Consider the following 57671-nt stretch of genomic DNA (forward strand, 5'->3'; position numbering starts at 1 on the left):
TCCCCTGTGAAGGTCTGTGGTGGTGCTAGCCGATCTGCGCCTGCAGCTCGGTCGCGTACGTCGCCACCTCGGCATAGACACCCGGGTTACCGGCGTCCGCGCAACCGACGCCCCACGACACGACGCCGAACAGCTTGCCGTTCAGGACCAGCGGCCCACCGGAGTCGCCCTGGCAGGAGTCCTTGCCGCCCTCTTCGAAGCCGCCGCAGATCTCGCCGTCCGGCGCGTAGTTCTGGCTCGCGTACGCCTTCTCGCAGTACGCGTCGCCGAGGACGGGTGCGTCGACCTTCTGGAAGGTGTCGTCCGGCCCGGTGCCCTCAGTGGCACCCCAGCCGTAGACGACGGAGGCCGCACCGACAGCGTCGGCCGCCTTGCTGGTCTCGAGCGCCAGCGTCGGTACGCCGGTGAACGGCGTGGCCAGTGTGATCACGGCGACGTCGTGGCCGGGCTGCTTGCCGTACTCCGGGTCGACCCAGATGCTGCTGACCTTGGACTCCTTGCCACCGGACTCAGTGAGGACATCGCGGCCCTGGATGGCCGTGTACGTCGACGCGGCCTCCTGGGCGCAGTGCGCGGCAGTGACGAGCTTGTTCGCCGCAACCAGCGTCGAGCCGCACCACTGACCGCTCGGGGACGGCGAACCGCTGTTGTTGAGCGCGATCGCCCACGGGGTGTCCGCGGTGTGCGCGATAGTGCCACCGACAATGCGGGTCTTCGGGCCGTCCGGCGCCGGCGCTGCGCTCGCCGTGGCCGCCACCGCGCCGACGGACGCGACCGTCAGGGCTCCAGCGGCGAGAAGGGCGCGTACCAGCTGCAGTCTTCCTGTCATGCCTCACACTCCAGGGCTCAGGGGCCGTGCGGGCGGCACGACCTCCGCGCCGAGCTTCTCCCGGCTACCGGGGGTAGCACACCTCTCACTTGCGGTAATACCGGAGTTATGACCGGTCAGAGGCCCATCTGCTTCCCGTCGATCACGCTGTCCGGAGCCGGTGCCTTCGGAGCCTTCAGCCGGTCGTAGTCGCTGAACCCGAAGGCCGGCCCGCCGGTCCCCGCCTCGATCCGGACCGGCCTGCCGGTCTGGCTGTCCACCCAGAGGGTGCCCTCACCGTCGAACAGCCCGATCGAGGCGACCCCGTCGACCGTCGTCAGCGGCTTCTTCGTCAGCGTTCCGGAGGGCTGGAAGACGTTCTTGACGAAGGTCTCCCGGGTGACCAGGTCGATCATGTCCTGGAAGTCGCTGTCCTTCTTGGTCAGCTTGACCCACCGGCCTTTGAGCAGCTCGACAGTCGCGTTGATCTCCGCTGCCGTGTCCTTCTCCGCCTTGCCCTGGGCCCGGATGAACTTCTCGCTGAGCTGCAGGTAGGCGGTCTTGCCGATCACGGTGATCCCGATCGGGCTGCCGTCGACCGTGAACGTGCCCTGCCCACCGGTCTTGGTGAGGTGGATGTCGATGGCGGTTTTGGAGCCCTCCTCCACGACCGAGCCACGCAGCCGGACGCTGTCGGCCGCGAGGATGGCCGCCTTGGCTTTGGCGAACAGTGCCTTGGCATCCAGCTCCGCGACACCGGTCGGGGTGGGGGTCGGCGTCGGTGTGGTGACGACGGCCTTCGTGGAGGGGGTCGGCGTGCTCTGGCTCGCGGGCTGTTGCTGGTCTGGGCCGCAGGCGGTGGTGGCAGCGGCGACGAGAGCGGTGGTGGCGATGGTGCGGATCCAGGGGAAGGACATGGTGATGTGCTTTCTCTCCGTACGGCGGCCCGGTCGGCCGGCGTCCTCTGGTTCCGACTGTGACCCGGCCGGGAGCCGCGCGGCTGCGGTCTCGCTGCGGACCGCTGCCGTTCCGCTGCGCCCGCACTGCCGTCGGACCGCAGTGACTGCTCATTCCGGTCTGGTGAGCGCCCTCAGGCTGGATAGACTCTTCCGGTGGAGGACGCCGTCCGGTTCGAGCTGCTCGGGCCGCTGCGGGCGTACCGGGGTCTCCAGGAGCTCAAGCTGGGTCCGGCTAGGCAGCAGGCGGTTCTGGCGACACTGCTGCTTGCCGCGAACCACGCCGTACCGGCGAGCGACATCGTGGATCAGGTGTGGGGCGACGACCCACCTGAGAACGGGGCCAACGTCGTACAGAAGTATGTCGCCGGGCTGCGCCGGATCCTGGAACCGGAGCGGCTACCCCGAGCGGCCGGTCAGCTGCTCGCTCTGACCCCAGGTGGTTATCTGCTGTCAGTGGCGGCCGGTGGTCTCGATCTGGACGTGTTCACCGCGCACGTCACCGAGGCACGTCGGTTGCGTGCGCTGGGCCACCTCCCGGAAGCGACCGTCGAACTCCGGAGCGCTCTGGTGCTGTGGCGGTCCGAGCCGCTGGCCGGTCTGGCGGGTGGGTATTTCGAGGCGATGCGCGCGCAGCTCGCCGAGGACCGTGCCGCTGCTCTGGAGGAGTGGGCGGAGCTGGAACTCGAGCAAGGCCGCGAGCAGACGCTGCTCCCGGAGCTGTCCCGACTCGTGGCGGAGTACCCGCACCGCCAGCGCCTTCGCGCCACACACCTGCTCGCGCTTCACCGAACCGGACGTCAGGCCGAGGCGCTCGCGTCGTACCAGCAGGCCCAGCAGTTGCACGGCGGTCGGCCGGGACCCGAGTTGCAGGCCGCCCACCGCCAGATTCTTCTGAACGAACGCCCTGTGCCTGTCTTCCACACTCAACAGCCGATGAGCTGGTGGCCGGATTCGACGCCGCAACGCTCGCCGGGCTGGACGGGCTGGATTCTCAAGCTGGTGGTGGCAGCGCTGACCGTGGCAACCATGGGCATCGCCTCCGGTCCGCTGATGGGTGTGCTGGCCCTCCGGCGCCGCAGCTGGAAGCTGGCCCTGGCGGCGTTCGGCTACCTGTCGGCGACCGTGGTGTTCTTCCTCATCGTCGATAAGAGGTACGACTCGGAGGACTTCGTGTTTGTCGACGGAGTGGCGCTGGCTGCGCTGCTGCTGACCACAGTGGGGGCCGGAATCCACGCGGCGGTGCTCGTCCCGCTCCGAACCCCGGTGGCGGAATCGCCGCGCGTGATGGTCGATCTGAACAGCGCTCCGGAGCAGGTTCTGCGCACGCTGCCGGGGGTTCCGCCGTTGCTCGGCGCGCTGATCATCGCCGAGCGCAACGCCCGGGGACCGTTCCGGTCGCTCGAGGATGCAGCCGCACGGGGTATGTTCCCTTGGCCGGTGCCGCGGCAGATCGCTGACGTCGTCCTGGTGATCCCAGTTCAGGACGCCCCCAAGGAGGAGCGCCGGTGAGTGCAGTCCGGTTCGAGATGCTCGGTCCCTTGCGAGTGATTCGCGGGCAGGAGGAACTGCAGCTGGGTCCCGCCAAACAGCAAGCGGTCCTCGCGACCCTGCTGACCACCCCGAACCAGGTGGTGCCGACCGCGCGCATCATCGACGCGGTCTGGGACGGCGAACCGCCGGTCAACGGGCCCAACGTCGTACAGAAGTATGTCGCCGGCCTGCGGCGAGTTCTGGAGCCGGACCGGGCACCCCGGAGCGCCGGTGAGCTGCTTGTCCTGGAAGCGGGTGGCTATCGGGTGGCAGTGGAACCAGGCAGCTCAGATGCCGACGACTTCGAAGCACAGGTTCAATCAGCTCGTGCTCTCCGGCAGTCCGGTCAATTGGCCGAGGCCTCGCAGCAACTGCAGCAGGCGCTGAGCCTCTGGCGTGGCGAACCGTTCCAGGGACTCACCGGCCCGGTCTTCGACGATGCCCGTCGGCACCTGACCGAACTGCGCGCCGGTGCGATCGAGGACCGCGCCGAGATCGAGCTGGAGCTCGGCAACCACGAGCCCCTCGCCCTGGAACTCCCTGCCCTGGCTGAGGCCTTCCCCCTGCGCGAGCGACTCCGCGGAGTCCAGATGCTCGCCCTGTACCGCGCCGGACGCTCCGACGACGCACTGGCGGCGTACCGGGAGCTGCACGACCACCTGGTCGAGGAGTACGGCGTCGAGCCCGGTCCCGAGCTGCAGCAGCTCCAGTCCCGCATCTCGCAGAACGACCCGGCCCTGCTACCCGGCCAGCAGACAACCGCGGCAACCCAGGTGGCACTCCTGCGCCGAGGCGGCCGCGACTGGTCGCTCGGCCGCGGCTGGCCGGTCGACATGTCCGATCTGATCCCGCCACAGCGCCCCCTCGTCGGCCGCGTCCTGATGAAGACCGTCGCCGTACTGATCACCATTGCCACCCTGGGGCTAGGAGGCGGCGTGCTCATGCTCGTCGTGGCCTACCTACGGCACAACCGCTTCCTCCGCTGGATCGCCGCCGGCTACCTGGCCACCTGGCTCCTCGGCATCGTGCTCGCGCTGATCGGCCAGGCTGACCAGATCAGCGCGGTCAACACCATCGGTCTACTCCTGATGCTGCTGGTCCTGGTGACCAGCGCAATCCACCTCGCCCTCACCATCGCCCCGGTCTCCGTACGCCGACTCCGCGGCCTGGCCGCCCTGGACGATCGACTCCGCGCCCGCCAGATCATCGAGCGCGACCCCGACTTCGCCCGCTCACTAGGGATCGGCCGCCCACACCTGCACCGCGAGTACGACGACGGCGGCCTGATCGACCCCAACGAAGTACCGCCCGGCGTTCTGACCCGCATCCCCGGAGTCACCGCCCAGCACGCCGCCCTCATCGTCCACAGCCGCGAACACCAAGGCCCCTTCACCACCCTCGAAGACCTCACCGACCGAGGCCTCTTCCCAGCCCCGCTACCGCCTGCGGTGGCGACCTACCTGGTTCTTCTCCCGGGGTAAACCCCAGCGCGACCTACACTCCGGCTCTGGACAGGGCAGGGGGATCGATGAGCGAGGTCCGGTACGACGTTCTGGGGCCGCTGGTGGTTCGGCGGGGTGGCGTTGAGCTCGACCTGGGGTCGCCGCTGCAGCAGCGGTTGTTGGCTGGACTGTTGTTGCATCCGAATGGGCCGGTGCCGATGACCGACCTGCTTGAGGCGGGTTGGCAATATGCGACGCCGGATGACGGTCCAGAGCTGACGCGGGAGATCATCACGGCCTTGCGTGATTTGCTTGATCCGCACCGGGTGCCGGGGACCGACGGGACGCTTATTCAGCTGTCTGATGGGCGCTACATGCTGTGCGCGGCCCGGGACAACGTCGATCTCTTCGTGTTCGAGGACCTGATCGCCAGCGTGCCGGAGATTCGCGCACGTGATCACCTGCTGGAGGCCTCCAACCGGATCCGCCAGGCGCTGGCGCTGTGGCGTGGGCCGTTGCTCGAGGGGCACAGCGGGCCGCTGTTCGACCCGGTGCGGGCGCGGTTGGAGGAGGGGCGGCTGGACGTGCTGGATTTGTACTACGAGGTCGAGCTGAAGCGCGGTTCCCACCACGCGATCCTGCCGGGCCTGGCTGCCCACGTCGCCAGGTACCCGCTGCGCGAGAACCTGCGAGCGACCTTCCTGCTCACGCTCTACCGGACCGGGCGGCAGTTCGACGCGATGCAGCAGTACGTCGAGATCCGGGATCGGCTGTGGCGGCTGAACGGCCGGCAGCCGTCGTACGAGCTGCAGGAGTTGGCCCGGCGGATCGCTGCCTGGGACCAGAGTCTGCTGCGGGAACCGGGCTGATCGGATTTGTCGGAGGCACCTGGCACGATCGGCGAGGTGAACACTCAGGTGATGTCGACGGCCCAGGCCAGGCGGGTGGCGCTGGCTGCCCAGGGGTTCATGGACCCACGGCCGAAGGGTGTTCCGGATGCGCGCGCTCTGGCGCGAGTGCTGGGGCGGATCGGGTTGCTGCAGATCGACTCGGTGAACGTGTTGAGCCGGGCGCAGTACCTGCCGCTGTATTCGCGGCTCGGGCCGTATCCGCGGACTCTGCTCGACAAGGCGTCGGGGAAGGCACCGCGGCGGCTGGTGGAGTACTGGGCGCACGAGGCGTCGCTGATTCCGGTCGAGACGCACCCGTTGATGCGGTGGCGGATGGACCGGGCGACCACCGAGGCCTGGGGTGGGCCGCGGTCGATCGCCAAGGAGCGGCCGGATCTGGTCAAGCAGGTGCTGGCGGATGTCCGGGAGCACGGTCCGCTGACAGCGCGGCAGATCGACGACGACGTGGAGCGGTCCAAGGAGAACTGGGGCTGGAACTGGTCGGACGTGAAACGGGCGCTCGAGTTCCTGTTCTTCGCCGGCGAGGTCACGGTGGCTCGGCGGAACCAGCAGTTCGAGCGGGAGTACGACGTACCGGAGCGGGTGCTGCCTCGCGCCGTACTGGAGACTCCGACGCCGACCCTGGACGAGGCGCACCGAGGGCTGGTGTCGATCGCGGCCCGGGCGCACGGGGTTGCGACCGCGCAATGCCTGAAGGACTACTTCCGTACGTCGCCTGCTCCGACCGCGCAGGCGATTGCGGAGCTGGTGGAGGAGGGGGAGTTGCTGCCGGTTCAGATCGACGGGTGGAAGCGCCCGGCGTACCTGCACCGGGATGCGCGGTTGCCGCGGCGGGTGAACACGCGGGCCCTGGTCAGCCCGTTCGACTCGCTGGTGTTCGAGCGGACCCGGGGAGAGGTCCTGTTCGACTTCCGCTACCGCATCGAGATCTACGTGCCGGCGGAGAAGCGCATCCACGGGTACTACGTGCTGCCCTTCCTGCTCGGCGACAAACTGGTGGCGCGGGTCGACCTCAAGGCGGACCGGGCGGCCGGCGTACTGCTGGTCCAGTCGGCGCACTCAGAGCTCAAGGCACCGGCCGAGACGGCTGAGGAGCTGGCCGCGGAGCTGGTCCAACTGGCCGGCTGGCTGGAGTTGGACCAGGTCCGGGTGGCCGGTGGCGGTGACCTCGCGCCAGCGCTCAGTGACGCCCTGCGAGGTTCTTGACGCGGCAACGGGAACTTTCGGGCACGCCTGAGCGTGGGTGTGTTACAGGCGGGGGCACGCTGCGGGCGTGGCTTGGCACACCTCGCCCCGTACGATGGGGGTCGCACGCCGTTCCAGCGGGCCGTGCCCGACTGTATCGATCGGCCGCAACCAGGCGACAGCAGCAAGGAGAGAACTCCCCACCATGAAGGTGATCGACAAGGTCCTGCGGATCGGCGAAGGCAAGATCCTGCGTCAGCTCCAGGGCATCGCGAAAGTGGTCAACTCCATCGAGGACGACTTCGTCGGGATGTCCGACGACGAGTTGCGGGGCCAGACCGCGGAGTTCAAGGAACGCCATCAGAACGGCGAGTCCCTGGACGCGCTGCTCCCGGAGGCCTTCGCCGTGGTCCGGGAGGCCGCCAAGCGGACCCTGCACCAGCGGCACTACGACGTCCAGATCATGGGCGGCGCCGCGCTGCACCTGGGCAACATCGCCGAGATGAAGACCGGTGAGGGCAAGACCCTGGTCGGTACCCTGCCGACGTACCTGAACGCGCTGTCCGGCAAGGGCGTGCACGTGGTCACGGTGAACGACTACCTGGCCAAGTACCAGGCCGAGTGGATGGGCCGGGTGTACCACTTCCTCGGCGTCGACTACGGCGTGATCCTGCCGGACATGTCGCCGGCCGAGCGCCGGGTGGCCTACGCCAAGGACATCACCTACGGCACGAACAACGAGTTCGGCTTCGACTACCTGCGCGACAACATGGCCTCCAGTATCGAGGACTGCGTCCAGCGCGAGCACAACTACGCGATCGTGGACGAGGTGGACTCGATCCTGGTCGACGAGGCCCGGACCCCGCTGATCATCTCCGGACCGGCCGAGGACTCCCAGCGCTGGTACGTCGAGATGGCGAAGATCGCCACCGTGCTGAAGCCGCGGGTCGCCGACGACAAGATCCCCGAGGAGCAGCGCCCGGTCGCCGACTACGAGGTCGACGAGAAGAAGCGCACCGTGGCCATCCTCGAGCGCGGGATCGAGAAGGTCGAGGACCGGCTCGGTATCGACAACCTGTACGAGTCGGCCAACACCCCGCTGATCAGCTACCTGAACAACGCGCTGAAGGCCAAGGACCTGTTCCGCAAGGACAAGGACTACGTGGTCGTCGACAACGAGGTGCTGATCGTCGACGAGCACACCGGCCGCACGCTGCACGGCCGCCGCTACAACGAGGGTCTGCACCAGGCGATCGAGGCCAAGGAGCAGGTCGAGATCAAGGAGGAGTACCAGACCCTCGCGACGATCACCCTGCAGAACTACTTCCGGCTCTACAACAAGCTGGCCGGCATGACCGGTACGGCGATGACCGAGGCGGCCGAGTTCTCCAAGGTCTACGGCCTCGGCGTGGTGCCGATCCCGACCAACAAGCCGATGATCCGGGTCGAGGAGCGGGACCTGATCTACCGCACCGAGGACGCCAAGTTCGACGCGGTGGTCAAGGACATCGTCGAGGTGCACGAGACCGGGCAGCCGATCCTGGTCGGTACGACGAGCGTCGAGAAGTCCGAGCGGCTGTCCGCCCAGCTCCGCAAGGAGAACATCGCGCACGAGGTGCTGAACGCGAAGCAGCACGCGCGGGAGGCGGCGATCGTCGCCGAGGCCGGCCGCAAGGGCGCGGTCACGGTGGCCACCAACATGGCCGGCCGTGGTACCGACATCATCCTCGGCGGTAACCCCGAGCACCTGGCCGACAAGGACCTGCGGGCCCGCGGCATCGACCCGGCCGAGTTCCCGGACGAGTACGAGGCGGAGTACCCGTCGGTCCTCGAGCAGTTCGAGAAGCAGGTCAAGGACGAGCAGGTCGAGGTCCGCGAGGCCGGCGGTCTGTACGTGCTGGGCACCGAGCGGCACGAGTCCCGCCGGATCGACAACCAGCTGCGCGGTCGCGCCGGCCGTCAGGGCGACCCGGGCAAGTCCCGGTTCTACCTGTCGCTGGAGGACGACCTGATGCGCCTGTTCAAGCGCGAGATGGTCGACTGGGCGATGTCGCGCAACGACGACGACAGCCAGCCGTTGGAGAACAAGATCGTCACCAAGGCGATCGCGTCCGCACAGTCCCAGGTCGAGTCGCAGAACTTCGAGACCCGGAAGAACATCCTCAAGTACGACGACGTGATGAACCGTCAGCGCCACGTCGTGTACGACGAGCGCCGCCGCGTGCTCGAGGGTGCGAACCTGCGCGAGCAGGTGTCGGACATGCTCGACGAGACCGTCACCGGTTACGTCCAGGGCGCGACCGCCGACGGTTTCGCCGAGGACTGGGACCTGGACGCCTTGTTCACCGCGATGAAGACGCTGTACTCGACCGAGCTCACCGAGGACGAGCTGGTCGAGGAGGCCGGCGGCGAGCGGGCCGGTCTCACCTCGGACTTCCTGATCGAGCGCTTCATCGCGGATGCCCACGAGGCCTACGAGCGCCGCGAGCAGCTGCTCGGCGAAGACGCGATGCGCGAGCTCGAGCGTCGCGTCGTGCTGAGCGTGCTGGACCGCAAGTGGCGCGAGCACCTCTACGAGATGGACTACCTGCGCGAAGGCATCGGCCTGCGCGCGATGGCGCAGCGCGACCCGCTGGTCGAATACCAGCGCGAGGGCTACGACATGTTCGCCGCGATGATGGAGTCGATCAAGGAGGAGTCGGTCGCCTTCATCTTCAACGTCGAGGTCGACATCGAGGCCATGCGCGCGGAGATGGAGTCCGCGGCCCAAGCGGAAGCCGCCGGCGTCAACCTCGACCTCGACGGCGTAGGCCTCGAAGGCCGCCGGGTCGAGGACATCCTCACCCCCGGCGCCCCGGTGGCGGAGTTCCCCGGCCGAGTCCAGGACGAGGAGCGCCCCCGCGACACCCCGCGCCTCCGCGCCAAGGGCCTCACCGGCGACAAGAAGCCCCAACGCCTCACCTACTCGGCCCCCACCATCGACGGCGACGACGAGGTCTCTGTCATGGGTGACGCCGTAGACGAGGGTGCCCTCCTGTACGCCGGCACCCCCCGCAACGTGGCTTGCCCCTGCGGCTCCGGCAAGAAGTACAAGCGCTGCCACGGCGACCCCGCCTCAGACGCCTACAAGTTCTAACCGCACCACCCCAGCGGCCGGCCCCACCAGGGACCGGCCGCTGTCGCGTCTCCACCCGCTCAGTCCGCATCTGGTGGGTAGACCCACGCGGTGGTGGGTTGGCCAGCGCGATTCCGGTTGGCCAACCCACCATCTGCCTGGCATACCCATCAGACGGGAGGTGTGGTGTGGGATATGGCGGGTGGGGTGGGGAGTGTGGTGTGTTGGGGGTATGTGGCTGGCGGAGAAGTTCGGGGTGACTGTTCCGGTTGTCGGGGCGCCGATGGCTAATGTGAGTGGGGGGAAGTTGACCGCGGCGATCTCGGCTGCGGGTGGGTTGGGGATGTTGGGGGCCGGGTCTGCGGTTAGTGCTGAGTGGATTCGGGCTGAGGGGGCGATCGCGGCGGCGGGCGGTAGGCCGTACGGGATTGGGTTGATGGCTTGGTCGGTGCGGGAGCGGCCGGAGCATCTGGAGGCGGTGCTGGAGTTGAGGCCGGCGTTGGTTTCGCTCAGCTTCGGCGACTACATCCCGTACGTCGCCCCGCTGCAAGCCGAAGGCATAACAGTGGCAACCCAGGCGGGTACTGTCGCGGACGCCCGCGAGGCGATTGACGCCGGGGTGGATGTCATCGTCGCCCGTGGTGCCGAAGCCGGAGGGCACGGGCGTAACGCGGTCGGCACACTCCCGCTCCTCCAGGCGATTCTCGAGTTGACCGATCTTCCGGTGGTGGCCGGTGGCGGGATTTCCGGTGCGCGCGGACTGGCCGCCGTACTGGCTGCTGGGGCGGCGGGCGGCTGGATCGGTACGGCGTTCCTCACCTGCGTCGAGGGGATGACCTCACAAAAGGTCGCCCAGCGGGTGATCGAAGCTGACGAGACCGACACCGTCTACGGCACGGTGTTCGACGCGGCATCACGCGCAGGCTGGCCCGACGAGTTCGGCGGCCGCGCGCTGCGAAACGCCTACTTCGACCAATGGGAAGGTCGCGAGCAGGAGCTCAAAGCCGACAACACCGGTCACGCAGATTATGTCGACGGCACGAAAGCCGCCGACGTCACGAGAGCCTCGATCTACGCCGGTCAAGGCGTCGGCGCGCTGACCGGGAGGCCCACGGCCGCCGAGGTTCTCGACGGCTTCGCGGGCTACCGGGACTACCTCAAGGCCGCTCTCAACGGCGGCGCCAAATAGTTGCGGTGGGCATCGACCAGCTCATCGCACAGCTCCCAGATCTGCGACACGGGTAGCGCCGCCGCGGTCGCCGGATCGGCCATCACGGCCTGCCGAATCGACCGCGGGTCCTCCTCGATCGCCGCCCGCACCACGAGCTCGGCGACATTCAGATACCCCTTGTTCAAAGCAGCCAACTGAGCAGGCAGTGCCCCAACAGCAGTCGGCTGCACCCCCAAACTGTCAACCAGGCAAGGAACCTCGACCACCGCGCCGCTCGGCAGGTTGCTGATCAACCCCGTGTTCGGCACGTTCCCATAGATCGTCCGGGGCGTCCCGGTGACCATGCTGTGGATGATCTGCGGCGCGTACTCCATCGTCCCCTCAACCGGCACCGGCTCACCGGCTTTGAGCGCATCCCGCGTCCGCTCGTACGACGCGAGGTTCTCCGCGACGATATCGAGATACGCACCCACCGGCAGTCGCAATCGCGAGATCTCCGACGAGTGCTGCAGATACCACGGCACGTACTCCGACGAATGCTCACTCGTCTCGGTCGGATAGAACCCCAGCCGCCGGTACATATCCACCCGCACCCGCCGCCGCAGCTCCGGATCCGCCTCGATGGCAGCGTCCAACCGGTCGTACAGATTCTCACCGTCGCGTTCGAACCGCAGCACCCACGCCTGATGGTTCACCCCGGCCGCGAGGTAGTTGACCTCATCCAGCGGTACGCCGATCAGCGCGGACAGATCATGCATCGTCCAGTAGACCGAGTGGCACAGGCCGACGACCTTCTGCAGCCCGAGCGCGTGCAGGTACCAGACATTCATCGCCATCGGATTCGTGTAGTTGAGCAGCCACGCGTCCGGGCACACCTCGGCGATATCCGCGGCCAGTTCACGCAGCACCGGGAACGTCCGCAGCGCGCGGAACACCCCGCCGACCCCGAGAGTGTCCCCGATCGTCTGCCGAACGCCGTACCGGGCCGGGATCTCGAAGTCGATCCGGGTGGCCGCGTTCATGCCGACCTGGACGATGTTGATCACGAAGTCCGCACCCTCCAGCGCGGCCCGCCGATCGAGGTGCGTGGTGATCCGCGGCTTCACCCCACGAGCAGAGGCGATGTACGACGCCGCCCCGGCCGCCGTGTCGAGCCGCTCCGGATCGATGTCGTGCAAGGCGATGTGCACCGGCCCAAGGTCGAACCCGAACAGATCCGCCAGCAACCCCTGAGTGAACACCACACTCCCCGCCCCGATGAACACGACCTTCGTCATGCCGTCACACTCCCCAGCGCCAGCTCCCAGTCGGCCTGGGCAGCTGTGCCCCCAGCACCCCGCGTCGACAACGACCCGCACGCGGCAGCAATCGCCAACGCGCGAGCCCGACCAAACCCGTTCAATCGAGCGGCAACGAAGCCCGCATCAAAGCTGTCACCAGCCCCCACCGCATCGACGGTCTCCACGGCCAAAGCAGGAGCACTCGCAACCTTGGTCCCGTCATGTGCCAGCGCGCCCGCAGCCCCATCCTTCACCACCACCAGCGGCCCCCGCCGAGCCAAGATCCCGGCCGCGTCCTTCGTCGACGGATGCCCCGTGAGCAACTGAGCCTCACTAGCATTCGGCAGGAAGTAGTCCGTGACCCGCAGCACCGGATCGAGAACCATCCGATCCCACCGCCCCGACGGATCGTCGTTCGGATCCAGCGAAGTGGTCGCCTTCGCCGCCTTCGCCTCCTTGAACAACCCCGCGAGCCCCGCCGCCAACTCCGGCATCAGATAGAACGACGATGCATGCACATGCCGCACCGATCGCAACAAAGCAGTCGGTACGTCGTTCGCAGTCGTAGCAGGCAGACATCCGGGCGACGTGATCATCGCGCGATCGTCGCCGGACGTCAGCACCGTGGTCAGTGCCGTCGGCAACGAACCGTCCACGATCATCGCCGACACGTCCACCCCGTGCGAGGCGAGCGCCGTACGGACGAAGTCGCCGGCCGCATCGGCGCCGACCCGTCCGACGAAGGCAACGCGCAGCCCAAGCCGAGCCGCGCCACACGCCATGATCGCGCCCGAACCACCAAGCAGCAGCGCCCCGTGGGGTACAAGCCGCTCCCGTTGGCCGAAGAGGATCGGCTGATCGACGGGCCCGACAACCACGTCAGGGTTCGCGTCGCCGATCACGAGCAGGTCATATGTCATGAAGGTCAACCTTTGAGTCCAGTAGAAGCCAGCGAGCGGATGAACGCCTTCTGGGCCAGCAAGAACCCGAGCAGTACCGGCAGCACCGTGATGACATTGCCCGCCATCACCGCCGCCCACTGGGTGTGGTGCTGGCCTTGGAAGGTGGTCAGTCCGAGCTGGAGCGTGTAGTTGGTGTCACTGTTGATCGCGATCAACGGCCAGGTCAGGTCGTTCCAGGTGGCCAGGAAAGTCAGTACGGCGACTGTGCTCAGCGCCGGCCGAGCCAGCGGCAGCACGATCGACACCAGGATCCGGAGTCGCCCGCAACCGTCGATCACCGCCGCCTCCTCGAGCTCCCGCGGCAAGCTCACGAAGAACTGCCGAAACAGGAACACCGCGAGCGGCGTCACCAACGACGGCACGATCAACGCGCCGAGGGTGTCGATCAGCCCGAGCCGCTTCATCACCAGGAACGTCGGGATCATCGTCAGCTGGAACGGGATCACCATCGTGGCCAGCATCATCCCGAGCACAACCTTCGACCCGGCGAACCGGATCCGCGCGAACGCATACCCGCCAAGCGATCCGAGCACCAGGTTCGCCGTCACCGCGACCGCCGACACGATCATCGAGTTCACGAACCAACGCGGGAACAACGCGTTGCCGAGCACATACCGGTAGCCGCCGAGGTCGATATGCGAGGGGATCAGCGCAGGTGGAAACCGGTTGATCTCCGCGTTGCTCATCACCGAGCTCAGCAGCAACCACAGCAGCGGCAACGCGAACAACAACGCCAGCGGAGCCAGCACGAGATGCCACGCACTAGGTCGCTTCATCGAGCGGCCCGCCGTCGCGAGATCTGCAGGGCGATCCCAATCACCAGCAGAGCAACGGCCAGCGCGTACGCCGCGGCCGCGCTGTACCCGGCGGTGAAGCTCTTGAACGCTTTCTCCCAGATGAAGTAGACGATCACCGTCGTCGAACCGAGCGGCCCGCCCTTGGTCGTCACGAACACGAGGTCGAACAGCTGCAACGCATTGATCGTCTGAAAGAGCAGCAGGAACACCGTGACTGGCGACAACGCTGGCAGGACGACATGCCGCAGTACGGCGAACCGTCCCGCGCCGTCGATGCGCGCAGCCTCGACCAGTTCGGCCGGAACGCCTTGCAGGCCGGCCAAGTAGACGATCACGCAGAAGCCGGTGCCGCTCCACAACGAGATCACCACGAGCAGCGGAAGCGCCTGAGCGGGATCGCTGAAGAAGCCTTGCGCGGGCAATCCGAGCTTGTGCAGTAACGAGTTCGCAACGCCGAACTCCGGATCGAGGACGAACGAGAACAGCACACCCTGAGCGGCCGCCGAGACCACGAACGGCACGAAGACGAGCGTCCGATAGAGCCCGATGAACTTGATCTTCCGGTCCAGGGCGATCGCGATCGCGAGACCGCCGACGACGCTCAGCGGCACGTACAGAACGGCGTACAGGAGTGTGTGTTTGACCGCCGCGCCGAACGTCGGGTCCTGCACCAGCGCCTTGTAGTTGGCCAATCCGACCCACTCGCTCGGCGACACCAGGTCGTTGACCTGGAACGAAAGCAGTAACGACCACACCACCGGTACGACGCTGAGTCCGAGGATGAGCAAGACCGACGGGCTGACGAACGCCCACCCGGTCGCGCCGTCACTCATGATCCGGCGCTTGGGCTTCGCGCGCGGATCGAGAGTGAACGTGCCGACGACGCTGGCCATCAGTTCGGCACCGCCAGTACGGCGTTCGACTGGTCGACGGCCTGTTTGATCGCGTCGTCCGGACTCTTCTTGCCGAGCAGGACCGACACGATCGCCTCACCGAGGAACTGCGAGATCTTCGGGTATCCCGTGATGGTCGGGCGGACTCGCGCCGAATCCAGCGCGTCGACGAACACCTTCAGTCCGTTCGTCGCGGCCGCATGCTTCGTCCACGCCGGAGTCGCCGCGGTCGCCTTGCTGAGCGGCAGGCTGCCGCCCTCGACATCCCACTTGATGTCCTGTTGCGGCTGGATCAGCCAGTTCACGAACTCGGTCGCGGCCTTCACCTTGGCCTTGCCGTTGTCGAAGACCGTCCAGGTGTCCGGCCCCGAGATCGTCACCGGCTTCCCCGAGTACGACGGGAGCGGGACCACGCCGTACTCGAGTCCCTTGTCGGCGATGTCGGGGAGCTGCCAAGGTCCGGTCGCGACCATGCCCATCCGGCCGCCGAGGAACACCTGGTAGAGCTGCTCACTCCCCGGCTTCGGGTCGACGTACAGGGATTTGTCGGTGCGCAGGCGATCGAGCGTGCCGAGGGCTTGAGCGCCGACCTGATCGAAGGCGACCTTCTTGCCGTCGGGGGAGGCGACATCGCCGCCGAGGTCCCAGATCATCGGCCACAGCCGCCAGACGGTGTCCTCGTCGCCGACACCCGGCCAACCGGTCCCGAAGACGCCCTTGGCGGGGTTGGTGAGTGCCTTCGCCGTGCTGATGAAGTCGTCCCAGGTCCAACCCGGCTTGGGTGCCGGCAGGCCGGCCGCCACGAAGAGTTTCTTGTTGTAGACAAGGCAGAGCGAGTCGAGCAGTGCGGGTGCGGCGCGGATCTTGTCCTTCACCGTGACCGAGTCCCGCGCGGCCGGCCAGTAGTCGTCGAGGTGCAGAGCGCCGGACAGGTCGGCGATCTTGGGGCTGCGGGTCAGGCTGGCGAGGTCCGATCCGAAGATGTACGCGATATCCGGATAGGACCCCGCAGCCAGACCCGCGGTGACCTTCTGCAGCATGCTGTCCGCCGTGACCCCGCCGCCACCGCCGTTCACCCGGATCCCCGGATGGGTCCGGTTGAACTCGTTGATCAGGGCATCGATCGCGGCCTTGCCGGTGTCGACCTGGCCGTGCCAGAGCTCGACATCGACGACGCCATTGGTGGCCTGATCGTCGCTCTTCCCGCAGGCGGCGAGCGCGCCGGTGGCGGTAACGGCCGCGGCGGCGCGCAGGACGCCGCGGCGGGTCAGGACAGGGGCATGCTGAGACATAGCGGTCTCCAGGTACGGGGTGAATTGAGAGGTGTCAGCAGGTCTTGCGGACGTAGCCGGAGGTTCCCGGCGTCGAGACGTCGACGTCCCGCTGAACGATCGTCAGTGTGCTGCCGAACCCGCTGCAGGCCTTCTGCCGACCGGCGTTCGTGTACTCGATCACGATCACGTTGTTGCCGAAGTGGTCGACGTAGTCGCCACACTCGTCGTACTGACCGCACTCTTCGGCCACCGCGAAGTCGAGGCCGACCGACTGCCGGTCAGCGGCCAGTTCCACCGTGTTCTTCTGCGCGATCGCGACGTTCTTGCTGTGCGCGTGCGTGGCCAGCAACGTCAGGTAGGCCTTGGCCTGCGACTTGGTGAGCAGGTTCTTCGAGCGCTCGTAGCTGTCGTAGTTGTCCGGCTCGATCGCCTTGTACCCCTTGGCGGCGCACTGGTCGATCCACCCGTTCACCTTGGCCGCGACCCGGGTGCGCTTGTCGGCCGTCCGTAGGTCGAGCAGCGGCTCGCCCCAGTCCTCGTCGATGACCAGGTTGCCCTGAGCATCCCGCAGCAGCAGGTCGGAAGCCCACGAGCCCTGCTCGCCCGGCTGAACCTGGAACGCGTTCACGTAACAGATGTTGTAGAGCCCGGCAGCCGGCGCAGCAGTGCGGTCGCGAGTGACCACCTGAACGCCGGACGGCGGCGTGTAAGCGCCACCGATCTGATAGTCGAACTTGGCGTGGGTCGGCGGCAGCGTCGCAGCCGCCTCGGCATCGGAGCCGAGATTGAGGGCGGAGTAGCCGGCAGTGGCCGCGAGGGCGGTGGCCAGACTGGCCAGGAGCACGCGGCGGATGACTGAACGAGGCTTGGACACGATCGCTCCATCGGTCCCGAGGACGCTACCCCGCCTCGGGCCGGCCACAGTCATGGCCGCCCTGGCGCCTGAAAACCGGACTCCGGATCACCGATCCGCTACCGGCTGGGTGCGTCACTGCGGCCAAGTTAAGAGCCACCCCCGCCCTCCCGTCAAGGGATAACCCTGCAAACGACTGCGCAGAACTCCAGGTTTACATCGCTCCCGCGCATCGCTTGCGGTTGGCTCATCGCAGCAGTGTGCTCGGCGGTAGGCCCGTCAGTGCCTTCACATCCCGAGTGAGATGCGCCTGATCCGCATATCCACTCACCGCCGCAACTTCCGCCAGCCCCTGCCCCGTCCGCGCCCGATCCAGTGCCGCGTTCATCCGCAGTACCCGATCCAGCATCTTCGCCCCATACCCAAACGCCCCCAGACACCGCCGATGCAACTGCCGCTCCGAGATCTCCAGCTTCCGCGCAAGCCCCACCACCCCGCGCCCCGCGCGCAGCGTGTCAGCGCGCACATGCTGAAACACCTGCCGAGCGAACGGATCACCGGGCGTCTCCATCAACTCCGCCACCGCAAGATCCAACTCAACCGCCGGATCCGCCGCCCCGCGAACCCGATCAGCCAACTTCCGACTACGACTCCGAGACCACAGCTCACTCAACGGCACCCGCTCATTCAGCAGCGCGTTAGCCGGCACCCCAAGAAACGCCGGCGCATCCCCCGGCGCAAACCGCAACCCGGCGTACCGAGTCCCTGGTTTCGCCGACCCCGTCCACGCAACAGAGTCCGGCCCGGCCACCACCAGGTCGTCATCCATCAACAGCAGATCCATACACCCGTCGGGCAGGATCAGGTAGTCCCCACCCGCCGCAGTACGGGTCCATACAGTCGCCCCAGCAAGCAGCGCGGCGCGTTCAACAGTCACCACCCCAGTCTGCAACGCCCCACCGACAATCCAACCTTCCTGGTACGGCGGGGTCAGTGGCCGGGGCACGCTCGGATGGCCGGCTCGGCCTCTGCGGGGAGGGTAATGGGCCTCCCCGGCCCAAGATGCACCCCACTCCATCTCCCGGCGCCGATCCACGGAAGTTCACTGCCACGGAGCGGCAGTGAACTTCCCCAAAGCGTCGTTTTGCCTCCAGTTGCTGGGTTTGGGGCAACCCTTCATCACCTGCGGGCAGTAATCATCTGCGAAGCGCCGTTTCGCCTTCGGTTGCTGCGTTTGGGGCAACTTTTCGTCACCTGCAGGCACATTCATTCCACACAGCTCTTGTACCGCAACCAAAGCCCGTCAGCCCCAGGCAACGTGCACGCGATCGCCTACCTCGCCAAGCAGCCCAGCCACAGACCCGGCCAGCCACACTCCCTCTGTAAGCCGGCCGCAGCGGCGAGCAACCACCGCCGTACGTCCCCGGCCGCATCCGCATGCCGGCACCAACCGGGAACTGCAACGGCCCGTGGTGTCAGCTTGCGACGTCGTACACGGTGACGCCGGTCGGGACATACTTGACCAGGGCAACGTTCTCCCGGACAAGCTCCTCGCCCGTGGTCCGGCCGGTACGCCGATCAATCACCGACCGCCAGATCTCGTTCCGCCGGAAGTAGTCCGACCCGATCCGCAGGAACCGCTCGCCCTGCGCGAACACTCGGTACGACGTCGCGGCCGGTACGTCGGCGCGGATCTCGCCCTCGAGGTACCGGTCGCTGACGCTGACCCGGAGCTGGAACGTCTGGTCGGTGTCGTTGCGGAACTGCAGGTCCACGTAGTTGTAGACGATGCTGCAACCCACACCCCACGGCAGCACGCGGCCGTTGTCCGGGAATGGGTCGAAGCTGTGGGTGGATCGCTGCGTCACGGTCATCGGTGAGTGCAGGACCATCCAGTGCAGCAGGTTCGCCAGCTGGCAGATGCCTCCGCCGATCCCCGGGCGCGCCTGGCCGTTCGACAGTCGCATTCCTTTGAGATAACCCTTGCGGCGCGTCGCGTTCCCCACCAGCTTGTTGAAGGAGAACGTCTCGCCCGGCCGGATCACCAGACCGTCGACCTGCTCACATGCGAGCCGCAGGTTGGTGACTTTGTTGTGCTGCATCCACATCTCGGTTTCACCGAGCTGGCGCAGCAGCAACGACTTGTGCTGCTTGACGCGCACCGGTAGATCGCCAGTACTCCGCTCCCGTGCGTACGCCGTACTGGATCGCAGCCACTCAATGCGTTTGCGCGCGCGGTGGTAGCGCACGGCCAGTGGGTACAGCGCGGGCACTCGCTCGGCCCAGCGTCGCTTGCGCGCGCCGGGAGCGACGCGGGCGCGCTCTGCTGGGCTGAGCTCGTCGAGACCGATTCGCCAGGCGAAGGTCACCTCACCGGGTTCACGAGCCGGCACCACCCCAGTGGATGCCGGACGTGCCACCTTGATATTGCTCTCACGCATTTCGTTCCCCCGAACGACTCCGGCCTGGCGACCGCCTCGGCAACGGTACGCCGGGGGACCACCAGCCACATGACGACAACCACACGATCACATTGCGCTCTAAGGACTCACGGAGTCGGCTGTTTGTTCGCTTCGCGCCCGAACGGACTTTTGATGTGCCCGATCAGCCGACCTCGAGTGCGGTGCACACCCAGCGGTTGCGGCGGATCTCCATCCGCAGTGCGATCGCCCGGGACCGTCCGCCGTGCCGGACATGCGCAGCGACCTCAGCGACCTGCGAGTTCGGCCGGCAGACCCGCACGGACCGCAGTGCGCACCGCTCCTTCGTACCGCGCCCGTTGGCCGTGGTGGTGAGCCCGAGCAACCGCACCCGCCGGTTGAGCTCGATGAACACCTCCTCATCCGTGAACCGAACCAGCTGCGCCACCGGACGATCTCCCGCCAGAACCTCCGACACCGCCTGCGCCAACCGCCCACCCCAAGCCCGTGCCTCCGGAACAACCGGCTGAGTCCCGTCGATCGCCGGAACCACATCCAGCCGAACCCGCTGCTGCTGAATCGAGGTGCTGATCTCCTGGTACGCACTGCTCATGTCACTGCTCCTTGTCGGTGGGCGGCACTCGCAGTACTTGGCCGGGAAGGATGAGATTCGGGTCGCTGCCAATCACCTGACGGTTCGCGGCGTACCACTGCGGCCATCGCGCGGCGATCTCCTGCTCGGTAGCCCGCGGCCCAAGCTCCCGCGCAGCCAGCCCCCACAGCGAGTCGCCCGCCGCCACAGTCACCCGCGAAGCCACGCCCGACCGCAAACCCGTATACCGAGTAGCCGCCCCCACCTCAGGCCGATCCGGCACCGGCACCCCGCGAGGCCGCACAGTCGGAACACCAGCCCCAGCCCGTACGCCGTTCCGCGGCCCACCCGCCTGTTCCGGCCGACCGACGCTCGCGCCAGAGCGCTCACCAGTAGCACCCAACTGCACGCTCGACCGCGACTCGGTCGTGCGCCAGGTACCGCCGCCGAGCCGGGCGGATGAGCGTGGCTGGGTTGCGTGGTGGTTGGAGCCGCTGGCGTCGCCTTCCACGGTGGAGCGCGGCGCGGCCGGGCGCTGGTTGGTGCGGTCAGCGGTGATGTCCACGGATGACCGTGGCTCGGTGGCGCGCCAGGTGTCGCCGCTGGGCTGAACGGATGAGCGTGGCTCGGTTGCGCGGAGGTCGACGGCGATCTGCACCGATGACCGCGGCTCGGTCGTGCGCCAGGTGGTGGCTGGGTGGGCGGCGCCTGACTGGGGTGGTGGCGAGCCGTGGGGAGACGCTGCGTGGGCGACTCCGACCGTGAGTGGGGTTACCGCGGCTACGCCTAGGGCGGAGCGCAGGAGGGCTCGGGAGGTTGTGGAGGTGATCCGGGTGGCGAACACGCCGGCCGCGGCACCGAGAGCGCCGGGGAGTTGCTCGAGAGCGGTCGCGAGGACCGCGAGGACGAGCCAGCTGTAGGCGACCCAGGCGACTGCGCCGACCGCGAGCACGGTCAGCGAGTCCAGGTCGTGGCTGTTCGCGGTGGTGATCGTGCCGGCCGTCACCCAGCGCAGGGCGACCCCGACGGCGACCAGCGCGCCGATCGCCAGCAGGCTCTTGACCCCTCGAAGCATCCCGTTCACCTCACTTCGCCCCCAACCTATGAGTTTGCTTGAGTTTGCCTTGGCTTGACCACTATAGACCGCAACTAGCGGAAGTTTGCAAGTGGATACGTCACCGGGCGTGCGCGGTAAGTTGGCGCCCATGCAGTGGGATGCGCTGTTCGAAGACCTGGAATCGCAGTTCGACGCGCTCCAGGAGGGCGACCTGTACGGCGAGGTCGCGGACCGGATCCGCACCGAGGTCGGCAAAATCACCGTGCTCGACCGTCTCCGCGGTGCCGTGGACACGGTCGTCCGAATCGAGTTAGCAGCGGCCGAGCCGCTTCAGGGCCTACTCACCCGCGTAGGCAAGGACTGCCTCCTCATCGAGGCAGGTCGCGAGGAATGGCTAGTACCGGTCGGCGCCCTCGTCGCAGTCCACCGCCTCGGCCCCTGGGCCGAACCCGCGGTCGGCGCAGTCGCAGGCAAGCTCGGCCTCGCACACCTGCTCCGCGGAATCGCCCGCGACCGCTCACCAGTGACGGTGTTCTGCGGCGGCATCCCGATCACCGGCACGATCGACCGCGTCGGCGCCGACTTCCTCGAGGTCGCCGAACACCCCCTCGACGCGCCCAGGCGTCGTACCGAGGTCTATAACGTCCGCCTGATCCCCACCCAGGCGCTACAGGCCGTGCGCCGACGCTAGAGCTGAGCGTCCTGCTCGGCCTCTTCCCCGAACGGATGCGTGTCGATGAACTGCTTCGTCTCCGTGTAGAGCCGCTCGATGTACTTCTCGAGCTCAGTCGCCTCCACGCGCCACTGACCGCGCCCGCCGATCTTCACCGCGGGAATGTCACCCCGGCGGACCAGCGCGTACACCTGGTTCGCGGAGATGTTCAGGACCTCAGCGACGTCGGCGAGCTGGAGAAAACGCGGTGCCGGCATCGGGGGGACTCCTTCGAGTAGTAGCGGGTTGCTTCAGTTTGCCATGGTTCGCCCGAGGGTGATCACGTTTGTCCCCAGGCTGTGACAGCCTGTGGATGACTGCGCACGCCGAGTCGGTGAACACGGCAGAATGCACGGCAGAAGCGATCGACGACTGGGGAGCCGACGTGGTGGACACAGCAGTGCGGAGTGGGTTCGGGGCGCCGTCGGTCCCGGCGCAGCGCACCCGGCGGGCGCGCTGGAAGGACGGTCGCCTGGTACTGGGCGTCCTGCTCGTGGCCATCACCGCACTGGTCGGTGCGAAGCTCTTGTCGTCCGCCGACGACACCACCACCATCTGGGCGGCCAAACGCGACCTGCCCGCGGGCACCAAGCTCACCGGCGAGGACCTCACCACCGTCCGCGTCCGCTTCACCAGCGGTCAGGACGCGGAGCAGTACGTCGCTGCTGACGCGGAGCTGAAGGGCCTGGTCGTGGCGCGCGCGATCGATGCCGGTGAGTTCGTTCCGCGCGACGCCGCCGTACCGCAGGCCGACAGCGACCGCACCGAACTGCCCCTGTCAGTGGCGACCGGCAGACTCCCTTCGGACACCGCCAACGGCGACAAGGTCGACATCTGGGTGGTTCCGAAGGACGAGGGCCAGGCGGCCAAGCTGCTCTGGAGCAACGTCCGTGTCCTGCAGATCGACTCGGTCAAGGGCGTCGCAGGCGGTTCCGCACGCAGACAGGTGCTCGTCGCGCTCACCCCCAAGGACCTCCCGAAGCTCCCGGCCGCGCTGACCGCGATGAGTCAAGGTGAGCCGACTCTGATCCGGCGGGCGGCCTGATGGCGATTCCGGTCCTGCTCGCGGTGACCGGCGCGCCGTGGGAGGCAGACGTCGTACGCCGGACCGAGCGCGCACCGGGGATCCGCATCGTCCGGCGCTGTGTCGACATCGCGGATGTGATGGCGGCCGCGGCGAGTGGTCAGGCCCGGGCGGTTCTGGTCGCCGATGACCTCGCCAGACTGACCTCCGATGCGGTGGCCGCGCTGCACGCCCGAGGCATCGCCGTACTGGCTCTGGTCGATCCGAGCGAAACCGGCGAGGCGTTCGGTCCCGAGGACCGGCTCGGCCGGATGGGGATCGAGCGGATCCTGCCGGCCGATGTCAGCCCGGAGGACCTGGGTCGCGCGATCAGTGACGCGGTCGACGCCGGCCCGCCGATCGCGATGTCGCACTTCGCCGGCGGATTCGTGCCGACCGGTGGACCGCCCGAGCACAGGACGACCCAAACGGAGTACGCGCCAGGCACCGGTCGCATCTTCGCGATCTGGGGCCCCACTGGCGCACCCGGCCGGACGACGGTCGCGGTGGGCCTGGCCTCCGAGCTCGCAGCCAAAGGCCTGCCCACGCTGCTCGCAGACTGCGATGTGTACGGCGGCACTGTCGCGCAGCAGCTCGGCATGCTCGACGAGACCTCCGGCCTGGCCGCCGCGGCCCGCTCCGCTTCGAGTGGAACGCTCGACATGATGACGCTCGCCAAACACGCCCGCCAGGTCGAGCGCCACCTGATGGTGCTGACCGGCCTGAGTCGGGCCGACCGCTGGACGGAGCTGCGACCGGCCGCGGTCGAGTCGATCTGGTCGTCCGCCCGGCTGCTGTCGCCGTGCACGATCGTCGATCTCGGGTTCTGTATCGAGACCGACGAGGAGATCTCGTTCGACTCGCTCGCCCCGCGGCGCAATGGCGCGACGGTCGCGACGCTCGAGGAGGCCGACGAGGTGATCGTGGTCGGGTCGGCGGACCCGGTCGGCCTGACCCGGCTGATCCGCGCGATCCACGAGGTGCGCGGGTTGGTCCCCTCGGTCAACCTCCGCGTCGTGGTGAACCGGGTCCGCTCCGGTTCCCTCGGCAGCTCACCGGCCGACGCCATCGCCGACGCCCTCGGCCAGTACGCCGGTCTCCAGGCGGCCGCCCTGCTTCCGTACGACCTGGGCGCGGTCGACGCGGCGATGGCGCACGGCCGCAGCCTCGCCGAGGCCGCGAAGTCCAGCAAGCTCCGGAAGTCGTTGCTGCAGCTCGCCACCTCGATCGACCAAACCTTCGATCGGCAGCCGGTCCTCCGGTAGCCCAGAGTTCGGTGGCCAGGGGTCGGCCCAGGGGGATATGGGGGTTAACCCCACCGACAGCGGCCCGGCGATGTGTCAGGCTGCTGGGGGAGAGGGAGGAGTCTGATGTCCGACGGGCAGCGGCGGCCGGCGAGCACGATGAGCGCCGAGCGTAGGTACGGGATCGCGATCTCGGTCGCGCTCATCCTGGGTGGGATCTACTGGGCGCTGACCGGTCTGACCGAGGGCACCCGGAGCGGCCAGAGCACCTACAAGCTGGACGACAAGGCGCTGGTGGTCGAGGGCGGTTCGACGAGTGTCGAGATCCGGCCGGGGGATGGCACCGAGCTGAAGGTGGATCGGCAGTTCGAGCGCAACGCCCTCGGATCCGACCCGACCGACACCTTCAAGGACGGCAAGCTCCAGCTCAAGGACACCAACTGCGGATTCCTCTCCTTCGGCTGCAAGACGACGTATGTGCTGACTGTGCCGCGTGACGTCAAGCTCACGGTGAAGAACAACAGCGGCCCGATCAAGGTCTCCGGGATGACCGCCGACACCGAGCTGAAGACCAGCTCGGGCGACATCGAGGTGCACGACCTCGGCGGTATCGTCCGGCTGGAGTCCAGCTCCGGCAGCATCGACGGCGACGGGCTGAACGCGAGCTCGGTCACGACCAAGAGCAGCTCGGGCAGTGCGGAGCTCGCCTTCGCCGCCGCGCCGGCCTCGGTGGACGCGAAGTCCAGCTCCGGTGATGTGAAGATCACGGTCCCGTCGGGGCCGGAGGCCTACCTCATCGAGACCGACACTTCGTCAGGCGACTACAGCCCGGAGCTCCGGCAGGACCCGTCCGCCACCCGCACGATCCACGTGAAGACCTCCTCCGGCGACATCGACCTGGAGTACAGCCACTGACAGTGACGACCAGGACCACGTCGGTGACGCGATCTAGTCCTGAGTAGTCTTGCCGCCATGGCAGAGGTCGACGCGGTACCCCGTGGGTTGCTGGTGGACTGGGGTGGCGTGTTGACCTCGGGGCTGGATCCCGCGTTGCGGCGCTGGGCCGAGCTGGACGGGTTCGACTTCGATTCGTACGTCGAGGCCGTGATGGCGTGGCTGCCGGCCGAGACCGCCGAGACGGCCGAGCTCAACCCGGTCCACGCCCTCGAGCGCGGACAGATCGCCGTACCGGATTTCGAGCGCAAACTCGCCACCATCCTGATCCGGCCGGACGGCAGCCAGGTGCCGGCGGAGGGCCTGATCGAGCGGATGTTCGCGCATTTCGAGCACCAGCCGGCGATGAACGCACTGGTCCGCCGGGCCAAGGCGCTCGGCATCCGCACCGCCCTGCTGTCGAACTCCTGGGGCAACACCTACCCGCGTGACACCTGGGACGGGATGTTCGACGACATCGTGATCTCCGGTGAGGTCGGGCTGCGCAAACCCGAACCGGAGATCTTCCTGCTCGCGGCCGACCGGGTGAACCTTCCACCCGCGGCATGCGTCTTTGTTGACGACCTGCAAGTGAACGTCGACGGCGCCCGAGCCGTCGGTATGACCGGCATCCTGCACACCTCGTACGACGAGACCCGGCGCGAGCTGGAGTCCCTGTTCGGAGCAGACCTGACGTGAGCGTGACCTCCACCACCACCCCCGCATCCCAGCCGCTCGACCGGCGCCGGACCTTGCTCTGGATCGTCGCCGCGGCGGTCCTAGTCGCGCTCGGCGCGTGGATCGGCAGCATGTACGGCGGCATGATCGACCTGCGCGTGTACCGGCTCGGTGGGGACGCCCTGCTGCACGGCCCGGCCCTGTACGACGCCAAGCTGCCGGGGGTCGGGCTTCCGTTCACATACCCGCCGTTCGCGGCGATCGCGATGGTCCCGCTGGCGCTCGCGCCTTGGGGCGTGGCCCTGGTCCTGTGGACGACCGCCTCGGTGCTGTGCATCACCGCGCTCTGGCGCACCAGCCTGACGAAGACCTTCTGGTCGTTCGTCACCCAGCGCAAGCGCACCGCGGTGCTGATCGCGTTGACCATCCTGTCGCTGGCGCTCGAGCCGGTCTGGGAGACCATCTCGTTCGGCCAGATCAATCTGTTGCTGACCGCAATGATCCTGGTCGACCTGGTCCGGCCGAACGACGCCCGCCTGCGCGGGTTCTGGCTCGGTGTCGCGATCGGCGTCAAGCTCACCCCGCTGCCGTTCCTCGCGCTGCTCCTCGTGACCAAGCAGTGGAAGGCCTTGCGGAACGCGGTGTTCGGCCTGCTCGCCACGATCGCGATCGGTTTCGCCTTCGCCCCGCGGCAGTCGTGGCGCTACTGGACCGAGGTCGTCTTCGACGCGAACCGTGTCGGTGGGATCGCGTTCACCGGCAACCAGTCGATCAACGGTTTCCTGCACCGCCTCGGCAACACCGCGAGCTGGGTGCAGCCGACCTGGTTCGTTGCCTCGGTCATCGTTGGTCTCGCGGTCCTTTGGCTGGCCCGCAAGTACTGGCTGGCCGATGAGCGCGTCACCGCGATCGCCGTGATGGCGCTGGCCGTCCTCTACGCCTCACCGATCTCGTGGAGCCACCACTGGGTCTGGATCATCCCGCTGGGCATCAGCGTGATCCGCGGCGTCAACCGCGTCTGGGGCCTCAACCCCGCCGTCGTCGCCGGCGTCCTCTGGTACGGCCTGTTCGTACTGCGCTCGATCTGGTGGGTCCCGTACCGCGACGACCGCGAGCTGGCCTGGACCTTCTGGCAGTCGATCCCGGGCAACTCGCACCTGATCCTCGGCCTGATCGCGTTCATCGTGCTCGCGATCACGAGCCGAGGTCTCACTCGCGCCAGCGACTAGCTGGAGAAGAGCAGGAGCAGGCCGCCGGCGGTGTAGCCGACCATGACGATCAGCAGGGGGAGCTGACCGGCCAGAGCCTTGTGGCGGGGGAAGAGGGCGACCGCACGGTCATGCGCGGAGATGACACCGAGCAGGTGACCGCCGACCACGGCCAGCACCTGGATGACCGAGATTGCCGTGCTGTGGTTGGTGATTCCGGTGTTCACCGCGAGCAGTCCGGTGCCGAACACGTTGGCGCCGTTGCTCAGTGGATCACTCAGGTAGATGAGGGTCCGCTGCCCTTCCAGGATGAACAGCGTCAGGTAGTGCGCGATCACGTAGCCCAGGGCAATCGGTACGACGGAATGCGCGAACAGCCCGGGCAACGTCGTACGGGAGCTGTCCGACAACCGCCCGGCGACCAGGGTGGCGGCGGAATACGTGATCAGGACGAAGAGCATGAACACGACCAGGGCCGCCGTACCGAGCCAGGTCATCGAGATGTCCTGGTTCTGCGCCCAGCCGACCCACGCCGACGAGTTCGAGAAGCCGTCGTACGCGGTCGAACCCAGGAGCGCGGCGACCATGCCCACGAGACCCGGTTGGGCCTTCAGGCCGTCCAGGTTCTCGAGTGGCCGCCGTACCACCAAAGAGCCGTCGGTACGGCGGCCCCACGGGGACAGGCGGGACATGAGCGTCGCGTAGACCTCGAACGGGTCGCCGGTCTCGAACCACCGGTCGCCGAACAGGACCGCGCCGAAGAAGGTGATCACCACGTAGAGCGCGATCCACGCCTGCAGTACTGGGATGGTGGCTCGGTCGGGTGCGACGAGCTCCAGCCAGGTGAACGCGAAGATGCCGAGCGCGGCCGGCCACAGACCCAGTCGCGGCGACAGCGTCAGGATGCCCTTCGACGGCGGTTGCCGCAGCAACTTGCAGAGCAGCAGATGCAGCGTGCGGAGCGGGTTCAGCGTCCGCCAGACCGGGCCGAGCAGGATCGAGATCGGCACCAGGCCGACCCAGAGCAGGATGTAGATGAAACCGAAGATCGGGTTCGTCAGGCGGTCCACACCGAACAGCAGCGCGACCATCGCGTACAGGAAGATCGCCAGCCCGACCAGCCGGACGATCCAGCGGAACCAGCCCGCGTCGACCGTCCGGGTGATTGCACTAGGCAACGGCCTCCCGGACCTGTTGCCTTGATACTTCGGCGACCGCCAGGCCAGCCCCAGTACGACGAACGAGACTGCGACCGCAACCGCCGCGCCGCCCACGGCCAAGCCGAAGGGGATCGGCAGGTCCTGACGACCGCCGATCCCGTGCAGCGGGATCACGAGACGACGAGCTTCGCTACCAGCTTGCCGCTCTTGTGGGTCTCGACCTCGAAGGTGCCCTTCATGTCCGCGGTGAACTTCACCTGCGCAGGCTTGCCCGGGGTGAGCTCGAGCTCCTTGTCGTACCCGTGGATGTGCAGTTCCTCGTCGGCGTCGCTGACCGCGGTCACCAGCACGGACTGACCGGCCTTCACCTTGACGGTCGCGCCGCTCGGGTTGACCTTGCCGTTGGCAACGGTGATCGCCAGCGTCACGTCGGCCTGGTCACCGGACGGGTCCGTGGTGTTCGAGGGAGTTTCGCTGTTCGGCTTGCCCGGCGTCGGCGTGTTCGTCGGTACGTCGGTCGGTGCCGTCGTCGGCGCGGTCGTCGGGGTGCTGGGGGAGCCGCCACTGCTGGAGTCGCTGCCACAGCCGGCCAGGACGAACACGGCCAGAGCGGGCAGGAGTGCGGTGGCGGTGCCGCGAGCGATCGTCGAACGCATGGGTCGAGGGGCCTTTCAAAGGGTCTGTTCGCTTCTCAGGGTGCGGGATGCACCCTCTTGCCTGACGAACACCGAAGACTCAGTGTTCCCGTATGGCCAGTGTCGCAGCCCACTGTCCGTGGAGGCGGCTAGGGTGACGGAAAGCTATCCGCCAGAGAGACTGTGCCGCCGGAAGGGAAAGGTGATGTCCAATGCCCGACCGCCTGTCATCGCTGGATCTCACCTTCCTCAAGGCCGAGTCACCGGCCACCCCGATGCATGTCGGCACCGTCGACATCTTCGAGCCGCCGGTGCATGGTGACGACGAGTTCGACTACGAGAGCCTGGTCGCGCTGATCCGGGACCGGATCGCGTTCGTACCGCGGTACCGGCAGCGGGTGCAGCAGGTGCCCGGCCGGTTCGCCGGGCCGGTCTGGGTGGACGACGAAGAGTTCGACATCACCTTCCACGTACGGCGCTCTGCGCTGCCGCGACCGGGGACGCACGCCCAGTTGCTCGAGTTGGTCGCCCGGATCATGTCCAGGCGGCTGGACCGGGCTCGGCCGCTGTGGGAGATGTATCTGGTCGAGGGTCTGCAGGGTGACCGGTTCGCGATCATCGCCAAGTCGCACCAGGCGCTTGTCGACGGCAACAGCACGGTCGACATCGGTCAGGTCGTGCTCGACGCGACTGCCGAGCCGAAGGAGACGCCGACCGACACCTGGCAGCCCGAGCACCCGCCGTCCGCCTTGGAACTGCTGGCCGGCGTCTTCGCGGACGCGACCCGGCACCCGACCGCAGCGCTGGAGTTGGCGCGGGCCGAGATGGCCAGCTTGACCGGGTCGACCTCGGTTCGCGAGGTCCTCGGCGGCGTGGTCGGTTCACTGGCCGCGCAGCGGCATGCCCAGGAGAGCTCGCTGCACGTGAAGACGTCCGGCCAGCGCCGCTTCACCACGGTCGAAACCAATCTCGAGGACTACAGGACCGTCCGCGCGATGCACGGCGGCACGGTCAACGACGTGGTCCTCGCGGTCGTCGCAGGCGCCGTACGGGCCTGGATGATGACGCGCGGCGAGGGCGTCGGCCCGACTCGCAGCGTGCGCGCCGTCGTACCGGTCAGCATTCGTGACGACGATGACGAGGAGCCGACCTCGCTCGGCTCCCGGGTGATCGCCTCCGCGGTGACGCTCCCGGTGGGGGAGAACTCCCCGGTCATGCGGCTGCACCAGATCTCGTACCAGACCAAGGTGCACAAGGACACCGGTCGCGCGGTCAGCGCCCGCTCGCTGGTCGGCATCGCCGGGTTCGCGCCGACCACTCTGCACGCCCTCGCAGCGCGGGTCGCGACCGCCACGGTCCGCCCGATCGACGACGTGGTGATCACGAACGTGCCCGGACCCCAGTTCCCGCTCTACGCTCAGGGCGCTCCGATGCTGGCGTCGTACCCGGTCGTGCCGTTGATGCCCGGACAAGGCCTGTCCGTCGGCGTCACGTCGTACGACGGCAAGGTGTTCTACGGGCTGAACGCGGACCGCACCGCGATGCCCGATCTGGCCGTTTTCGCCCAATGTGTGACCGATGCGCTGGACGAGCTGGTCGACACCACCAAGGGCAGCCGCAACCGGGCTTCCCGGGGGCGGAAGAAGCCCCGCACGACGAAAAAGGCGGGAACATGAGGGTCTACATTCCATCCACGCTGCGGCTGCTCGACGACGCCTGCCACGCGGGCGAGTTCGGGCCGCAGCCGCTCACGGTGTACGCCGTGACCCCGGCCCTGCGGGAGTGGTACGCCGAGGGCGACGACGAAGAGCTCGAGTACGCCGCGATGGCGCAGGCCGCCCGAGCCTCGGTCGGCCTCCTCGCCGAGGACCCCGGTACGCCGCGCCGTCGGGTGGTTGTTTCCGCGGAAGTGAGCGCCGTACCGCCGGCCGACGGTGCCGCCGAGCTGGGTGACGCCCGCCTGCAGCTGAGCGTGGTGATCCCGTGGCGCGCTGTGGCCGCAGCCCATCTGGACTCCGCCGACGCTGCCGCAACAGTCGGGAAAGCCGCAGAATTGTGGTCGGCGGCGCAGAACGGTGATGACGACGCCCTCTTTGCCCTCGACTCGTGCGAGGGTGAAGATCTGATGTGGTACGCGACCCAGGAGATCCCCGATCTGCTGGCCGCGGACGGACCCCGCGGCCGACTTTAGGGAGCTGATGACCATGCAGGCCATCTGGAAAGGCGCCATCTCGTTCGGGATGGTGACGATCCCGATCAAGGTGTTCTCGGCGACCGAGGAGAAGGACATCTCCTTCCGTCAGGTGCACGTCGCCGACGGCGGCCGGATCCGGTACAAGCGGATCTGCTCGATCGACGGCGAAGAAGTGCCGTACTCCGACATCGGCAAGGGCTACGAGATGCCGGACGGCCGGATGATCGTGCTCGAACCCGACGACTTCGCCGACCTCCCGCTGACCAGCAAGAAGGTCATCGACGTCCTCGAGTTCGTCCCCGCCGACCAGGTCGACCCGCTCTACCTGGGCAAGTCCTACTACCTCCAGGCCGACGGCGGCCCCGGCGCCAAGCCCTACGTGCTGCTCCGCGACGCCCTCGAAGGCTCGGAGCTCTACGCCCTGGTCAAGGTCGCCCTGCGCTCCCGCGAGAGCCTCGGCCTGCTCCGTACCGTCGACAACATCCTGATCCTCCAGGTCATGCTCTGGCCCGACGAGATCCGCGACGCCTCCTTCGCCGCCCCGCCCGAGGACGTCGAGATCCGCACCCAGGAGAAGGCGATGGCCTCGTCGTACATCGACACCCTCCGCGGCGAGTTCGACCCGGAGCAGTACCACGACGAATACCGCCACGCCCTCGAACAGGTCGTCGAAGCCAAGGCCGCCGGCGTCCCCCTCCCCGAGTCCGACGAGGAAGAGACCGAAGGCGCCGAGGTAGTAGACCTGGTAGCCGCCCTCCGAGCCTCGGTCGAAGCCGCCAAGGCCCGCCGAGCCGGCGCCACCGAAGCCCCCGCCAAGAAGGCCGCCGCCAAGTCCCCGGCCAAAAAGGCATCTCCAGCCAAGAAGACCGCCGCCAAAAAGACGGCAGCCAAGAAGAGTGCTGCTAAGACGGCAGCAAAGAAAGCCACCAAGAAGTCGGCCTGACCAACCGCGCTGTCCGGCGGCCCGCAGGCCGCCGGATCGCCACATGCCGGCGGAAGGTTTGCTGGGTGCTGCAGATTCGCCGCGGCGCCGCCAAGGCGGCAACCCCCGGACATCGCGGCCTGATTCCTCCCCAAACCGCTTTGGGGAGGAACAACGACGGAATCGGGGGGTGGATCCGCCCCGAACCGGTTTGGGGAGGTGCTGTGTCCGGCGATGTTTGGCGTGGGGCGGGCAACGGGCGGTGGGGACTCAACAGGCTCGTGTTTTGGGATTAGAGTCCCTCGTGTTTTGGGATTCCACGCGGTGCCGCCTGGGCTCAAGTGAAAGGCATGGTCATGACCGAACGAACCGAAGTACCCAAGGACCTCTCCGAGATCCCGGTAGACCCGGCCCACCCCCTGGTGGTGCCCGGGGCATTCTTGCTCGAACTGATCCCGATGCCCGTAGCCGACATAGACCGCGCCAAAGCCTTCTACGGCGACCAACTCGGCTGGATCTGCGACGTCGACATCAACCCGTCCGACGGCGTACGGATCGCGCAATTCACCCCACCAGGCTCCTACTGCTCCATCCTCCTCTCCACCGGCCTACCCCAGGTGGACATGCCAGTCGGCTCCCAACGAGGCCTCCACCTGGTCGTCAAAGACCTCGAAGCCGCCCGCCGGCAACTGGTGGACAGCGGCGTAGAAGTCAGCGAGATCGAAGACCTAGGCGGCGTCTTCTACGCCCACTTCGCCGACCCAGACGGCAACACCTGGGCCCTCCAACACATGCCCTGGCGCGCCTAGGGCGACAGCTTCCAAATGAAGGCCAGGTAGCCCGCGAAGGTCACCGAGGTGGCAGCGAGGAACGTCAGGATCAGCGCTGCCTTGGAGATTTGCGTTCGCGCCAAGGCGCGGGCTGCCGGGAGCAGGAGAAGGAACGCCGGGAGGATGAGGCGGGCCTTGGCGTTGTAGTAGTTCGAGGCGCCGATCGCCGAGATCAAGATCAGCGCGCTGTAGAGGATCAGAGGCCAGGGGAGACGGTCGACCACGTTCAGGGCCAGCAACAGGATCGCTGCGACCAGGACGAACGTGACCACCGTGAAGTCGAGCGCTGACGCGGTGCTGAGGGTCTTCTTGGCGACCCGGAACGCGGAGCTCCCGAAGTCGAATGACGAGCGCCAGATGGTCTTCTGGATGTGGAACCAGCCGTCGATGCGCCCAGTCTGGTTGCCGACCCACAGGATGTAGCCCAACCACCCCAGCGGCGCCAACAATCCGCCAACCCACGGTCGCCAGCCGTCCTGCCGTCGTACGACTGCAATGAGCGCCACCAGTCCGACCACGCCGACCAGTGCGATCGCAGAGGGCCGCGTCAGACCCGCTACCGCGGTCAGAACGCCCGCAGTCACCCAGTTGCGCCGCAGCAACGCCAGCAACGCAAACGCGCTCAGCGCAGTGAACAGCGACTCGGTGTAAGCCATCGACTGGACTAACGCATGCGGTACGACACCCCACAGCACTGCAAGCAAGATCCCGGTACGCCGGTCCGCCAGGTGGTTGCCGACGGCGAAGATCCCCCAGGCCGCAACCAGCGAGGCCACCGCACTGATCAGAATCGCGTTCTGTGCCGTCGACAGCGGCGACACCCACCCCAGCCCCCGAACGAGCATCGGATACAGCGGGAAGAGCGCCATCTCCTTCCCACCGGCAACCGCGTCGTACCCCTTGTCGGCGATCAACACATAGTGCGCGCCGTCGAAGTCGCCGAGCACCTTGCCGAGACTCTCCGGAGTGCTCCGGCTCCAGATGGCCAGTACGACGAACGTCAGCACGCGTGTCACGGCGTACAGAGCAACCGCCGGCCACGCGAGCCGCGCAGCAACAGCCCACGTCCGACCACTCGGCGCCGTCGCGGCGTGTGCGTGCATCTCCGGTTGCCCTCTCCTACCGCCGCGACCGCTCGCGGACGGCGGGAGCCTATCGGACCGTCTTCTAGTCGACCGGCGGCGGAGGCGTGGAACTGCGGCGCTCGCGAAGCATGAGGAGGGCTGCTATACCCAGGAGCGCCAACAGGGCGGCGGCTCCCATCAGCAGTCCAAGCCGGAGGCCGGCTGGCCGGTAGGCGCAAGTGACCTCGGTGTCCCGTGGGCCCACAGAGACAGCCATCAGGCCGCCCACCTGGGTAGGTTTGCGCGCCGTCTGGTCATCGACCTGGCACCGCCAGCCGGGGGTCGGCACGACTCCCATCACGACCCGCCCCGTGGTGCCCGGCGTCAGCTTGACGTCGATGCTGTGCCCACCGACGTGTACGGCGGCCGGTTGGCTCTGTCCGAGCCGGGCGATAGCCTTGTCGAGTTTGCCGCGGTCGAGACAGCCGATGGCTCCGACCGGCAACTGGGTCGAGACCGACGTTCGGAGCCGTAGGTCGAAGGCACCGTTCGCCTCGGCCGGGCCGGCCGACATCAGCGCACCGATATACGTCCCCAGGCGCTTACCCTGTGGCGGCAGGAGCGATGTCCATTGCCCATTCACCAAGGCTTCCCCGGCGAACCGGGGCCCGGACAGATAAAGCTGGGACCCGGGCGTGCAGCGCCCGGCGAGCCGGAACTCTGCCGGAGCCGGCGCTCCCGCAGGCAACGCGATCGTGAGCAGGCCGGGGCGCCGGTCGCTGATCGCCAGCCGGGAACCGACGGCAGGCGTGACAGTCAGCTTCGGGATCGCGTAGACGTCTGCGCCGAGCGCAGTCTCCTGCAATCCGAAGGCTCCGGGACTGGCCGATATCCAGGTCTTGCCCGGCCGGACCGTGACGAACGGCGACGCCGGGCTTCGCGTCAGGTGCAGCTCACCCTGGTCGTCGGCCCGAACGCGTGCGCCGACCGAGAAGGTCGCGTCGATCACCGGGTTGACCGGATCGACGACAGCTCGTCCGAACGCCGAGACGCCGAAGCCGAGGTTGATCAGCTCGTCCGACAGTTCGTCCGGGATCGTCGAGCTGTAGTACTCCGGCCCCTGGCCACCGATCAGCATCGGATCGTTCACGGTGCTGAACGCACCTGGAGACACCCGCTGCCGGGGCCAGTCCTGCGCCGACAGGACCAGCGCGCGGGCCTGCGCCTGTTTCGGCCCCCAGGGCTGGGCGGCGGTGTACCGCTCCCCCCGCGCCTGGTCGACCGCATACGTGGAGGCAGCCACCTCGGCCAGCACTGCCACCACGAGGACTGCCGCGGCCACCCGGCTGACCAGGTCTGACGGCCGCCGGCACCAGGCAGCCCAGACCAGCGCGGTCACGACCACCATCACCGGGACCACCACGTGCGTGACCGCAGTCGTCGACGACGCGCCGAACGCGGCGCCGTACAGAGCGCTGACGAGGACCACCGGTACGGCGACTGCCAGCACGTTCCGCACTCCCGCGGCCAGCGACAGCCACCCGGTGATCACACACATCCCGGCGACGATGAACGCTTGCCGGAACGGGTTGCCGTTCGGCGCGTCGAAGCCGTGCCAGATCTCGTGGGTGATCCGGAGCTGCATGCTGCCCAGCGTCAGCAGCACGGCAACCGACCAGACGATTCGCTCCCGCCGTACGATCCGTTGGTTGAAGGGGAAGCTCAACGCGGCGAGCAGCAGAACGGTTCCGATCGCGAGGCCTGGCGTCTGCCCGACGCCCTCGGACGCCGGCAGCAGCCGGCCCAGAAACGACAGCCAACCGATCGGGTGGAAGGTCTCGTCGGGACTCGGTCGGGCATACCCCACCGATTTGAACGTCGGCACCAGCAGTGGAGCGGACAGTGCGATGCCGATCACGACCACCACCAGGCAGCGCACGGCACCGGTGAACCGGTTCCACCACGAGCCGCCATCGGGGTCGGACAGCACCCGCGCGATCAGGACGAGTCCCGCACCGAGCGTGGCCATGTAGACGGTGTAGAAGTGCGAGTACCAGAACAGCGCGATCACGAACGGCGCCACCAGCATCGGTACGGCGGTTCGCTTCTGCCTGACCCACTCGCAGAGCAGACAGATCAGCGGAAACGCGATCAGCCCGTACAGCCAGCCGGTCATGTAGCCGCCGTCGTCCAGCGCCCAGCCACAGGTCGCGTACGAGACACCCGCGAGCGCTGCGAGCCAGCCCGGCGCGTCGGGGCGCAGCTTCCGCAGGTACGCCGTCATCGCGGCGGCCGCGGCTGCGATCGCCGCGAGCATGATCACGTACAGCGCGAGGTCGATCTTGTCCCGCGGAAACAGCAGCACGATCCAGGACAACGCGGCCCCGTTGTACGCCATGAAGTCGCCGATATACGGAACGCCGTACCCACTGGACCAGTTGAAGAAGAAGTCGCCCGGCACGCCCCCGGTGATCAGGTCACGCAAGTAGGCGTGCATCGGGATGAACTGCTGACGCAGGTCGAGAATGTTGCGCCCGTGCGACCCGAACGGATAAGTCCCGCGCAGCACACCGCCAAGGACCACCGCAGCCGCCGCGGCCACTGCCGCACCCAGCAGCGTCACCCGCCCACGAACTGCCACCCCTTCACCGGCCCTCTGGTCGTCCTGCCGTTCGACGGTACCGGAGAACCACAGCCGATGTTGCGAGTTCTGGCGCGATTGCCAGTACAGGAATGTCTCAATGCCCCTTCAGGCACAGGGAGTCGATAGCACCCCGTAACAGTTGCCTTACGCAACATAGACGTTCGGTGAGCTCCCTGGAGTGCCCGACGCTGCCCGTTGCAGCTTCGTGCAACTTTGTGGATTTCGGGGATCACCGGATGTTAGGGTCCCCGCGGCGCTGGCGGAGTCGGGGGACTCCAGAGTCTGTATTGGTCATCCACGCCCAGGGGGATCCGCCCATGCCTATGTCCAGGTTGTCCTTCCGTGCCCGCAAGCGGCGTCTCCGGGTTGCGCAGGCGCTGGCAATCGGTATCGCACTCGCGGTGCCGCTGGCCGGAATCGGTCCGGCCGCGCCGGTGACGGTTGCGGCGGCGGCTGTGCCGCCCGTTCCGCCGGCTGCCATGTCGGGCAAGGGCGAGGCGTCGGCTCCGAAGCAGCAGTTGGGGTCGGGGAAGCTGCCGGCCGCGGTGCCGGGCGGGAACAAGGTGAAGCCGCCGTCGCTGCGGTCAAGATTCCCGGTGGGTGAGACGAAGCCGGAGGACGCCGCAAGCGAGCAGCCGGCCCCGAAGCCCGCCAAGGCGCTGCCGTCGGAGCAGGCACCGGTCAAGGGATTCGACGCGAAGACCAGCCGCGAGGTCCCCGGCAAGCGTGATCGGTTCACGCAGACCTTCACGAACGCCGACAGCACCGAGACGACCGTGACGTCCGTGGCACCGCTGAACTTCCAGAAGGCGGACGGATCCTGGGCGCAGATCAATGCGAACCTGCAGCCGGCGGACCCGGGCGGCTGGGAGACGATCTCCACCGAGGTGTATTCGTGGATGGCGCCGCAGGCCGACGCCGACCCGGTAGCGCGGATCGACCTGGGCGACGGGCGCAGCATCGGCTGGGGCGTCTCTGGCGCGTCCGCCGTTGCAGGGCAGATGTCGGGCAGCACGGTGATTTATCCCGGATTCCTGCCGAACGCAGACCTGGAGCTGGTGTCGCAACCCCGCGGGATCAAAGAGACGGTGATCCTGAATTCGCCGGCTGCCGCGCGGTCGTACACGTTCCCGCTGAGCCTCAGCAACCTGACCGCTGCGCTCCAAGACCGCGAGATCGTGTTGAAGGACATCGACGGGATCGAGCGTGCCCGCATCCCTGCGGGCACGATGGAGGATTCCAACACGACCCAGGTGCGCGCTACCTCGAACGCCGTGACGTATGAGCTGCTCACGGTCAACGGCCGGCAGACGCTGAAGGTGACAGCGGACGACGCGTGGTTGGACGACCCGGCCCGGGTATATCCGGTGCGGATCGACCCGACGGTGATCCCCACCGACCGCGCGACGGCGGGGCGAGCTGTGAGTGCGGGACTGAATGGCTCGATCAGCGGCGCGAGCGACTTGCAGATCGGGTGCCGTCCGCCTGCGGGTGGAGCGAACTGCTCGTCCACCTCGGGATGGAACGCGTACACCACGTTGCTGGACTTCCCGATCCTCGAGCGAGCGCCGTTCATGTACGACACGATCGTTGCCGCGCAACTCGAGGTGTACAACTACAAGGCTGACACCTGCGCGGCACGCGACCTCGATGTCTACGGCGTCACGCAGAACTGGCGGGAGACGCCGCTGGAGCAGATCAAGTACCCGGGACCGGCGACGGGCCGCTCGATTCTCGCCGCCAAGGGATTCTCCCGCGGCTACGTGGGAAGTAACGCGACGACGGCCTGTGCCCCGCGGTATGACGCGCTCCCGTTCAATGCTGCAGGACTTTCCTGGCTGCAGGGGATCGTCGACGACCGGATCTCGAACTACGGGTTCGCGCTGTTCGCCCGGCAGCGGGCGGACAAGTATTCCTGGAAGACGCTGGTCGGTACCGGAGGTGCCAACCCGCCGAAGCTTGCGATCACGCACTCGCCGTACCACGCGGCGTACGCCTTCCGGGCGCAGAAGCCGGCCGACTACGTCACGCAGGACAAGGACGGCAAGTTCCCGATGACGATCACCAACCTTGGTGGTCGCACGTGGATCCCGAGCGACGACTACATGAGCTACCGGGTCTTCAAGAACGGTCAGGCCGTGAGCGTGAACCAGTTGCAGACTCCGGTCACGACGAGCGTTCCGCACGGCGGCAAGATCAATCTCGATGTCAATGTCGGCCGGCTCGCCGGCACTCCGGCTGGTGTCGACTATCAGATCGAGTTCTCGATGGTGCATCGAGACACGACCGTACGGCGCTGGTACACCGACTGGGGTGTTCGTCCGGCCGCGCGACTCATCACGGTGCAGAACGTCCCGCCGGTGGTCGACGTCGGGAAGGTCTGGCCGCTGAACGGGGCGCAGGCGTACACGCTGACGCCGCCGCTGTGGGCGGGCGGTATCGATCCGGATCAGCCGGAGTCGACGCTGAAGTACAAGTTCTCGGTGTGTGAGGTCGTCGGCACCAACACCCAGGTCGGCTGCTTCGACAGTGGCGCGTACAGCACGATGAAGGGCTGGGCCGTCCCGGCGGGCAAGCTCGGCTGGAACCGTGAGTACCAGTGGAAGGTCTCGGTGCAGGACAACGACGGTGCCGTCACGACCGGACCGGCAGTCACGTTGTTCACCGATGTCCCGCAGCCGTCGATCACGTCGCACATCGCCAACAACGACGGGAAGTCGCAGGACAAGCCGTACGACCCGGCGGTCGGCAACTACACCGCGTCCGCGCTGGACATCGTCGTACCGGTGGCCGGTCCGGAGCTGAACGTGGCCCGGACCTACAACAGCCTGGACCCGCGGCGTGATGGAGCATTCGGTGCAGGTTGGTCGAGCCGCTACGACATGCGGCTGGTGACCGAAGACAACGACAACGTGCTCGTCACCTATCCCGACGGTCGGCAGGTCCGATTCGGCAAGAACGCCGACGGCACCTTCGCTGCACCACGTGGCACGAAAACCGTCCTGACTGCGACGTCGGCGACCGGTCCCTGGACGTTGCAGATCGCGGCTGGGATGAAGTACGAGTTCGCTGCCGGGACCGGCCGCCTGAGCAAGATCTACAAGACGCTCGGCAAGCCGCTGACGCTGAGCTATCGCGCCAACGGCACGCTGGAGACGGCGGCTAGCCAGGACGGCGCCGGGCGGAAGCTGACCTTCACCTGGACCAGCGACAACAAGCACGTCGCATCGGTGAGCACGCAGCCGGTGGGTGGTACGCCGCTGACCTGGACTTACGAGTACACCGGCGACGTGCTGACGAAGTCGTGCAATGCCGAGCAGAAGTGCACGACGTACGGATCGCAGCAGGGGTCGCATTACCGGAGCGCTGTCCTGGACACCAAGCCGGATGGCTACTTCCGGCTTGCCGATGATGGTGCCGGCGACAACGACGCGACGAACGAGATCGATGTCACCGGCACCGGCGACTTCGGTACCTATGCGGGCGTGCAGTTCAGCCAGGACAGCCCGCTGGCAGGGGTTGGCGACGCGGACAAGTCCGTGAAGTTCAACGGTACGGCGAGCGTTGGGCTGCCGAACGGGCTTGCCACTCGCAGCCGTGACGAGACCATCGAGATGTGGTTCAAGACCCCGGGTGGTACGACGGGACAACCGCTCCTCGGATACCAGGTCGGCAAGCTCGGTACGTCGACGACCGGTGGCATGCCGGTCCTGTACGTCGGAAGCGACGGCAAGCTACGTGGTCAGTTCTGGCACGGATCGGCCGTACCGATGACCTCGACCGTCACGGTCAACGACAACCAGTGGCACCACGTCGTACTGAGTGCGATGGGGAGCAAGCAGAACCTGTACCTGGATGGCGTGGCTCAGCAGACGCTGACGCAGAGCATCGTCGACCACTCCCGGATGCCGGTGAACCAGGTCGGTGCGGCGGTGGCTGCGGCGCCGGGTTCCTGGCCGGGCTACGGCACTCAGGCGGCGACGAAGTTCAACGGTCAGATCGACGAGGTCGCGATCTACTCGCACCCGTTGACGTTCAAGGAGATCCAGACTCACTACCAGCAGGGTCGCAACGCCGCGGACCAGCTGACGTCGATCACGTCGGCCGGTGGGCGCACCACCGCGGAGGTCGAGTACAACCCGGCGAAGGATCGGGTGAAGAAGTACATCGACCAGAACGGTGGCGACTGGACGATCGATGACCCCGAGGTCATCGCCAACGACAAGGACATGCGCCGGCTTGTCGAGGTCACCGGGCCCGGCCGGACGTCGTACATGTATGAGTACGACGCCCTGGGTGGCTGGTTGCTGCGGACCGGACGGCCGCTGGGCGAGACCACGCGTCAACCGTGGGATGCCGAGAGCACACCCAGCTGGGGAGACGGCAAGGGCTACGGAATTCGCAGCTACACCCATGACAAGACGGGTCAGTTGACGAAGGTCACCAGCGAGTCCGGTGGCGAGGTCTCGATGACGTACGACGCGCGCGGCAACGTCGCGTCGACGAAGACCTGCCGCGGCCTCGCTGGGACGGACTGCCGAACGGAGTACAGCGCCTATCACTCGCTCGCGTCATGGCCGCCACTCGATCCACGCTGGGACAAGCTGTACCAGTTCCGCGACGGACGCTCGGCGAGCGCGACCGACACCACCTACGTGCGCGAACAGATCCTCACGGTCAACGGTGATGTGGCGCTCGAGAAGAGGCCGGACGGTGGCCAGACGGAGTACACCTACACCAGCGGGACGGAGGTCGGACCTGACGGCAAGACGATGCCGCCGGGGCTGCTGAAGCTGGTGCGCGTCAAGGTGAACAGCACCGTGAACTCCGACACCCAGTACGCCTACGACAGCAACGGCCAATTGGCCAAGCTGACGGCACCGTCGGGTCTCGTCACGAACTACACCTATGACGAGATCGGGCGGAAGAAGACCGAGACGCAGGTGTCGGACACGTATCCGGCCGGCGTCACCTCGACGTACACGTACGACAAGATGTCGCGGATCACCTCGGTGACCGGTCCGGTGACCACGGATGCGGTGACAGGGGAGCAGCACCAGCAGAAGGCCGAGCTGGAGTACGACGACGACGGCAACGTGCTGAAGACGACCGCCCGTGACCTGAAGACGGCGGACGAGCCGCGGGTCTCCACCATGGAGTACGACGACCGGAACCGGATCTCGCGGGCGATCGACGCCAATGGCAACGAGTCTCAGCAGGGGTACGACGCAGCGGGCAACCGGACGTGGTCGGAAGATGCCAACGGCAACCGGTTCGAGTACAAGTTCACTGATCTGAACATGCCGACCGAGGTCTGGGACATGAACCAGCCGGTCGACCCGAACAACCCGCCGACCGACGAGCCGCGGGAGGGCGTCGACTACAAGGTCCGTTCCAAGACGCAGTACGACACCGCCGGCCGGAAGGTCGCCGAGGTCGACGCAATGGGGCGCGTGGTTGCGTACTCCTACAACGCGGACGACTCGCTACAGAAGCGGAAGCTGCTCGGGTTCCACGACCCGGAACGGGTCGACGCGGGACGTCGTACTCGAGGACAACACCTACGACGCCGCCGGAAACCGGATCAAGTCCATCACCGACAACGGCAAGTCGACCACGACCTACACGATTGACAAGGTCGGGCGAGTAGAGACCGAGATTACCGACCCGGCCGGGCTGAAGCGAAAGACGACCTCCACCCACGACCTCGCGGGCAATGTGACTCGTCAGGAGACGACCGGCGAGTGGTCGAACGCGGATATCGCCGGACCTACCGCGGTAACTGAGGCGACCTCGTTCGTCTTCGATGCGGCCGGACGGCGGGTGTCGCAGACCGTGGAGAACGCCAGCGGGAATCTGCTGACGTCTTGGACCTATGACCAGCGTGGGCTCGCGACATCCACGACGTCTCCTCGCGGCAATGTCTCTGGCGCAGTCAAGGCTGACTTCACGACTGTCTCGAGCTTCGACGAGCTCGGGCGCTTGGTGAAGACGGTCGCGCCGAAGGTCAAAGCAGAGGCCAACGGTGGCGCACCGGCTGACGTTCAGCCGACGGCGACAGTTGGGTACGGCGCCTTCGGGCAGGCCACTTCGTCGAAGGATGCCCTCGGCAATGTCGTGAAGTCCTCGTTCGACAAGCTCGGCCGGCAGGTCGAGGTGGCAGCGCCGGCCTACACGCCTCCGGGTGGATCGGCGCTGACTCCGAAGACTTCGTTCCGCTACGACGCGGTCGGCAACCTGCTGGAGCAGATCGACGAGCGCGGCAACGCGACCCGGTTCACCTACGACCAGCTGAACCAGCGGATCCAGGTCGACGCTCCGGGCAAGACGAACGACGAGCGCGTGATCAGCAAGTCGACGTACACGCCCAACGGTGAAGTCGAATCGACGACCGATGCGCTCGGCGCGGTGACTCGATTGACCTACGACGACCTGGACCGTGTCGTCACCTCGACCGCCGTCGAGCGGAAGCCGACCGCGGCGAACTTCGTGACGCGTCTGACCTACGACGACATGGACAACGTCGTCAAGGCGCAGACTCCTGCTGGTGCCACTGCGGTCAGCACCTATGACACTCTCGGCCAGCTCACTCAGACCACTGATCCGAACAATGTCGTGACCCGCTTCGGTTACGACTACGCAGGTCGCCAAGTCCGGACCTCGGACGCGCTTGGACGCAGTAGCGTCGCTGCGTACGACAAGGCGGGCCAGCTGGTCTCTTCGAAGACGTTGAACTCTTCGAATGCAGCGCTTGGTACGACGATCCTGGCCTATGACGCCGACGGGAACCTGAAGTCGTCGACACCGGCTTCGGGGAACCGCGCAACGACGTACACCTATGACGCTCTTGGACGCCTGACCGCTCAGGTCGACCCGGTCAACGCGACCGATTCGATCAACATCTCCTATGGGTACGACGCGGCCGGCAACCGGACCCGCTACACCGACGGCCGGGGCAACTCGACCGTCTACACCCTGAACACCCTCGGACTGCCCGAGAAGGTCATCGAGCCCTCGACGACAACTCATCCGGCGGCCGCGGACCGCACCTGGACTGCGTCGTACGACGTCGCCGGTAACGCGGTCTCGCTGCTGTCGCCCGGAGGTGTCGTACGCAACCGGACCTTCGATGCAGCCGGTCGCTTGTCCAAGGAGGAAGGCACCGGGGCCGAGGCTTCAACTGCGACCCGCGACCTGACCTACGACCTTGTCGGCCGCGTGGCGACCACGAGTTCGCTCGACGGCGTCAACACCTATAACTACAACGACCGCGGCATGCTCCTCCGAGCCGACGGCCCGTCAGGCACCTCAACGCACGGCTACAACCCCGACGGTCAGCTCACCCAGCGCATCGACGCCGCCGGTACCGCCGACTTCACCTACACGAATGGTCGCCCAGCCACCGCCACTGACCCAGTCACCCGGACACTGCAGACCCTCGGCTACAACGCCGCTGGTCAACTGTCCACGATCGACTACGGCTCCGCGCGGATCCGCACCATCGGCTACGACCCCTACGGCCGGATGAACTCCGACGTACTGAAGGCCAGTACGACATCGGTCGCATCCATCACCTACGGCTACGACCCCGACAACAACGTCACCACGAAGAAGACCACCGGCGTAGCCGGCGCAGGCGACAACACCTACACCTACGACCAGCTAGGCCGCCTAACCACCTGGACCAAGGGCACCACGAGCACGGCATACGGCTGGGACAACGCCAGCAACCGCACCAAGGTAGGCACCAAACTCGCCACCTACGACGAACGCAACCGCCTCCTGAACGACGGCACCTCGACGTACACGTATTCGCCACGAGGTGCGTTGTTGTCCAAGGTGACCACCGAGGGTGGAACCACCACCACCGAAGCCTTCACCTTCGACGCCTTCGACCGCATGATCCGCACGGCCGACCGCGACTTCACCTACGACGCCCTGGACCGACCAGTCCAAGCCGGCACCGCCCGCATGCGCTACGCCGGCTTCTCCGACGAGGTAGTAACCGACGGCACCCAGTCCTTCGGCCGCTCAGCCTCCGACGGCCTCTTGTCGATCGGCTACGAAACCACCAAACGCCTGGTCCTCTCCGACCGCCACGGCGACGCCATAGCCGGCTTCGACCCCACCGACACAACCCTCTCCGCAGGCCTCCCCGACACCCGAACCTTCGACCCCTTCGGCAACTCCACTAACGCCACCGGCTTGAAGTACCGAATCGGCTACCAAGGCGACTGGACCGACCCCCGCTCCGGCGACGTAAACCAAGGAGCCCGCTGGTACGACCCAGGCACCGGAACCTTCAACGCCCGAGACACCATTTCGCACCCGGCTGGTGCCGCATCCTCAGTCCGCAACCTGTACGGCTACGGATCAGGTAATCCCGTCACCCTGAACGACCCGGACGGCCACCGCGCAGTCGACCCTGAAAGCGGAGGCAAGAACTGCAAGCTCGTTCTTGATCCCAATGGTGAGGATGACGCGCTCGTCTTGCGGTGCAACCCGAACCTCGGCGGTGGTGGCAAAGGCAATCCGCCACCGGTGATCGAGCACATCTGTTTGGACTGCTGGGGGGAGCCGATTCCTCCGACGGATACCGGTTGCAAGAAACACTGCGGCGGAGACGAGCCGAAGCCTCGGAACACTTGTAAGCCGAATTGCGGTCACAAGCCGCCGCCGGTTTGCGACGCACAGTGCCGCCTTCAAAAGGCTGTGGTTCAGGAACGGGACCGCCTCGAAGTTGAGGGGAAGACCAAGCCGAAGCCCCCGCCTGGCAACCCTGTCTGCGCCAACGGGAACGCTGCACTGTGCCAGTACGATCCCCAGAAGCCTGGCACTGTCGTTGGTCCTCAGGGCAACCTGACCGATGAGACCTCCGACTACGCGAGCCAGGTTTACACGACGACGCTGAAGCAAGTTGGCTCAGTCGTCGGTCAGGCAGCCAAGCCGCCGAAACAGAGCTGGCTCGAGGATGCCTTCGACTACGGCCTCCCCGGCTCACATTTCAATGGCATGGACCAGGGGATGCTCGACTTCTACAACGCGCACCCTGAACTGGTCCACCTCGGCATGGATGTCCTAGGCATGCTCCCGATCGTGGGCTCGTACTACGACGGCATGAACGCAACTCTGTACGGCACCGAGGGCGACAAGGTAAACGCCGGCCTCAGCGGCGCTGCAGCAATCCCCGGTATCGGTGATGCAGCCACCGGCGCCAAGCTCGGCGGGAGGGCACTGAAGCTCCTCGACAAGCTAGCAAAGTCTTGCAAGGTCAATTCGTTCGCACCTGACACTCGCGTCCTGATGGCTGACGGGTCCACCAAACGCATCGACAAGATCCACCTCGGCGATCAGGTTCTTTCCACCGACCCGGAAACTGGCCAGAGCTCCCCGCAGCCTGTCACTGCGCTGATCACTGGCACGGGCGACAAGGATCTCATCGATCTGACCGTCGAAACCAAGGCGGCCGTCGAACTACCGGAAACCTCGCGCCTCGTCACGACGGCCGGCCACCCGTTTTACCTCAGTGCCAGCCGAGCTTGGGTCGAAGCCGGTGACCTGAAAGCAGGTGACCAGCTCACAAGCGGACCCAGCAAAGCCGTGCCCAGTAACACGAGCACTGTCATCAGTGCGCGTGCGCGGACCGAGCGCGCAACTGTCCACAACCTCACCGTGCACGGTCACCACACGTACTATGTACTCGCGGGTGCCGCGCCAGTCCTTGTCCATAACAGCAGTGTTTGTGGGTTCAAGAATCCGGTTTCAGCGGATGAAATCGAAGCAGCGAACAGGGCTTTCGGTGGATCTCACAGCCAGAGCGGCGGAACCCCGCAGAATGCACTCATTAACGCGGGCAGGTATGAAGGGTTCCATCGGAAAGCGGCATCCTTGATTCGCAACATTGCTGGTGACCACATGTACGATAACGGAAACAAGCGAACGGCACACTGGGTGGTAACTGAGTTGATGAGTCGAAACGGCATCGTTTCCGGACCAACCTCGGATGAACTTTGGGCTGTGATCTCGCGAGTGAGTAAGCCGGGAGGAACGTCGATGGACATCGATGATATCGCTAAGTTGCTCCGGGGGTACTGATGGATCTTGGAGGGCTCGACCTCGGGGAACTGATGGATGATGTAAGCAAGGCTGGCGTCACCATCATGCTCAAGATTGATCACGAGCGACTGCATGCGGGAGGCAAGCCCTGGACGGCTGTCCTGTCTGGACCGCCTGTCGGAGGTTCGGGTGTGATCCGCTGGGATACCTGGACGCTTGAGGAATGTCTTGTCGCCGTGCTCGAGAGACTCCGAATTCGCTATCCCGAATGGGAATGGCTGGATCTCTATCGTTAGGCCCAGGTCGGGTTCGGCTGGGTCGACGTCGGCCCCAACCTTCCACCATTAGCGAGAGGATCATCGTCTTGAATCTGACTGCGAGTGAATTCGAAGGACTCTTCGTGGACCTCGGATCCAGTGGGGCTACAGTGACAATCCAGGCTGAACGTAGGCCTCTCGACGGTGAAGGGCCCTGGCAAGTTCTCGTGTCAGGCCCGGCGGCTCCGGATGGCGGCATCCGAGTGAAAGGCCGGCACTCGCTTGAGGAGAGCCTGCAAGATGCCCTGCGTGAGTTGCGAGCTAGCCCCGGAGACTGGGCTTGGTTGGACCTTTATCTTTAGCGGATCATCGCAGACGGGCGCGAGGAATGGGGCGGCAGCTTCACTGCCGCCGCAGTTCTCGATGCCATCCGAAGATGAAGACGTTCCAGCTTCCCTCGGCTGGAAGGTCCGCGCGTCAGGGGCCTTGAAGTCATCGGTCGATGAATCGAGCCTAGGTTGGACTGTTCGGGTCTACCGGGTCGTCGACCCCGGCGGCGGTGAGGCTGCGGGAGGACTGTTTTTGATCGCGGGGCCAACAGTTGACGCGCGACTCGTTAGGCTGCCGACCCGCGATCCTGCAGGTGATGCTGTACGCCGTCACCGACGCGGTGGGTGGGAGCCCAGGCGCGAGGCGCGCGGCCGCGCCCTCGACGAAGTAGTCGCGACGGCAGCACCGGATTCAAGGCTTGCCACCGAGAGCCCCCAAGGCAGGCGCCAGTAGACGTTCAACGGCCAGGTCATCGCAGTCCGCTCTGCTGAGCGTTATGAGTATTAATAGGAGACTCGATGTCCGATTGGATCGCCGCTCTCAGTAATCCGAAACCGATCCTCGCTGTCTACGGCGGCGCGCTGCCGAGCCTGGATCGGGTGTACGTCCAAGAACTCACCCTCAGTCCCAACGGACCCGCTCTGGTCGTTCGCCTGGACGTGATGGAGTTTCCGGTCGATCCACCAGCAAAATGGGTTCGGGATGAGATGAATGTGGTTCAGCTCGAGCTCACATTTGGGGCTCTGCAGTCCGTGAAGGTCACGCATTTCTCATTGAATCCGATCTGCAATTTCAAGATCCAAAAGAATGGGTCGGTGACCTTCTCAGGTGAATCTGATTCGGTAGATTTTCAGGGAGTCTCGGACGCGGTGCTGCTCACGAAGATTTCCGCATACCAGCGGGGTGCTGGATAACGATATCGCCGTATCGCTAGCCGATGGTTGTCTTCGGACGGCGCGATCTGGCGTTGCATGAGGACGAAGGAGGCGGCCTGACACTCGCGAAGTTCGGGCCGCTTCGTGGCTTGATTCGGACTTCCTGCTGGAGAGGGCTTCGACGAGCCTTCTCCAGCGGCAGAGTCGGCGAGCTACGTTGGTGGGCAGACCGGCTCGGCCTACCTGACCACGATCGATTCCCGCAACGTTATGTACCAGCCGACCAAGGTGACCAGGTGGATCCCGGGCGACGCCGGTGCCGAGCTCAAGGGTAGTTACTACACGAACTACGACTACAAGCCGGACCAGAAGACTCCGAGCCTGATTTCGTACCCCGACGGTGGTGGTCTGGGCGCTGACAATGTCTCGTTCTCCTATACATCGCAGGGGCTACCGCTGCGCATGTACAACGCGGCGGGCTCCACCTTTGTCAACGATGTCGAGTACAACCAGTTCGGTGATCAGACAGTGCTCGACCTCGGTTCGAAGCACGACATGCCGATCACGAACCTGTATGAGGACGGCACCCGCCGATTGAGCCGCAGCGCCGCCGGTAAGGGGGAGCACGTCGTCTCGGACCACGTGTACACCTACGACCCGACCGGTAACGTCCTCAAGGACCACAACCTGGTAGATGGTGGCGATGCTCAGTGCTTCGACTACGACGGTCACCGTCGAATCACCGAGGCCTGGACACCCGCCAACGCCGACTGCACGCAGGCCCCGAGCACGCTCGGGCTGGGCGGAGTCGCGCCGTACTGGCAGTCCTGGACCTACACCCCGACGGGCCTGCGTAAGACCCAGGTAGACCACTCGTCGGCGGGTAACACCACCAGCACCTTTACCTACAACACCGACCAGCCGCACACGCTGGCCGGCGTCACCCAGACCGGCGCAGGCGCTGCAGCTCCGAAGAGCTACACCTACGACGCCCGCGGAAACACCACGGTCCGTCCCGGCCAATCGCTCACCTGGAACGCTCAGGGCAAGCTCGCCAAACTGTCAGGCACCGAAGGCGACACCGAATATGTCTACGACGCCGACGGCAGCCTCTTGCTCCGCCGAAACCCAACCGAGACAACCCTCTTCCTCGGCGAGCTGGAACTCACCCTGAACAAGGCGACCCGCAAGGTCCAAGGCAAGCGCCAATACAGCTTCCACGGCCAAATCATCGGCGTCCGCTCCGACAACGGCACCCCGACCGCGGACTTCTCATGGCTGATCACCGACTACCACGGAACCTCCCAGGTCGCCGTGGACTCAGCCACCCTCCAAGCCACCAAGCGCTATGCCAAACCCTTCGGCGACCCGCGCGGTACGGAACCAACCGCTTGGCCTGACGACCACGGCTTCCTCAACAAACCCGAGGACAAAGTCACCGGCCTGACCACCATCGGCGCCCGCGAATACGACCCAACCATCGGCCGCTTCATCAGCCTCGACCCCCTGCTGGACCCCAACGACCCCCAGCAGATGCTCGGCTACACCTATGCCAACGACAACCCCACCTCCGGCTCCGACCCCACCGGCCTCATCAACGCCGACGACGGCGACGGAGGCGGCGGCTACACCGACGACGACGTCGACGTCCTGTACCCCTCCGGCGGCCCCAACGACAACCCCAACCCCAGAGGCCCCAACGGCGGCTACGGCGGTGGCAACGATGACGGCGGCAGCAACCACCCCAAGCAGAAGAAGCGCTGGCATGAGCGAGTAGCCCACAACGTAACCGACGCCGTCGATCACGCCCGCCAATGGGCTGAGGAGCACGCTTCCACCACCGGGTTCTTCGGCAGTCACGACTTGTTCAGCGCATCTGTCGCTCTGCCCGAGGCGTGCAATTGCAGGCCGTGGGAACAATATGGAGGCGGTGGTGGTGGCGCCGGTGGTGGCCGGGCCGGGGGAGGGAGCCGATGGGGTGGTATCGGTGACTTCTTCGGAAGGATCTTTAGGGGCACGGGCGGCTCCACTTCTAATGGAGTTGCGCCGCCAGCGCCTGCGTTGCCGCCGGTCGTCGAGATCCCCAGCGGATCATCTGGTGGACCGACTGCCTACAAGAGGATTCCGCCGAGTCTCTTGCAGCAGTGGAATATCGGCAAGAATGGTAATCCTAAGCTCCCAACTCCTTTGTGTTCGTACTGTAGAACCAATCCGGCGACGGGATTGGATCATGTCATTCCGCGCGTGAAGGGGGGTAATCTGAATCCCGAAAACATCACTCCGGCTTGCACTGCCTGTAATAGCTCCAAAGGTGCCCGTCTAGCGCCGGTCAATCCCCCAAAGAATTACCTTGGTGAGTGGCCGCCGCCGTGGTGGCCGTCATGGATGAGACCAAAGTAGTTCACCGCCGAATCCGGCCTGACGGACGAGATGGAGTGATGGTGCTAAGCTTGACGGCGTGTCAGACATGGTGATTGTGGTGCATGAGAACCCTGTCCTTCGCAATGAGGCTAATTATATTGCTCGGATATGGTTAGCGCCCTTTGGGCTTGAGGGGCAGTATGAGCAAGTTTGGCTACGCCGTAGAGAAGATGGCCTAGCGGAGATGTGCTGCATCCCGTTCTGCTTTTATGGAATCTCACTGCGTGATGTCGTGCGTGTGGCTTGGCAGGATTCGACGGTGACGGAGGTCATGCAGCGTTCAGGTCGGCGCGTTCTCCGGGCTCTGCTGGTTCAGGAGATGACTGAAGAGCAAGTTGCAAAGGTAGTTGTCGAGACTGAAGCGCTATGTGCAGCTGCTGGCCTGCTGATCGAATGGAACGGCAATCGGCATGTCGCGATCGACATTCCTCCTGATATCGATGCGAGCAGTGTTTTCGCTTATCTGGGTGAACACGAGAAGTCTGGTCGACTTTATTGGGAGTGGAGCGATGTTGAGGAATTCAGGGCCTGAATCTGAGTTTCGATAATTGATCGGAGCGTGGTCGGGGAATACTGGCTATTTGCGGCGAGAGGAGGTGGGGTGTGGCGGTTGCGGCTTGCGCCTGCGGGCAGGTGGTTGATGAAAGGAATCCCAACCTGCGGTTCCGGGTGCCAGATGCGGTGCAAGGGGTTCCAGAGATAGAGCTAACGCAAGGAGCCTGGCTGAGTCACGGGACGGCGCGGGAGTCGGTCATGATGCAGGTTCCCGATCTGGGGGCGTTTGTTCGCGTACTGCTCCCGATTCAGTTGGACCGGGGGCACACGCTCGCATATGGCGCCTGGCTGGCGGTGAGTCCGGACGACTTACGGCGAGCGTTCCTGGTCTGGTGGGAGCCCGAGTACACCGACCTGCGGCTCGATGGTGTGCTGGCGAACGCGATCCCTCCGTGGGGGCTGCTAGGAATACCGGCGACTGCCACGGTCCGGGAACCGGACGAAACGCCGTACTTGACCGAGTCTCCGGATCCGGCACTGGCCAATGTTCTAAAGAACACCTGGAACCATAGTGAGGTCCTCGTTGGTGAGCATGGCTCCAGGGAGGGACTGGATCGCCGTCATCGGTAGCGGACTTTCGTGCGCTCGCGATAATTCGCGCCTGTTTCCTGGCGGTCTTGAAGTGGTGTTGGTTGTGAAAGAACTGGGCAGCAGGCGGCGCGGAACTTGATTGTGTCGGAGTGAGCCTCCAGCAGGCCGACTAGGTACTACGCCTGCTCGGTGAACTTCAGTAGGCGGGCGTTGAGTTGGTCGGGGAATTCGCCGGACAAGGCGTGGGTGGCTTCGGGCCAGATTTCGGTTTGGTTGGTGGGGATGAGGGATTGGGCTCGGTGGCCTGCTTTGTGGGGGTTATGGGGGATGGTGCGGCCGCCTAGGAGGGCTAGGACGGGCATCTGGAGGCTGCGGAGTTGGGCGTCGGTGCCGTAGGCGGGCATGGGGAGGGACATGCGGTAGTTGTGCATGCCTGCGGTGAGGAGCTGGGAGATGGGGAGGGTCATGTCGGGGTTGCCGGAGACCCAGGCTAGGAAGCGGTCGCCGTAGCGTTGGGGGATGCCGGGGAGTAGGGAGAGGCCGCCCAGCAAGAACTTTGGGGAGAAGCGGGCTAGGACGTGGGCTGGTTCGATCAGGGCGGCGGTGGCTACTCGGTCGGGGGTGTGGAGGGCTTGGTTGAAGGCTAGCCAGCCGCCTCCGGAGACGCCGGCGAAGTGGGCGCGGTCGATGCCCAACCCGTCGAGGACCTCCAAGACCCACGCTGCCTGGTCGGCGGAGGTTCGGATGGGGAGGGTTTGGATGCTTCGGCCGGGTTCGCCTAGGGAGTCGAGGGCGTAGACGGTTCGGGAGGCGGCCAACCCCGCCAGGTTCGGTTCCCACATGGCGGTGGTGGCGCCGCGGCCGTGGAGGAGCATGTACGGCGTTCCGGTGGCGGAGCCGAAGCGGTAGACGCGGACCTGGCCGAAGGTGGTTGGTATGTCGTGGACGGTCGGGGAGCCGGGGATGGCTGCGATCGTCGCGTCGTACAAGGACAGGTAGGACGCCTGGGCTTGTGCGTTTGTGAAGTGGCCTATTCCGCTCATGTGGTCGAACGTACCTGTCAGGTTCGTGGTCCGGGGTTGGTCGTGGCACCATGAGAGCGCCAGCTGAGATCCAGTAGAGCCGACCGAGGAGCGCCGCACCCCATGGATGCCGTCACTGCAGTCCCGACCCCTGTGAACGAGCCAGTGAAGGGCTATGCGCCCGGATCAGGCGAGCGGGCGAGTCTGGAGGCGAAGCTGAAGGAGTTCAACGCCGCGGGTGCGATTGACCTGACTTGCACGATCGGCGGGGAGCAGAAGCTGGGTGGTGGCGCCCGGATCGACGTTGTGCAGCCGCATAAGCATGCCCATGTTCTTGGCACTCTGGGCAACGCTACTGAGGCGGACGGGAAGGCGGCCGTGGACGCGGCGCTGGCCGCGGCGCCGAGCTGGCGGGCACTGAGCTTCGACGACCGGGCTGCGATCTTCCTGAAGGCGGCCGATCTGCTGGCCGGGCCGTGGCGGGACACGCTGAATGCGGCGACCATGCTGGGGCAGTCGAAGACGGTGCAGCAGGCCGAGATCGACGCAGCCTGTGAGCTGATCGACTTCCTGCGGTTCAATGTCGCGTTCGCGCGCAACATCATCAACGACCAGCCGATCTCGAGCCCGGGGATCTGGAACCGGGTCGACTACCGGCCGCTCGAGGGGTTCGTCTACGCGATCACGCCGTTCAACTTCACCGCGATCGCCGGCAACCTGCCGACCGCGCCGGCGTTGATGGGTAACACCGTGGTGTGGAAGGCGTCGCCGACGCAGCAGTTCGCGGCGCACTGGACGATGCGGCTGTTCGAGGCGGCCGGCTTGCCGGCTGGCGTGATCAACCTGGTCACCGGTGACGGCATCGACGTCAGCAAGGCTGCGCTGACTCACCCGGATCTGGCCGGGATCCACTTCACCGGTTCGACCAAGACGTTCCAGTCGCTGTGGGCGACGGTCGGGACGAACATCGCGTCGTACAAGACTTATCCGCGGCTGGTCGGGGAGACCGGTGGCAAGGACTTCATCCTCGCGCACCCGTCGGCCGACCCGGCGGTGCTGAAGACCGCGATGGTTCGCGGCGCGTTCGAGTACCAGGGCCAGAAGTGCTCGGCCGCGAGCCGCTCCTACGTGCCGCGCTCGGTCTGGAACCAGATCAAGGACGACATCATCGCCGAGACCGACTCGCTGACCCAGGGTGATGTCAGCGACCTGTCGAACTTCATCGGCGCCGTCATCGACGACCGGGCCTTCGCCAAGCACAAGGCGGCGCTGGACCGGGCTGCGGCGACCGACGCGATCCAGGTCGTTGCCGGTGGCACCTATGACGACTCGGAGGGGTACTTCGTCCGGCCGACGCTGCTGGTCTCCGACGACCCGACCGACGAGATCTTCACCACCGAGTACTTCGGTCCGATCCTCGGCGTGCACGTGTACGACGACGCCGACTACTCGTCGGTGCTCAAGGGCATGGAGAATTCGGCGCCGTACGGTCTGACCGGGGCGGTCATCGCCCAGGACCGGTACGCGGTGGCCGAGGCGGCGGACTACCTGCGCTTCGCGGCGGGCAACTTCTACGTCAACGACAAGCCGACCGGTGCGGTCGTCGGCCAGCAGCCGTTCGGTGGCGCCCGCGCCTCCGGGACGAACGACAAGGCCGGCTCGATGTGGAACCTGATCCGCTGGGCCTCCCCGCGGTCGATGAAGGAGACCTTCGCGCCGCCGACCGACTACCGCTACCCGCACCAGGGCTGAGCGAGCCCCCGGGACACCCTGGAGTTCCTCAGGGATGTCCCGGGGATCTCTGCAAAGCGGAATCGATCGAGTCTGACGGAGCGTCTTCCAGATATGCATGAGACCGATCTGCACCTCGACCCCAACGAAGCGTCCGACCTGTGCCGCGTGTTCGGCCCCGACGAGCTGGCCCGGCGCGGGTGGGAGCGGGCGTTCGTGACGGTGCTCGACGAGGCGACCGCGGAGAACTCGATCGCCCTGCTCGCCCACGCCGCCGGTGCGCCGCTCGACGAGGGCTGGACGGCGGTCCGGATCCCGGCCGACGCCGGCATCCACAACGGCAAGACCGAGGATGCCGAGGCCTGCGCCTCCCATGACGGCTACGTGTATCTGGTCGGTTCGCAGTTCGGGAAGAAGCGCGGCCCGCTCAACGCCAAGCGTTCCTGGATCGCTCGCGTCAGCGAGGCCGAGATCGCCCGAGCGTTGGACGACGGTACGCCGGCTGAGCTCGAGGTGGTCCGGATGCGTTTCGGACTGCATCGGGCAATCAATGACGCGCTGGCCGGCCTGGACCTGATTCCGCTCGGCCCGCTCGGACAGGCCGCGTACGTCGACGCGACCATCGCCGCGGGTGAGCTCAAGGGCAAGCGCTGGCACGGCACGCTGCACGCGACCGATCATCCGGTCAACATCGAGGCGGCCGAGTTCACCGCCGACGGCAGGTTGCTGCTCGGTCTGCGGTATCCGGTCACCGCCGACGGACATCCGATCCTCGTCGAGCTCGAGAACGTCGACGAGCTCTTCGCCGACCCGGACGCCGTACCGCGCTGTGGCCACGCGTGGGTCATCCCCGACGCCGGCTCACCCGAGGCTCCGGTGGGCTTCCGCGCGCTCGACACCCGCGACGGACGCGAGTACGACGCGATCGTCGGCGACCTGGACGCGATTGGCAAGAACGCGACCGTGCTCGCCGATCACCCGGAAGGTGCCGTGGCGGAGTCCGAGCACATCCGCTTCACCCTCGACGAGGACGGCCCGGCCAACACGAAGGTCGTGCACCGGTTCGGCGACATCCGCCGCGTCGAAGGCGTTGCCGTCGATCACGCGGGGCACGCCCACTACGTCATCGACGAGGAAGGCCACGTCGCCCTCCGCACGCTGGTCTTCGAGTAACTACTTGGTGAGGCCGCGGCGGACGGTGATGTAGAAGGTGGTGAGGTCGTCGATCAGGGCTTCGATTTGTTGCTGGTTGGTGAGGTCGGCGTCCAGCAGCCAGTCGGAGATCAGGTCGAACATGCCGCCGACCAGCCCGATCGCCACCCCATGCCGGACCGCGCGCAGATCCTCGGCCGGCGGGCCGTCGTACGCGTCCCAGAGCTGTTCGAGGAAGCCGGCCGCCCAGCGACGGTTGGTACGGCGTTCGCGCTCGACACTCTCCGAGATCCCGGAGGCCATCCCGAACGTGACCCGGGTGATCTGCGGGTCGTCGACGAGCGCGTGCACGAAGGTCGCGAGCAGCCGCGGCGCCTCCTGCCGCTCGTTCCCGGTGGCCTGCCGCGCGGCCTCCACCATCCGCTCCTCGAGCCGGTCCGAGGTCCGGCGCAGCACCGCGACGTAACACTCCTCGCGACTCGTGAACAGCTCGTAGAAGCTCTTGGTCCCGATGTACGCCGTCGTGCAGATCTGCTCGATCGACGTACCGAGGTAGCCGTTGGCCGCGAACAGTTTGAGCGCTGCGTCGAGCAGTTGCTCGCGCCGCTCGGCCCGCCGCTGCTCCGCGTCCAAGCCCCGAATGGTCCTACTCATGCGCTGGACGTTACCCCCGCTTCCGGTTCTGTAACCAGCGGACCTGGTTTTGAACACGAGGTCTTGTCAAGAACCCGAAGACGTGCTCAACTCTCGGTTACCCGCCGGTCACCGAACGATACGTCACGGGGAGCACGTCATGTCCAATCGCCTCCTACGAACCCTTGCTGCGCTGGTGTCCGGCGCCGTGGTGACAACCGCCCTGGTTACCACGACGCCCGCCTCCGCAGCCGCCTGTACGCCGTCCTCCGCGCACCCGAACCCGGTCGTTCTCCTGCACGGCCTGGGCGGCAACGGCCCCGGCAACTTCTCCTACCTGGCGCCCTACCTTGCCGCGAAGGGTTACTGCACCTTCACGCTCACCTACGGCCAGGCAACGCCGGCGATCCCGGCCGGTGGCACCATCCCGATCGCCGAGTCGGCCGCGCAGATCGACGCCTTCATCCAGCAGGTCCGGCAGTCGACCGGTGCCGCCAAGGTCGACATCGTCGGCCACTCCGAGGGCGGCTTCCAGAGCATCTACGGCCCAAAGATCCGTGGGTACGCCGCGCACGTGGGCAAGGTGGTCGCGCTCGCGCCGCCCACGCACGGGACCACTTTCGGCGGACTGGTGAGTGTCGGCGACTACCTCGGTCTGCGGCCGCTGGTGGACCAGGTACTGCGTGACTTCGGCTGCCCGGCGTGTGACCAGCTGATCGTCGGTGGTTCAGCAGTTGACCAGCTAACCGCAGGACCGATTGCCCAGCCCGGCGTCAAGTACACGGTGATCGCCAGCCGGTTCGACCCGTTGGTCACCCCGCACGAGACGTCGTTCATCCGCGAGCCGGGTGTCACCAACAAGTTCGTGCAGGACACCTGCCCGCTCGACCCGGTCGGTCACGTCGGTCTGGCGTTCGATCCGACCGTCGCCCAACTGGTGGCCAACGCACTCGACCCAGCACGCGCCAAACGCGTCGTCTGTTTCCTCGGGCCACCCGTCTAAGCGGAGCGGCCGAGCTCCTGCAGTGGTGGGTCGACGAGCAGTGCGTACCCGCAGGCCACGCAGATCAGCTCGGTCGTTTCGTCGTGGTCGTGATCAACGGCGTCGACGCGCTCGAACGGCATCGTGCCCGCGCAGATCACGCAGTACTGGGCGGTGTCGGCGTACAGCTGCAGTTTCCGCATCCAGGCTCACCTCCAGGGAGCACTCACTCCACAGCGTGCCACTGCCGGATCGATTGACCCGGCAGCGACACACGAAGGTTCTACTTGGTCCAGTCCTGGCCGAGCTCGTGCTCCTTGACCAGACCCTTGCGGATGGCGTCGACCACGAACGGCTCGATCTTCTTGCCGATCAGCGGTACGGCGACCTTGACGTCCAGCACGATGCCCTGGGTGGTCTGAGCGCCGCCCGAGGTGATGTCCGCGGTGCCCTTCAGGCTGACCGGGGTGTTGGTGATCTCCCCGGCCACGTCGGCCTTCCGGGACCCGTCGGCGGCCGCGGCGTGCCAGGTCTCGGTCTGTACGACGGTCAGCGTCTGGCCGACGAACTTGCGGGCGATGTCCGGTACG

The 57671-nt window shown here is 66.5% G+C and carries 47 protein-coding genes (1 of these 47 only partly in view); 26 read left to right on the forward strand and 21 right to left on the reverse strand.

Annotation, left to right across the window (positions count from 1 at the left end; translation table 11 throughout):
- Nucleotides 1–25: 25 nt before the first annotated feature.
- Both ABD231_RS26660 and ABD231_RS26665 read right to left on the reverse strand, forming a co-directional pair.
- Nucleotides 26–829, reverse strand: a complete 804-nt coding sequence (locus tag ABD231_RS26660) for a S1 family peptidase (RefSeq protein ID WP_344157629.1) — start codon at nt 827–829, stop codon at nt 26–28.
- 116 nt (nt 830–945) lie between these two features.
- Entirely contained in the window at nt 946–1725 is a 780-nt protein-coding gene (locus tag ABD231_RS26665; RefSeq protein ID WP_344157632.1) for a hypothetical protein, read from the reverse strand.
- 195 nt (nt 1726–1920) lie between these two features.
- Here ABD231_RS26665 and ABD231_RS26670 point away from each other — a divergent pair, with 195 nt between their 5' ends.
- From ABD231_RS26670 to ABD231_RS26695, 6 genes are all read left to right on the forward strand, one after another.
- Nucleotides 1921–3276 carry an AfsR/SARP family transcriptional regulator gene (locus ABD231_RS26670; RefSeq protein WP_344157635.1) on the forward strand — a complete coding sequence of 452 codons (1356 nt, stop codon included), beginning with the start codon at nt 1921–1923 and terminating at the stop codon, nt 3274–3276.
- Complete coding sequence (locus ABD231_RS26675; RefSeq protein WP_344157638.1) at nt 3273–4778, forward strand: AfsR/SARP family transcriptional regulator; 1506 nt, start codon at nt 3273–3275, stop codon at nt 4776–4778. The genes ABD231_RS26670 and ABD231_RS26675 overlap by 4 nt, the downstream gene beginning before the upstream one ends.
- 47 nt (nt 4779–4825) lie before the next feature.
- On the forward strand, nt 4826–5608 hold the full coding sequence (locus ABD231_RS26680; protein ID WP_344157641.1) for an AfsR/SARP family transcriptional regulator: 783 nt from the start codon (nt 4826–4828) through the stop codon (nt 5606–5608).
- A 51-nt stretch (nt 5609–5659) separates the two neighbouring features.
- Nucleotides 5660–6856, forward strand: coding sequence for a winged helix-turn-helix domain-containing protein (locus ABD231_RS26685; RefSeq protein ID WP_344158220.1), 1197 nt, complete (start codon nt 5660–5662; stop codon nt 6854–6856).
- 184 nt (nt 6857–7040) lie between these two features.
- Complete coding sequence (secA, locus tag ABD231_RS26690) at nt 7041–9971, forward strand: preprotein translocase subunit SecA (RefSeq protein WP_344157644.1); 2931 nt, start codon at nt 7041–7043, stop codon at nt 9969–9971.
- Nucleotides 9972–10386: 415 nt separating this feature from the next.
- Entirely contained in the window at nt 10387–11139 is a 753-nt protein-coding gene (locus ABD231_RS26695; protein ID WP_344157647.1) for an NAD(P)H-dependent flavin oxidoreductase, read from the forward strand.
- On the opposite strand, the gene melA is transcribed toward ABD231_RS26695, so the two are convergent.
- The 10 genes from melA to ABD231_RS26745 all read right to left on the reverse strand — a co-directional run bounded on the left by melA (nt 11103) and on the right by ABD231_RS26745 (nt 21267).
- Nucleotides 11103–12398 carry an alpha-glucosidase/alpha-galactosidase gene (melA, locus tag ABD231_RS26700; RefSeq protein WP_344157650.1) on the reverse strand — a complete coding sequence of 432 codons (1296 nt, stop codon included), beginning with the start codon at nt 12396–12398 and terminating at the stop codon, nt 11103–11105. The two genes, ABD231_RS26695 and melA, sit on opposite strands and share 37 nt — an antisense overlap.
- Complete coding sequence (locus tag ABD231_RS26705) at nt 12395–13321, reverse strand: carbohydrate kinase family protein (protein WP_344157653.1); 927 nt, start codon at nt 13319–13321, stop codon at nt 12395–12397. Before ABD231_RS26705 ends, melA begins: the two co-directional genes overlap by 4 nt.
- A 5-nt stretch (nt 13322–13326) precedes the next feature.
- Nucleotides 13327–14139, reverse strand: a complete 813-nt coding sequence (locus ABD231_RS26710; RefSeq protein ID WP_344157655.1) for a carbohydrate ABC transporter permease — start codon at nt 14137–14139, stop codon at nt 13327–13329.
- Entirely contained in the window at nt 14136–15053 is a 918-nt protein-coding gene (locus ABD231_RS26715) for a carbohydrate ABC transporter permease (protein ID WP_344157658.1), read from the reverse strand. Before ABD231_RS26715 ends, ABD231_RS26710 begins: the two co-directional genes overlap by 4 nt.
- A complete protein-coding gene (locus ABD231_RS26720; RefSeq protein WP_344157661.1) occupies nt 15053–16345 on the reverse strand; it encodes an ABC transporter substrate-binding protein in 1293 nt (430 codons plus the stop codon). The genes ABD231_RS26715 and ABD231_RS26720 overlap by 1 nt, the downstream gene beginning before the upstream one ends.
- Nucleotides 16346–16379: 34 nt before the next feature.
- Nucleotides 16380–17201: an endo alpha-1,4 polygalactosaminidase gene (locus ABD231_RS26725; protein ID WP_344157664.1), complete on the reverse strand. Its 822-nt coding sequence runs from the start codon at nt 17199–17201 to the stop codon at nt 16380–16382.
- 226 nt (nt 17202–17427) lie between these two features.
- Entirely contained in the window at nt 17428–18117 is a 690-nt protein-coding gene (locus ABD231_RS26730) for a helix-turn-helix domain-containing protein (protein WP_344157667.1), read from the reverse strand.
- 538 nt (nt 18118–18655) lie between these two features.
- Entirely contained in the window at nt 18656–19621 is a 966-nt protein-coding gene (locus ABD231_RS26735; RefSeq protein ID WP_344157670.1) for a VanW family protein, read from the reverse strand.
- A 163-nt stretch (nt 19622–19784) separates the two neighbouring features.
- Nucleotides 19785–20213, reverse strand: a complete 429-nt coding sequence (locus tag ABD231_RS26740; protein ID WP_344157673.1) for an Rv3235 family protein — start codon at nt 20211–20213, stop codon at nt 19785–19787.
- Nucleotide 20214: 1 nt separating this feature from the next.
- Nucleotides 20215–21267: a LysM peptidoglycan-binding domain-containing protein gene (locus tag ABD231_RS26745; RefSeq protein WP_344157676.1), complete on the reverse strand. Its 1053-nt coding sequence runs from the start codon at nt 21265–21267 to the stop codon at nt 20215–20217.
- A gap of 130 nt (nt 21268–21397) precedes the next feature.
- Between ABD231_RS26745 and ABD231_RS26750 the strand changes: the two genes are divergently transcribed.
- Nucleotides 21398–21940: a hypothetical protein gene (locus tag ABD231_RS26750; RefSeq protein ID WP_344157679.1), complete on the forward strand. Its 543-nt coding sequence runs from the start codon at nt 21398–21400 to the stop codon at nt 21938–21940.
- On the opposite strand, the gene ABD231_RS26755 is transcribed toward ABD231_RS26750, so the two are convergent.
- Nucleotides 21937–22179, reverse strand: a complete 243-nt coding sequence (locus ABD231_RS26755) for a helix-turn-helix domain-containing protein (protein ID WP_344157682.1) — start codon at nt 22177–22179, stop codon at nt 21937–21939. The genes ABD231_RS26750 and ABD231_RS26755 overlap by 4 nt on opposite strands.
- A gap of 95 nt (nt 22180–22274) precedes the next feature.
- Between ABD231_RS26755 and ABD231_RS26760 the strand changes: the two genes are divergently transcribed.
- From ABD231_RS26760 to ABD231_RS26780, 5 genes are all read left to right on the forward strand, one after another.
- Nucleotides 22275–23006 (forward strand): SAF domain-containing protein, encoded by a 732-nt coding sequence (locus ABD231_RS26760; RefSeq protein ID WP_344157685.1) that lies wholly within the window; start codon nt 22275–22277, stop codon nt 23004–23006.
- Entirely contained in the window at nt 23006–24289 is a 1284-nt protein-coding gene (locus ABD231_RS26765; RefSeq protein WP_344157688.1) for a CpaE/TadZ family protein, read from the forward strand. The genes ABD231_RS26760 and ABD231_RS26765 overlap by 1 nt, the downstream gene beginning before the upstream one ends.
- Before the next feature lie 105 nt (nt 24290–24394).
- Complete coding sequence (locus ABD231_RS26770; protein WP_344157691.1) at nt 24395–25183, forward strand: DUF4097 family beta strand repeat-containing protein; 789 nt, start codon at nt 24395–24397, stop codon at nt 25181–25183.
- A gap of 57 nt (nt 25184–25240) precedes the next feature.
- Complete coding sequence (locus ABD231_RS26775; protein WP_344157694.1) at nt 25241–25900, forward strand: HAD family hydrolase; 660 nt, start codon at nt 25241–25243, stop codon at nt 25898–25900.
- Nucleotides 25897–27108, forward strand: coding sequence for a glycosyltransferase 87 family protein (locus ABD231_RS26780; protein WP_344157696.1), 1212 nt, complete (start codon nt 25897–25899; stop codon nt 27106–27108). The genes ABD231_RS26775 and ABD231_RS26780 overlap by 4 nt, the downstream gene beginning before the upstream one ends.
- Here ABD231_RS26780 and ABD231_RS26785 read toward each other — a convergent pair.
- A complete protein-coding gene (locus ABD231_RS26785) occupies nt 27105–28421 on the reverse strand; it encodes a hypothetical protein (RefSeq protein WP_344157699.1) in 1317 nt (438 codons plus the stop codon). The genes ABD231_RS26780 and ABD231_RS26785 overlap by 4 nt on opposite strands.
- Nucleotides 28418–28903 carry a cupredoxin domain-containing protein gene (locus tag ABD231_RS26790; protein ID WP_344157702.1) on the reverse strand — a complete coding sequence of 162 codons (486 nt, stop codon included), beginning with the start codon at nt 28901–28903 and terminating at the stop codon, nt 28418–28420. Before ABD231_RS26790 ends, ABD231_RS26785 begins: the two co-directional genes overlap by 4 nt.
- A 191-nt stretch (nt 28904–29094) precedes the next feature.
- Here ABD231_RS26790 and ABD231_RS26795 point away from each other — a divergent pair, with 191 nt between their 5' ends.
- The 4 genes from ABD231_RS26795 to ABD231_RS26810 all read left to right on the forward strand — a co-directional run bounded on the left by ABD231_RS26795 (nt 29095) and on the right by ABD231_RS26810 (nt 32807).
- A complete protein-coding gene (locus ABD231_RS26795; RefSeq protein ID WP_344157705.1) occupies nt 29095–30558 on the forward strand; it encodes a WS/DGAT/MGAT family O-acyltransferase in 1464 nt (487 codons plus the stop codon).
- A complete protein-coding gene (locus ABD231_RS26800) occupies nt 30555–31073 on the forward strand; it encodes a DUF6912 family protein (RefSeq protein ID WP_344157707.1) in 519 nt (172 codons plus the stop codon). Before ABD231_RS26795 ends, ABD231_RS26800 begins: the two co-directional genes overlap by 4 nt.
- A 7-nt stretch (nt 31074–31080) precedes the next feature.
- Entirely contained in the window at nt 31081–32019 is a 939-nt protein-coding gene (gene ku, locus ABD231_RS26805) for a non-homologous end joining protein Ku (protein ID WP_344157709.1), read from the forward strand.
- 335 nt (nt 32020–32354) lie between these two features.
- A complete protein-coding gene (locus ABD231_RS26810) occupies nt 32355–32807 on the forward strand; it encodes a VOC family protein (RefSeq protein WP_344157712.1) in 453 nt (150 codons plus the stop codon).
- Here the strand turns inward: ABD231_RS26810 and ABD231_RS26815 are convergent.
- Both ABD231_RS26815 and ABD231_RS26820 read right to left on the reverse strand, forming a co-directional pair.
- Nucleotides 32804–33931 carry a hypothetical protein gene (locus ABD231_RS26815; RefSeq protein WP_344157715.1) on the reverse strand — a complete coding sequence of 376 codons (1128 nt, stop codon included), beginning with the start codon at nt 33929–33931 and terminating at the stop codon, nt 32804–32806. The two genes, ABD231_RS26810 and ABD231_RS26815, sit on opposite strands and share 4 nt — an antisense overlap.
- Before the next feature lie 64 nt (nt 33932–33995).
- Complete coding sequence (locus ABD231_RS26820) at nt 33996–36533, reverse strand: YfhO family protein (RefSeq protein ID WP_344157718.1); 2538 nt, start codon at nt 36531–36533, stop codon at nt 33996–33998.
- Between the two features lie 320 nt (nt 36534–36853).
- Between ABD231_RS26820 and ABD231_RS26825 the strand changes: the two genes are divergently transcribed.
- The 7 genes from ABD231_RS26825 (at nt 36854) to ABD231_RS26855 (ending at nt 51600) form a co-directional block, all read left to right on the forward strand.
- Nucleotides 36854–42169, forward strand: coding sequence for a LamG-like jellyroll fold domain-containing protein (locus ABD231_RS26825; protein ID WP_344157721.1), 5316 nt, complete (start codon nt 36854–36856; stop codon nt 42167–42169).
- Between the two features lie 523 nt (nt 42170–42692).
- Nucleotides 42693–46631 carry a polymorphic toxin-type HINT domain-containing protein gene (locus ABD231_RS42340; RefSeq protein ID WP_486336024.1) on the forward strand — a complete coding sequence of 1313 codons (3939 nt, stop codon included), beginning with the start codon at nt 42693–42695 and terminating at the stop codon, nt 46629–46631.
- Nucleotides 46631–46888, forward strand: coding sequence for a hypothetical protein (locus ABD231_RS26835; protein ID WP_344157724.1), 258 nt, complete (start codon nt 46631–46633; stop codon nt 46886–46888). Before ABD231_RS42340 ends, ABD231_RS26835 begins: the two co-directional genes overlap by 1 nt.
- Before the next feature lie 809 nt (nt 46889–47697).
- Nucleotides 47698–48093 (forward strand): Imm50 family immunity protein, encoded by a 396-nt coding sequence (locus tag ABD231_RS26840; protein WP_344157727.1) that lies wholly within the window; start codon nt 47698–47700, stop codon nt 48091–48093.
- Nucleotides 48094–48342: 249 nt separating this feature from the next.
- On the forward strand, nt 48343–50454 hold the full coding sequence (locus tag ABD231_RS26845) for an RHS repeat-associated core domain-containing protein (protein ID WP_344157730.1): 2112 nt from the start codon (nt 48343–48345) through the stop codon (nt 50452–50454).
- A 67-nt stretch (nt 50455–50521) separates the two neighbouring features.
- Nucleotides 50522–51007 (forward strand): DUF4265 domain-containing protein, encoded by a 486-nt coding sequence (locus tag ABD231_RS26850; RefSeq protein ID WP_344158227.1) that lies wholly within the window; start codon nt 50522–50524, stop codon nt 51005–51007.
- A gap of 101 nt (nt 51008–51108) precedes the next feature.
- Nucleotides 51109–51600: a DUF2199 domain-containing protein gene (locus tag ABD231_RS26855; RefSeq protein WP_344158231.1), complete on the forward strand. Its 492-nt coding sequence runs from the start codon at nt 51109–51111 to the stop codon at nt 51598–51600.
- A 137-nt stretch (nt 51601–51737) separates the two neighbouring features.
- Here the strand turns inward: ABD231_RS26855 and ABD231_RS26860 are convergent, their stop codons facing one another.
- Nucleotides 51738–52604: an alpha/beta fold hydrolase gene (locus tag ABD231_RS26860; protein WP_344157733.1), complete on the reverse strand. Its 867-nt coding sequence runs from the start codon at nt 52602–52604 to the stop codon at nt 51738–51740.
- A gap of 102 nt (nt 52605–52706) precedes the next feature.
- Between ABD231_RS26860 and pruA the strand changes: the two genes are divergently transcribed.
- Nucleotides 52707–54335, forward strand: coding sequence for an L-glutamate gamma-semialdehyde dehydrogenase (gene pruA / locus ABD231_RS26865; protein ID WP_344157736.1), 1629 nt, complete (start codon nt 52707–52709; stop codon nt 54333–54335).
- 93 nt (nt 54336–54428) lie between these two features.
- The gene (locus tag ABD231_RS26870; RefSeq protein WP_344157739.1) at nt 54429–55487 is read left to right on the forward strand and encodes a hypothetical protein; all 1059 of its coding nucleotides are present in this window, start codon (nt 54429–54431) and stop codon (nt 55485–55487) included.
- Here the strand turns inward: ABD231_RS26870 and ABD231_RS26875 are convergent, their stop codons facing one another.
- Entirely contained in the window at nt 55488–56120 is a 633-nt protein-coding gene (locus ABD231_RS26875) for a TetR/AcrR family transcriptional regulator (RefSeq protein WP_344157742.1), read from the reverse strand. It abuts the gene before it with no gap.
- Nucleotides 56121–56259: 139 nt separating this feature from the next.
- Here ABD231_RS26875 and ABD231_RS26880 point away from each other — a divergent pair, with 139 nt between their 5' ends.
- Nucleotides 56260–57102: an alpha/beta fold hydrolase gene (locus tag ABD231_RS26880; RefSeq protein ID WP_344157745.1), complete on the forward strand. Its 843-nt coding sequence runs from the start codon at nt 56260–56262 to the stop codon at nt 57100–57102.
- Here ABD231_RS26880 and ABD231_RS26885 read toward each other — a convergent pair.
- A complete protein-coding gene (locus tag ABD231_RS26885; protein WP_344157748.1) occupies nt 57099–57284 on the reverse strand; it encodes a hypothetical protein in 186 nt (61 codons plus the stop codon). The two genes, ABD231_RS26880 and ABD231_RS26885, sit on opposite strands and share 4 nt — an antisense overlap.
- Before the next feature lie 80 nt (nt 57285–57364).
- A protein-coding gene (locus tag ABD231_RS26890) for a DUF2505 domain-containing protein (protein ID WP_344157751.1) crosses the window boundary here: on the reverse strand, nt 57365–57671 show its 3' portion. It continues 182 nt past the right edge of the window; only the last 307 of its 489 coding nucleotides appear in the window; its start codon lies beyond the right edge, outside the window; the stop codon is at nt 57365–57367.

The organism is Kribbella yunnanensis (assembly GCF_039529655.1).
Classification (GTDB): domain Bacteria; phylum Actinomycetota; class Actinomycetes; order Propionibacteriales; family Kribbellaceae; genus Kribbella; species Kribbella yunnanensis.

Bases quoted from the DNA above. Each gene is read 5' to 3' on its own strand.
- ABD231_RS26660 (WP_344157629.1), bottom strand. From the start codon at position 829: ATGACAGGAAGACTGCAGCTGGTACGCGCCCTTCTCGCCGCTGGAGCC.
- ABD231_RS26665 (WP_344157632.1), bottom strand. From the start codon at position 1,725: ATGTCCTTCCCCTGGATCCGCACCATCGCCACCACCGCTCTCGTCGCC.
- ABD231_RS26680 (WP_344157641.1), top strand. From the start codon at position 4,826: ATGAGCGAGGTCCGGTACGACGTTCTGGGGCCGCTGGTGGTTCGGCGG.
- ABD231_RS26685 (WP_344158220.1), top strand. From the start codon at position 5,660: ATGTCGACGGCCCAGGCCAGGCGGGTGGCGCTGGCTGCCCAGGGGTTC.
- secA (WP_344157644.1), top strand. From the start codon at position 7,041: ATGAAGGTGATCGACAAGGTCCTGCGGATCGGCGAAGGCAAGATCCTG.
- ABD231_RS26695 (WP_344157647.1), top strand. From the start codon at position 10,387: ATGGCTTGGTCGGTGCGGGAGCGGCCGGAGCATCTGGAGGCGGTGCTG.
- melA (WP_344157650.1), bottom strand. From the start codon at position 12,398: ATGACGAAGGTCGTGTTCATCGGGGCGGGGAGTGTGGTGTTCACTCAG.
- ABD231_RS26705 (WP_344157653.1), bottom strand. From the start codon at position 13,321: ATGACATATGACCTGCTCGTGATCGGCGACGCGAACCCTGACGTGGTT.
- ABD231_RS26710 (WP_344157655.1), bottom strand. From the start codon at position 14,139: ATGAAGCGACCTAGTGCGTGGCATCTCGTGCTGGCTCCGCTGGCGTTG.
- ABD231_RS26715 (WP_344157658.1), bottom strand. From the start codon at position 15,053: ATGGCCAGCGTCGTCGGCACGTTCACTCTCGATCCGCGCGCGAAGCCC.
- ABD231_RS26720 (WP_344157661.1), bottom strand. From the start codon at position 16,345: ATGTCTCAGCATGCCCCTGTCCTGACCCGCCGCGGCGTCCTGCGCGCC.
- ABD231_RS26735 (WP_344157670.1), bottom strand. From the start codon at position 19,621: ATGCGTGAGAGCAATATCAAGGTGGCACGTCCGGCATCCACTGGGGTG.
- ABD231_RS26740 (WP_344157673.1), bottom strand. From the start codon at position 20,213: ATGAGCAGTGCGTACCAGGAGATCAGCACCTCGATTCAGCAGCAGCGG.
- ABD231_RS26745 (WP_344157676.1), bottom strand. From the start codon at position 21,267: ATGCTTCGAGGGGTCAAGAGCCTGCTGGCGATCGGCGCGCTGGTCGCC.
- ABD231_RS26750 (WP_344157679.1), top strand. From the start codon at position 21,398: ATGCAGTGGGATGCGCTGTTCGAAGACCTGGAATCGCAGTTCGACGCG.
- ABD231_RS26755 (WP_344157682.1), bottom strand. From the start codon at position 22,179: ATGCCGGCACCGCGTTTTCTCCAGCTCGCCGACGTCGCTGAGGTCCTG.
- ABD231_RS26760 (WP_344157685.1), top strand. From the start codon at position 22,275: ATGACTGCGCACGCCGAGTCGGTGAACACGGCAGAATGCACGGCAGAA.
- ABD231_RS26765 (WP_344157688.1), top strand. From the start codon at position 23,006: ATGGCGATTCCGGTCCTGCTCGCGGTGACCGGCGCGCCGTGGGAGGCA.
- ABD231_RS26770 (WP_344157691.1), top strand. From the start codon at position 24,395: ATGTCCGACGGGCAGCGGCGGCCGGCGAGCACGATGAGCGCCGAGCGT.
- ABD231_RS26775 (WP_344157694.1), top strand. From the start codon at position 25,241: ATGGCAGAGGTCGACGCGGTACCCCGTGGGTTGCTGGTGGACTGGGGT.
- ABD231_RS26790 (WP_344157702.1), bottom strand. From the start codon at position 28,903: ATGCGTTCGACGATCGCTCGCGGCACCGCCACCGCACTCCTGCCCGCT.
- ABD231_RS26795 (WP_344157705.1), top strand. From the start codon at position 29,095: ATGCCCGACCGCCTGTCATCGCTGGATCTCACCTTCCTCAAGGCCGAG.
- ABD231_RS26800 (WP_344157707.1), top strand. From the start codon at position 30,555: ATGAGGGTCTACATTCCATCCACGCTGCGGCTGCTCGACGACGCCTGC.
- ku (WP_344157709.1), top strand. From the start codon at position 31,081: ATGACCATGCAGGCCATCTGGAAAGGCGCCATCTCGTTCGGGATGGTG.
- ABD231_RS26810 (WP_344157712.1), top strand. From the start codon at position 32,355: ATGACCGAACGAACCGAAGTACCCAAGGACCTCTCCGAGATCCCGGTA.
- ABD231_RS26815 (WP_344157715.1), bottom strand. From the start codon at position 33,931: ATGCACGCACACGCCGCGACGGCGCCGAGTGGTCGGACGTGGGCTGTT.
- ABD231_RS26825 (WP_344157721.1), top strand. From the start codon at position 36,854: ATGCCTATGTCCAGGTTGTCCTTCCGTGCCCGCAAGCGGCGTCTCCGG.
- ABD231_RS26835 (WP_344157724.1), top strand. From the start codon at position 46,631: ATGGATCTTGGAGGGCTCGACCTCGGGGAACTGATGGATGATGTAAGC.
- ABD231_RS26840 (WP_344157727.1), top strand. From the start codon at position 47,698: ATGTCCGATTGGATCGCCGCTCTCAGTAATCCGAAACCGATCCTCGCT.
- ABD231_RS26850 (WP_344158227.1), top strand. From the start codon at position 50,522: ATGGTGATTGTGGTGCATGAGAACCCTGTCCTTCGCAATGAGGCTAAT.
- ABD231_RS26860 (WP_344157733.1), bottom strand. From the start codon at position 52,604: ATGAGCGGAATAGGCCACTTCACAAACGCACAAGCCCAGGCGTCCTAC.
- pruA (WP_344157736.1), top strand. From the start codon at position 52,707: ATGGATGCCGTCACTGCAGTCCCGACCCCTGTGAACGAGCCAGTGAAG.
- ABD231_RS26870 (WP_344157739.1), top strand. From the start codon at position 54,429: ATGCATGAGACCGATCTGCACCTCGACCCCAACGAAGCGTCCGACCTG.
- ABD231_RS26875 (WP_344157742.1), bottom strand. From the start codon at position 56,120: ATGAGTAGGACCATTCGGGGCTTGGACGCGGAGCAGCGGCGGGCCGAG.
- ABD231_RS26880 (WP_344157745.1), top strand. From the start codon at position 56,260: ATGTCCAATCGCCTCCTACGAACCCTTGCTGCGCTGGTGTCCGGCGCC.
- ABD231_RS26885 (WP_344157748.1), bottom strand. From the start codon at position 57,284: ATGCGGAAACTGCAGCTGTACGCCGACACCGCCCAGTACTGCGTGATC.